Consider the following 56,605-nt stretch of genomic DNA (forward strand, 5'->3'; position numbering starts at 1 on the left):
AGCCGAAGCCCGGTGAGCCGGGCAGCGAGGACGCGGAAAAAGCGGACGGAGAGACCGCCCCGGACCCGGGAACCGGTGCCCCGGCAGGAAGTGCCGAGGAGACTGCGGTAATCCGCCCCGCGCTCGATGCCCCCGAGCCCGCGACCGAGGAAGCTGCGACGACCGGGGAGGCCAGGGGCGAGGAGGAGGTCGCCGACGAGGCGGCAACCGATTCGGTGTCCCGGCCTGACGACGGGGCCACGGGCACGACGACCGGCACGGGCGACGCGACGGCGGAGACCGAACCGGGCGTGGCGACGGCCGCCGAGACCAGTGCGGATGACGAGGCCGACGCCGCCACGGCGGAGACCGGTAGCGAAGCACCCGACGTCGATGCCGCCGGCGCCGAAGCGGCCAGTGCCGAGCCCGCCGATACGGGTGCGGGCGAGGCGGACCCGGCCGTGGATACGGCCGAGCCACCAGCGGCCGAGACGGCAACTGCTGAGCCGCAGGCGGCCGAGACCGAAGAGGCTCGGGCCGAGACGGCTGCGGCGGAGCCGGAGACCGCCGAGACCGAAGACGCCCAGGCGGAGACGCCCAGGGCGGCAGAACCACAGGCGGAGACCGCCGAAGCGACCGAAGCGGTGCCGGCCGAGGCCGAGGCGGCAGCACCGGAGGCAACGCCAGCCGAGGTGGAGGCGGACGAAGACGAGGCGGTCGCAGCAGAGCCAGCCGCGGAAGAGGCGGCCGAGGGGGAGACGGCGCCTGCGGAAGCCACGGAGGCGGCGGAGCAGCCGGGCGAGCAGGCCGCCGCCACGGGTGAGCAGGCCGCGCGTGACGGCACCGCGACGCGTGACGACACGAAGGCTCGGGACGAGACCGAGCGAATCGGGACCGCCGAGCGCGACGACGCCGGCACCGGCGTCGCCGCTGAGGCCCCCGACCAGCCCACCGGGCAACGCGAGGACGCCGAGGGCCGCGAGGACGCCGGCGGGCAAGCCCGCACTGCGACGAAACCGGCCGACAAAGCCGGCCACCGCACCGCCGACAAACCTGACGAGAAGCCGGCCGACAAACCCGACGGCAAGGCCGGCGAGACGCCGGCGGACAGGCCCGACGACGAGTCGGGTGACGGCGGCGGGACCGACCAGGCGACCGTGCGGGTTCGCCGGCCCCACCCGCCGGGACCGCGGCGGCCACAGGGACCCGTACCGCCGCAGGGCCCGCCAGGTGCGCCGCCACGGCGGCCACCCGTACCGCCCGTCGGCCGGCCCGGCCCGCCCCCGCCGAGGCGGCCGGTCGGCTACTCCCAGCCGACCCCGTACCCGCGCCCACCGCAGCCCGGGCCACGGGTGCCGCCCCAGCAGCCGCCGCGGCCGCGCATCCAACCTCCGCCGCAGCGGTCGCCCCAGGGCCCGCCCGGGCCGCAGGCGGGGCCGGATCCGGCCACGGTGACCATGCCGGCCCCGCGGCACCCGGGCACCGGCCTGCTGCCGGGGCGGCCGGCCGCCGAGCCGGCCGCGCTCCCGGGCGGCGTCGCCCCGCACGCGGAACCGGTCGCCGGGCGCCGCCGCATCCCGCGGTTGCTGGTGATCGTCACCGCCGTGGTGCTCGTCGTGGCCGTCGGTGTGGCGGTGGCGCTGACCACGTCCACGGGCCAGCCGGAGATCGCCGCGGCGCCGGCGCCGGTGGAGGTCAACCCGGTACTCAAGGGCGTGGGCACCGGCGCGCCGGCGCCCACCGCGCAGGGCCTGGCGAACGCCCTCGCCGGCGTCATCGGGAACCCGGTACTCGGCACGCTGACCGGCACCGTGGTGGACCCGGCCACCGGCACGACGCTGTGGGAGCGCAACCCGACCGTGCCGCTCGCGCCCGCGTCAACCGGCAAGCTGCTCACCGCGGCCGCGGCGCTGCTCGCCCTGGACCACCAGGCGCGGTTGACCACCCAGGTGGTCGCTGGGCCGGAGCCGGGCTCGGTGGTCCTGGTCGGCGGGGGCGACCCCACGCTCAGCTCGTTGCCGGACGGCCGGGAGTCCGTCTACCCGGGGGCCGCGCACCTCGACGACCTGGTCCGCCAGGTGAAGGCCAACGCCGGGGGCCAGGTGCGCAAGGTGTACGTGGACCTCGGCCGCTACCGGGGCGACACGCTGGCCCCCGGCTGGGACCCGAGCGACGTCACCGGGGGATCGGTGGCGCCGATCGTGCCGGTGGAGCTGGACGGCGGCCGGCTGGACCCGCTCGCCGCGGAGGGCCGGCGCAACGGCAACCCCGCCCAGCAGGTGGCCGGCGAGGTGGCCCGCGGGCTCGGCGCCGACCCGTCGTCGGTGGCCGTCGGCAGCGCGCCGGCCGGCGCCCGGGTGCTCGGCCAGGTGCGGTCCGCGCCCATCCCCGACCTGGTCGACAACTTCCTCACCATCTCCGACAACGTGCTCGCCGAGGCGGTGGCCAGGGAGTTGGCCAGGGCTACCGGCAACGAGCCGTCGTTCGCCGGCGGCTCGAAGGCGGTGCTGGACGTGTTGCGGCGCAACGGTTTCGACCTCACCGGGGTGCGCATGCTGGACGGCAGCGGACTGTCCACGCAGGACCTGGTGCCGGCCAAGCTGCTCGGGTCACTGCTCACCGTGGCGGCCGGTGCCGGTGACGACCCGAGGACGGCGAAGTTGCGGCCGTTGCTGGACGGCCTGCCTATCGCCGGCGGCAGCGGGACCCTGGCCGACCGCTACCAGAACGGGGCTGCCGCGCCCGGGAAGGGCTGGGTACGGGCCAAGACCGGCACGCTGAGCGGCGTCAACACCCTGGCCGGCACGGTGGTGGACGACGACGGCCGGCTGCTGGTGTTCGCGCTGATGTCGAACAACGGCGCGCAGTCCAACGACGAGGTGCGCGCCGCGCTGGACGCGATCGCGGCCACCCTGCGCGGGTGTGGCTGCCGCTGACCGGCACCGCCCCGATCGGTGTGTCCGGGAACACAGCTGGGCCGCCGGGACGCCCCCCGTTTCGGTTGACCGGGCCCGAACCGGGGTCCGCCGCTGACGTGAAGGCGTTCTGGCAGGTAGCGTCGAGGGGGTGAACCTGGGGACGGCAGCCCGTACGGACCGGCCGGCGCACGGGCCGGCGCCGGTGGACTGGGGGCTGGCCGCGGCGGCCGCCGAGCGGCTGGTGCCCGGCGGCCCGATCATTCCCCGGGACGAGGCCGACCACGTGGTGCGGCAGCTGCGCGAGCTGACCGTCATCGCCGAGGAGCACGTCCGCGCGCTCACCGGCCTCGGCGCCGACCTGCCGATGCGCCAGGGCGAGGTGGTGGACCGGCGCGGCTGGGTGCGGGCCGCGTCCGCCGGCCTGGCCGCGCTCACCGAGGACGCGCTGCCGCCCGGATATCCCGGGCCGTTCGGCAGCGTGCTGGCCGGCACGGCCGGGGTGCAGGCGGGCATGGTGCTCGCGTTCCTCAGCTCCCGGGTGCTCGGCCAGTACGACCCGTTCGGCACCAGCGAAGGCCGGCTGCTGCTGGTCGCGCCGAACGTGGTGGCCGCGCAGCGCTCCATGGACGTGCCCGACGAGGACTTCCGGATGTGGGTCTGCCTGCACGAGTGCACCCACCGGCTGCAGTTCACCGCGGTACCCTGGCTGCGCGAGCACTTCGCCACCGAGGTCGCCCGGCTGATGTCCACATTGGATGCTTCGGCGGTGGGTGCGCTGACCCGGCTGCCCGAGGCGGTCCGCGGCATCCGGGAGCGGGTGCGCGGCGCCGAGGGGCTGTCCGCGCTCGGCCCGATCGCGCTCAGCGAGCTGCTGCAGTCCCCGGAGCAGCGGGCCGCGCTGGACCGCATCGTCGCGCTCTCCACCCTGCTGGAGGGCCACGCCGACCACGTGATGGACGCGGTCGGGCCGAGCGTGGTGCCCAGCGTCGCGGTGATCCGTGCCCGGTTCACCGCGCGGCGCAGGGGCGGCGGGATGCTGGACCGGTTGCTGCGCGCGCTGCTCGGCGTGGAGGCCAAGGTGCGCCAGTACGCGGAGGGTTCCGCCTTCACCCGGCAGGTCATCGACGCGGTCGGCATGGCCGGCTTCAACACCGTGTGGACCTCGCCGGACACCCTGCCGACCCGCGCGGAGATCACCGACCCCGGCGCATGGCTGCGCCGGGTGCACGGCTGAGCGGAGCCCCGTGGCGGGACCGGATCCAGCGCTCGCCGCGGTGCGCACGGCGGTGCGCCGGCTGCTGGACGACGCCGAGGCCGCCGGCCATCCGGTCGGCGAGGCGATCGCCGTGGCCTGCTCCGGCGGCGCCGACTCGCTCGCCCTGGCGGCGGCCACCGAGCACGTCGCCCACCGCCGCGGCATGGCGGTGCACGGGTTGGTCGTGGACCACCGCCTGCAACCGGGCTCCGCCGAGGTGGTCGAGTGCGCCGCCGCCCGGCTCCGCGCGTTCAACTTCGACGCGGTGCGGGTGTTGCCGGTCACCGTGGACGGCCCGGGCGGAACGGAGGCGGCGGCCCGCCGGGCTCGGTACGCCGCGCTGCGCGCCGCCCAGCCCGCACCGGACGCGCTGATCCTGCTCGGGCACACCCTGGACGACCAGGCGGAGACGGTGCTGCTGGGGCTGGGCCGCGGCTCCGGACCCCGGTCGATCGCGGGCATGCGCCCCCTCGACCCGCCGTGGGGCCGGCCGCTGCTGGACATCCCGCGCGCGGTCACCGAGGCCGCGTGCCGGGCGCTGGGCGTCGAGCCGTGGTCCGATCCGCACAACGCGGACCCGCGGTTCGTCCGGGTCCGGCTGCGCGCCGAGGTGTTGCCGCTGCTGGAGGAGGTGCTGCAGGGCGGCGTCGCGGAGGCGTTGGCGCGCACCGCCGCGCAGCTCCGGGAGGACTCCGACGCGCTGGACGCCCTGGCCGACGAGCTGTTCGCGCGGGCCGGCGCGGGTGCCGACCTGGCGGTGGCGCCGCTGGAGAGCGCGCCGGCGGCGGTGCGGCGGCGCACCCTGCGCCGCTGGCTGGCCGGCCGCGGTGTGAGGGACCTCACCGACGCGCAACTCCGCGCGGTGGACGCGTTGGTTGGCCGATGGCGAGGTCAGGGCGGGGTCTGGCTGGCCGGCGGCTTGGTCGCCGGGCGGGCACATGGCAGGCTCACGGTTAACCCGATGGAAAGCGCACCAGGCGGGAATCCTGCCTAGCGGTGGAGAGAGGGGAACTCGGCCGGTGTACCAGGACGATGTCGCGTCAGTGCTCGTCACCGAGCAGCAGATCAGCGACAAGATCGCCGAGCTGGCCAAGCAGATCGCCGCGGACCATCCCAGCGACGGCACCAAGGCCGACCTGGTGCTGGTCGGTGTGCTCAAGGGCGCGGTGATGTTCATGACGGACCTGGCCAGGGCGCTGCCCGTGCCGGTCCAACTGGAGTTCATGGCGGTCACCTCGTACGGGTCGGCCACCTCGTCCTCCGGCGTGGTGCGCATCCTCAAGGACCTGGACCGGGACATCGCCGGCCGAGACGTGCTGATCGTCGAGGACATCATCGACTCCGGGCTCACCCTGTCCTGGTTGCTGAAGAACCTCGCCTCACGGCAGCCGGCCTCGCTGGAGGTGTGCACCCTGCTGCGCAAGCCGGACGCGGTGAAGGTGGACGTCCCGGTGCGCTACGTCGGCTTCGACATCCCCAACGAGTTCGTCGTCGGCTACGGCCTGGACTACGCCGAGCGCTACCGCGACCTGCCCTACATCGGCACCCTCGACCCCAGGGTGTACTCCAGCTAGCAGCCACCTCCGAGGTTGCCTGTGCCGGCCAAGGGCGCTCGAGGGCGCGCTCTTCGAACTAGCAGTGCGGCCGGCACTGGCGTTCGACCAGCGCGTTGAACAGCACCTTGCTCATGTCCGACGGGGTGGCCGCCTGGTAGGCCTTGCCGCCGGTCGCCGCGGCGATCTGGTTCAGCGCGTCCATGTCCGCGTCCGGCCCGATGGCCACTGGAACGATCACCACCAGCCGGTTCGGGTCGAACTCCCGGCGCAGCGTCTGCACCAGCGCGTCCAGGTCCATGTCCCCCTGGCCGTCGCCGTCGATGCCGTCGGTGAACAGCACCACCGAGTTCACCTTGGTGGGGTCGTAGTCGGCCAGCGCGGCGCGGTAGGCGGCCAGCGTGGCGGCGCGCAGCCGGGAGTTGCCGCCGACCATGCCGGGTAGCGCGGCCAGCCCCTGCTTCAGCGCGTCCCGCTGCGTGCCGTCGCCGACCGGCCTGGCCAGCGGGTTCACCGGCTGCAATTCGGTCCAGCCGTTCGGCGGGCTCTGCTGGCTGGAGAACGCCCACAGCCCGATGTTCGAGCTGTCCGGTTGCAGGCTGAGCGCGGCGAGCGCGGCGTCCCTGGTCAGCTCGATGAGGCTGGGCCCGCCCGCGATGCGGGCGCGCATCGACGAGGACACGTCGAACACGGTGATCATGCGCGCGTCGACGTTGATCACGCTCCACACCTTGAGCAGTTGCGCGGCGGCCGCCGGGGTGGGAATGGGCAGCAGCCGGGGTGCCTCGCGGCGCACGCCGTTGCTGTCCGTCCAATCGGCCGGTGCGGTCCCGTCCGGGCCGCGGAACCCGGCCTCGGTGAACTGCTGCAGCGCGGCCGGTGTGCGCAGCGCCGCCTCGAACGCGTTCACCGCCTCGTCGGTGCCGGCCGGCTCCCCGGGCCTGGCCAGCCGGACCACCGGGTGGTCCAGGTCGATCGTGCCCTCCTGCGGGTACACCGCGACCACCTCGCGCCGGCCGAGTTGGCGGTCGTGCGCGAAAACCGCCTGCTCTGTCGCGGTGAACAGCGGCGAGCCCGTGCCGTTCGCCTGCACCCGGCCGAACGCGTCCTGCACGCTGAGGACGGAGGGGTGCGCCAGCTTGAGCAGCGCGCCCACCAGGGTGGCGGTGGGGCTGCCGTCCGTGCTTCCGGTCAGCCCGGCCAGCACGGCCAGCGTGGCCAGGCCCTCGGTGCTCGAGTTCGGGTCGCTGATCAGCACCTGGGTGGCCGGGTCGATCAGTCGCCGCCAGCTCACCGGGGAGTTCGGCCAGCCCAGCGGCCGCACGGTGGCCTCCGTGCCCGCCACCACCAGCGGCGTGCTGACCAGCGAGGAACGCACCTCCAGCCGGGGTGCGGCGTTGCCCTGGCCGGACACCGCCTGCTCGGCCTGCTGCGCCCACAGCGACGAGTCCGGAATCCACATCACCGGAGGATTGGGCTCCCCGTTGGGCAGGCTGGCGGCCACCTCGGCTGCGTTACGCGGGGTCACCTGGATCCGCACGCACCGGCCGGCCGCGGTGGGCTGGCCGCGCTCGTAGTCGGCCGCGATCTGCCGCACCACCTGCTCCATGTCCGGAGCCACGGCGACCGGCACGGGCAGGTCTCCGGAGCAGCCGGTGCCGGCGCGCATGCGTAAGCCGACCACCGTCGCCGCCGCGGCGGCCACGGTGAGCAACAGAACTCCCAGGAGGAGGACCGGGCGGCGGAGTACCCTGGGGCGCCTGGTCTCGTGACGACCACTCATCCTGCACCTGACCCGTGCGGCTCTGTGCTTGTTCCGGAACGTGCGCCGCGCTCACGTCGCCGGGGTTGTCACTCGTTTGTCTGAAGACTTTCCGCCGGTTGATTGCCCCGCGTAGCCGCACAGCCTCGCACGCCGCGGCCCTTATCGTGATGGGTCGAATATGGATTCACTCTTTCGGTCCAGTGTTCCATCTGGCTGTTCGGCGTACCGCGATCGTCGGGACGGCGGCTCCGGGAGGTACCGTGGAGGCCGGCTACCGAGGTGCGAGAGGTCATCTCGTCGGCTGGGGTGGGAACACCGCTCGCCGCCCGCCCGTTGGTGCTCTAGGCGGATGTGGTCCCACCAGTTCCGGACTCGGGGCGGTGTGCGTACCGCGCCGGGCGGTAATCTGGTTGGACCGGGGTGCCCCGTCCGCCCGGGCGGTGGGTCGCCACAGCCCGACGTGCAAGTCAGGGAGGGTCGAGGCCGCCCGTCGGCCGTGAGTGAATGGACCGCAAGCGTCTGCTCCGCAACCCGCTGATCTGGATCATCGCGGTGTTGCTGCTCTACTACGCCTTCAGCGTGTTGTTCGACGACACGAGGGACTACGCCCCCAAGCCGACCTCGGTCGCGTTGCAGCAGGTGCAGAACGGCAACGTCGAACAGGCCACGCTCGAGGACAAGGAGCAGCGGCTTCGGCTGACTCTGAAGAGTCCCGTCGACGGCCAGACCAGGATCATCAGCCAGTACCCGGCCGGCGGGACGGCGATCGTCTTCCAGTCTCTGCAGGGGAAGAACGTCAACTTCGACACGAAGGTGACGCAGGACTCCTTCCTTTCCCAGATGCTGGTGTACCTGGTGCCGCTGGGCCTCATCCTGCTGCTGCTCATGTGGATGATGAACAACGTCCAGGGTGGCGGTAACCGGGTGCTCAACTTCGGCAAGTCCAAGGCCAAGCAGTTGTCCAAGGACATGCCGAAAACCACCTTCGCCGACGTCGCGGGTGCGGACGAGGCTGTCGAGGAACTCGAGGAGATCAAGGACTTCCTGCAGAGTCCCGGCCGGTACCAGGCGCTTGGCGCGAAGATCCCCAAGGGCGTGCTGCTGTACGGCCCGCCGGGCACCGGTAAGACGCTGCTGGCCCGCGCGGTCGCCGGCGAGGCGGGCGTACCGTTCTACTCGATCTCCGGCTCCGACTTCGTGGAGATGTTCGTCGGCGTCGGCGCCTCCCGGGTGCGCGACCTCTTCGAGCAGGCCAAGCAGAACGCGCCGTGCATCATCTTCGTCGACGAGATCGACGCGGTCGGCCGGCACCGTGGCGCCGGCCTGGGCGGCGGCCACGACGAGCGCGAGCAGACGCTGAACCAGTTGCTGGTGGAGATGGACGGGTTCGACTCGCGCGGCGGGATCATCCTGATCGCCGCGACGAACCGGCCGGACATCCTCGACCCGGCGCTGCTGCGGCCGGGCCGGTTCGACCGGCAGATCCCGGTCGCCGCGCCGGACCTGAAGGGCCGCCGGGCGATCCTCACCGTGCACGCCAAGGGCAAGCCGTTCGCTCCGGACGTCGACCTCGACGGGCTGGCCAAGCGCACCGTCGGCTTCTCCGGCGCCGACCTGGCCAACGTGATCAACGAGGCGGCGCTGCTCACCGCGCGCCAGCACGGCAGCCTGATCACGGGTGCCGCCTTGGAAGAGTCGGTGGACCGCGTGATCGGCGGTCCCGCACGGAAGAGCCGGGTGATCTCCGAGAAGGAGAAGAAGATCGCCGCCTACCACGAGGCGGGGCACGCACTCGCCGCGTGGGCGATGCCCGACATCGACCCGGTCTACAAGGTCACCATCCTGCCCCGGGGCCGCACCGGCGGGCACACGCTGTCCGTGCCCGAGGACGACAAGGAGCTGATGACCCGCTCCGAGATGATCGCCCGGCTGGTGTTCGCGCTCGGCGGGCGGGCCGCCGAGGAGCTGGTGTTCCACGAGCCGACCACCGGCGCGTCCAACGACATCGAGCAGGCCACGAAGATCGCCCGCGCGATGGTCACCGAGTACGGCATGAGCGCCCGGCTCGGTGCGGTGAAGTACGGCCAGCACGAGGGTGAGCCGTTCCTTGGCCGCCAGATGTCCCACGCGCCGGACTACTCCCTCGAGGTCGCGCACGAGATCGACGAGGAGGTCCGCGCGCTCATCGAGGCCGCGCACGACGAGGCGTGGAACGTGCTCAACGACTACCGGGACGCCCTCGACGCGCTGGTGCTCGAGTTGATCGAGCGGGAGACCCTGCAGCGCAAGGACCTGGAGCGCATCTTCGCCACGGTGGACAAGCGGCCGCGGATCACCAAGTTCAACGACTTCGGTGGCCGCACGCCGTCGGACAAGCCGCCGGTGAAGACCCCGGCCGAACTGGCCAAGGAGCGCGGCGAGCCGTGGCCGCCGCAGCAGGAGCCCGAACCCACTCCAGTGGGCGCGCTGCCCGGCGGGCACGACACCCCGGGCGGGCCACCACGCCCCGCCCCCGAGGCGTCCGGGCCGAACGGGCGGGACCCGCACGCCGGGCACGAGCAGCAGCCCTCCGGGACGCAGCAGGACGGCCAGTCCTACCCGCCCACCGTGCACCTGCCCGGCTCCGGGCAGCGGGGCAGCACGGCGGGGCCGCCGAACTACGACGCGCCTCCGGGCTGGAAGCCGGCCACCGTGCCCGCAGACCAGCAGGGCTGGTCGCCGTCCTGGGACCGCCCGTCCGAGCAGGAGCAGGGCGGCCAGCACGAGAGGGAGTCCAAGAACGAGCAGGAGGCCATGCGGCGGTCGATCGACACCGATCGGGACAGGCGCTGACCCGCTCCGGCCGCAGCCGTTGGAGGTGGTGGCGGTGACCGGCACGGTGAACTCCGCGGACTCCGTTCCGGTAGCCGGTCCTTCGGGCCGCCGACCGGGGTTCGACCAGGCCAGGGCGGAGAACGCGGTGCGGGAACTGCTGCTGGCCTGTGGTGAGAACCCGGACCGGGAGGGCCTTCGGGACACCCCGGCGCGGGTGGCCAGGGCCTACCGCGAGCTGTTTGCCGGGCTGCACACCGACCCGGACACGGTGCTGTCCCGGACCTTCGACGAGAGCCACGAGGAACTCGTCCTGGTCACCGACATCCCGCTGTACTCGACCTGTGAACATCATTTGGTGCCGTTCCACGGGGTGGCGCACGTCGGGTACATCCCGGACGTGCAGGGCCGGGTCACCGGGCTGTCCAAGATCGCGCGGCTGGTCGACCTGTACGCCAGGCGCCCGCAGGTGCAGGAGCGGCTCACCTCGCAGGTGGCCGACGCCCTGGTGCGCAAGCTGGACCCGCGCGGGGTGATCGTGGTGATGGAGGCCGAGCACCTGTGCATGGCCATGCGCGGCATCCGCAAGCCCGGCACCAGGACGATGACCTCCGCGGTGCGCGGCATCTTCAAGACCTCGGCGTCGTCCCGCGCGGAGGCGCTGGAGCTGATCAAGGGGCGGCGGTGACTCACCCGCTGCTGCCGAGCCCGGGCCGGTGCGTGGTGATGGGCGTCCTCAACGTCACGCCCGACTCGTTCTCCGACGGCGGCCGCTACCTCGACCACGACGACGCGGTGGCGCACGGCGTCGCCATGCACGCGCGCGGCGCGGACCTCGTCGACGTCGGCGGCGAGTCCACCCGGCCGGGCGCGGAGCGGGTCGCGCCCGACGTGGAGGCCGGCCGGGTCGCCCCGGTGATCCGCGCGCTGGTCGCCGAGGGCGTGCCGGTCAGCGTGGACACGATGCGCGCCGAGGTCGCGGTGGCCGCGCTGGAGGCGGGGGCCACCGTGGTCAACGACGTCTCCGGCGGGCTGGCCGACCCCAACATGGCCAAGGTGGTGGCGGACGCCGGCGTGCCGTGGATCCTGATGCACTGGCGCGGGCACAGCCGGGAGATGGACCGGCTGGCCGAGTACCGGGACGTGGTCGCCGACGTGCGCGCCGAACTGTCCGGCCGGGCGGACGCGGCCATCGCCGCCGGAGTCGACCCGGGTGCGCTGGTGCTCGACCCGGGGCTGGGCTTCGCCAAGCGCGCCGAGCACAACTGGGCGCTGCTGCACCACCTGCCCGCCCTGCTGGACCTCGGCTTCCCGGTGCTGGTCGGCGCCTCCCGCAAGCGGTTCCTGGGCTCGCTGCTGGCCGGTACGGACGGCACGCCGCGACCGCCGGACGGCCGGGAGGACGCCACCGCGGCGGTGTCCACGCTGGCCGCGTTCGCCGGCGCCTGGGGCGTGCGCGTGCACGACGTGGCACGGTCGCTGGACGCGGTCACCGTGGTGGCCGCGTGGGCCAGGGGAGGACCGCCATGAGCGCGGCACGCCGCGGCGTGCGGCCGGGCGCCGAGAAGGGCCCGCGATGAGGGTCCCGAGCCGCGGCACGGGGAAGGACCACGGCGCGTGGACTCGCGGAAAAGGAGGTGCGCGGTGACCGACCGGATCACGCTCACCGGCCTGCGGGTGCGGGGCTACCACGGCGTGTTCGAGCACGAGCGCCGGGACGGCCAGGACTTCGTGGTGGACGTGGTGGTGTGGCTGGACCTCGCCGGCGCGGCGGCCAGCGACGACCTGGCCGACACGCTGCACTACGGCGAACTTGCCGAGCGGGTCGCGGCGATCGTCGGCGGCGAGCCGTGCGACCTGATCGAGACGGTGGCCGGCCGGATCGCCGACGACGTGCTCGCCGACCAGCGGGTGCAGGCCGCCGAGGTGACCGTGCACAAGCCCGCCGCGCCGATCCCGCTGACCTTCGCCGACGTCGCGGTCACGGTGCGCCGCGCCCGCCGGTCCGACCGCGGTCAGGTGGTGCCGGCATGAGCCGGCGTGCCGGGGAGAACCCGTGACGCGGGCGGTGCTGTCGCTCGGGTCCAACGTCGGCGACCGGCTGGGCTACCTGCAGTTGGCCGTGGACGGGTTGGCGGACGTGCTGGTGGCCGCGTCTCCGGTGTACGAGACGGCGCCGTGGGGCGTGACCGACCAGCCCGACTTCCTCAACGCGGTGGTCGTCGTTTCCTCGCCGGAGGTGGACGAGTGGGGTTGGCTGGCGCGGGCGGAGCGGCTGGAGCGGGCCGCCGGCCGGGTCCGGGAGATCCGGTGGGGACCGCGCACGCTGGATGTCGACGTGGTGACCGTGGACGGGGTGCGTTCCGACCATCCCGACCTGCTGCTGCCGCATCCCGGCACGCCGGAGCGCGCCACCGTGCTGGTGCCGTGGCTGGACGTGGAGCCGGACGCGGTGCTGCCGGGGCACGGTCGCGTCGCGGACCTGCTCCGCGACATGAGTACCGAGGGCGTTCGCCGGCGGGACGACCTCACGCTGCGAGTTCCCGGACCGGCGCGGGAATCATGACCCGACCGGCTGAACTTTCCGGTGGCATCCGCCGTGCGGCTGATTGTCCTGCCCCGACAGCCGACTCGCTCCGCACCCGGCGGATCGCGGCGACCTCGGCGTTTTCCGTGGCCGCTAGGCCGGCGCGCCCCCGTCCGGGGCTCGCTCGTCCGGGTGGGATTTCAGGATGAGATTCACCAGAATCAGGGACCTGGTCACGGTTGCGGTGGTCGCCGCGGTGCTGGTGCACCTGCTCGCGCGGCTCGCCTACGGCTCCCTTCCGCCGCTGCCCACCTTCGCCGGGGTCACCCTGCTGATCCTCGCCGTGATCGAACTCGTGCTCGGCTTCAACCTCCGTGCACGGATTAATCGCAAGCCGGGCGCGGCCCCCGTCCAGCCGCTGACCGCCGCCCGCGCCGTCGCGCTGGCCAAGGCGTCCTCGCTGGTGGGAGCCATCATGGTGGGCGCGTGGGTGGGGATACTCGGCTACGTGGTGCCGCGCCGCAGCGACCTCGCCGCGGCCGCGAGTGACACCCCGAGCGGGATTATTGGCGTGCTCTGCTCGGCCGCCCTGGTCGGTGCCGCGCTGTGGCTGGAGTACTGCTGCAAGACGCCCAAGGGCCCGGAGGACGAGGACGAGTACTCCCGTCGGTGATCCAAAGGTCTCAGGCGGATAACTCCCCGGTACCTTTGTAGCCATGACCGTCCGCAGCGCCTCCTCCGAGCAGGTTGACCGAGGCCGTGGTGCTGGGCGAGCGCTGTTGATTACGGTTCTGGTGCTCTCCCTCGCCGCCACGGCGGTGCTCGTGCTCAGCGACAACGCCCGGTGGCTGCGCCTCGGCGTGGTGAGCGCGCTGTGGTCGGCCCTGGTCGGCGCGTTCCTCGCGGCCAAGTACCGCCGGCAGGCGGTGGCCCGCGAGGAGGAGGCCAGCGAGCTGCAGTCGATCTACGAGCTGGAGCTGGAACGCGAGGTCGCCGCGCGGCGCGAGTACGAGTTGGAGATCGAGGCGGAGACCCGGCGCCGGATCGAGGAGGAGACCAGCGAGCACCTCGAGGCGCTGCGGTCGGAGTTGCACGCGCTGCGGGAGAACCTTGAGGCACTGCTCGGCGGCGAGGTGCTGGTGGAACGGGTCGCGCTGCGCGCCGAGTCCACCAGGATGCGCTCGCTGCCCGACCAGTCCCGGGTGATCTCCGTCGGCGACGACCGGATGGCCGGCACGGCGGACCGGCCTCGGCTGACCGCGGGGGCGGGCGCACCGGGCCAGCGACCGCCGAACGGGGAGCGCCCCACCGAGTTCGCCGACCGCTTTCCCACCGAGCCCAGCCGGCCCAAGGAGCAGCAGCCCCGGGTCGACCCGACCCGCCGCGAACCCGCGCGGCCGGAGCCCGGCCGGCCCGAACCGCCCCGCCGCGAGCCGGCCAGGACGCCACCGCGCCAGCAGCCCGTGGCCGCGGCGCGCCGCCCGCAGGTGGGCGGTGGCCTGCGTGGCGTCCCCTACGACCCGCCGCAGCCGGGGCGCGGCACGCCGGGCTGGCCGACGAGCGAGCCGCGCCAGGAGAGTTTCTCCGGCGGGCTGACCCCGCCACCGAACGGGCGCGAACCGGTGCCGCCGCCGACGCCGAACGAGCAGACCTTCGTCACGAACGAGCCGACCACCTTCGTCGGCCCGGTGCGCGTGGGCAAGTCGATCCCGGCCCGGCCGCTCCGCTCGGACCAGCAGATGCCGCAGGAACTGGTGGAGCCGCGCCCGGCCGCGGCCGCCGCCGACGGGACGGCGCGCCGCGAGGCCCCGCTGCCCCGGCGCGAGCAGGGGGCCTCCGAGTCCCCCGCGGCGCGGCCACCGGCCGCCGCGCCCCGCGGCGCGGAACCGGGCCGGCACGGCGTCGACCGGGAAACCACCGGCCTGCGGGCCACCCCGCCGACCTCGCCGCCCCCCGGTGGCCGCCGACGTCGCGCCGACGACGATGGTTCCGGCTACGGCTCGCCCGGCGGCCGGACCGGCGACGACCCGAGCCCGCGCCCGCCGACCGCACCGGAGCCGGCGGCCGCCTCCGAGCCGAGGCGGGCGCAGCGCAATGGTGGCGGCGGGGCGCACAGCGAGGGCACGTCGGTCACCGAGTTGCTGGCCGCGTACGGCGCGACCACCCCGCGCCGGCACCGCCGCCGCGCGGAGTAGCCCGCGCCCGGGCTACTTGTCGATGTCGCCGACGACCACGGCGAACGAGCCGAGCACCACGGGCAGGTCGGCCACCCGGGTGCCCGGCAGCAGCGCGGACAGCGCCTGCACGTTGTTGAACGACGGGGTGCGCAGCTTCAGCCGCCACGGCGTCTTCTCCGCGCGCGACACCAGGTGCACGCCGGCGATGCCCAGCGGCGCCTCGGTCCACACGTACACCGATCCCTCCGGTGCCTTGACCGCCTTGGGCAGCCGCACGTTCACCGGCCCGGCCGGCAGGCGGTCCAGGCATTCCGCGGCCAGCCGCAGCGACTGCTCGACCTCGTCGACCAGGCAGCGCACCCGGGCGAGCGTGTCGCCCTCGGCCCGCACCACCGGGCTGACCGGCAGGTCGCGGTAGGGCGGCAGCGGGTCGTCGCGCCGCAGGTCGACGTCCACTCCGGAGGCGCGACCGGCCGGCCCGGTCACCCCGAGCGCGAGCGCGGCGGCGCGGTCCAGCACGCCGATGCCCGCGTGCCGCGCGACGAAACCGTCGTCCGCCACGGTGGCCGCGCGGACCGCGCCCATCAGCTTGTCTACAGTGGACAGCGCATCGGCGACCCGGCCGGTCCACCCGGCGGGCACGTCCTCGCGCAGCCCGCCGATGCGGTTGGCCATGAAGTGGATCCGCCCGCCGGACGCCTCCTCCATGACCGCCTGCACCGTCTCCCGGCCGCGCTGCGCGGCCGCGGTGCCCTCGGTGGGCCGCCCGTCCGGGGAGCGGGTGAGCGGGGCGAGGAAGACCAGGTGGGCGAGCACGCGGTTCAACTCGCAGAGCAGCACGCGCAGCCACTGCGCGCGCGGTGGCACCTCCATCCCGTTCATGCGTTCCACGGCGAGCGCGACGGTCATCTCGTTGCCGAACGCGGCCAGCCAGTCGTGCCGGTTGGCCAGGGTGAGCACCTGGCGGTAGTCACGCACCTCGAAGAGCTTCTCCGCGCCCCGGTGCAGGTGGCCGACCAGCGGCTGGGCCGAGACCACCTCCGGGTTCCCGGGATCGCCGCGGACGGTCAGCCGCAACCGGTACGCGCCGTGCGCGGAGGGGTGCAGCGGGCCGAGGTCGACCACCCGGTCCACGCCCAGGTGGGCGGCGCCGGCGCCGACGCCCACGGTGATCTCCTGCGACACACCGTCATGCTCGCACGGCAGGTCAGGGCCGCCACGGCGGGAGCGGCGGGAGCAGGTCGGCCACCGGGACACCGCCGGTGGTCTGCAGCAGCCAGCCGAAGGCGCCGAGGCCACCGGGGGCGCGCAACTCGGCGACGCGGCCGGCCCGCCAGGAGGCGTCCAGCCAGGCCATCGGATCGGCGCCGGCCAGCCCGGCGGCCGGGGTGTCGGCGGTCAGCCCAAGGGCGGCCAGCGCGTCCCGCTGCGCCACCAGGACGGTGCCGGTGACCGTGCCGGTGGCCTCGGCGGCCGCCGCGCAGGCGTCCAGCGCCACGTGCGCGGTGAGGTCGCGGCTCCCGTCCGGCACCGGCGGCAGCTGCCGGCCGTGCCGGTAGCCGGTGAGCGTGCCCGCCGGGTAGCGGCCGGCCGCCCGGTCGGCGAGCAGGTGGCCGTAGTCGACGGCCAGCGCCGCACCGGCCCGCACGGCCGCCACCGCGCCGGCCCAGGCCGCGTCCCTGGTGATGCCCGCCTCGGCCCGCTCCCCCTCGGCGGTCCGCGGCCACCAGCGGCGCAGCCAGGTCGCCGCGCCGGAGTCCACCGGATCACCCACCGCCTCCGCGCCGGACGGGTTGACCAGCACCCGGTGCCACCGCGGCCCGCACCGGGTGACCACCGGGCAGGGCACCGCGTCCAGCCATTCGTGGCCGACCAGCAGCCCGGCCACCCGTTCCGGTGGTTCGGCCAGCCACCGCACGCCGGGCGCCGTGTCCGGCGGCGGGGCCAGGTCGACGGCGGAGACCCGCAGCCGCCGGCCCAGCTCGCCGGTGGCCAGCGCGCGCACCGTGCCGGCCAGCTCACCACCGCCCGCGCCCACGTCCACGAAGTCGAGCGTGGCCGGGTGGCCCAGCGCGGTGTCCACCCGGCGCAGCAGTTCGAGCAGCGCCTCGGCCAGCTCCGGCCCGACCAGCGGTGCGGTGCGGAAGTGCCCGGCGGGGCGCTCGCCGCGGGCGAAGAAGCCGCCCGGCCCGTACAGCGCGTCGAACCAGGCGTCCGTCCACTCCCGACATCGCGGCACGCCCGACACGCTACGCGGCGGTCTCGGCCGCGCCGCCCGCGGCGGCGAACACGGTGTTGCTCAGGAGTTCGCGTTGTTCGGCGACGCCAGTGCCGTGTCACCACATCGGCCGCTCGCACGGGCCTGGCGGCCCGTGGTCGCTGGACCGGTCCTGGGCAACCTCGCTGGCCGCGTCGGCTGGGCCGGCTCCGAACAACCCTCACGCTGCGTCATCACGGTAGTTGGCTTGGGTGGTTCCCTGCCGTGTGACGGGTTGCGACACAGCGCGGCATCTAGGGTTCGTAGCGTGACCGAAGCCGCAACTCCGACGTCTTCGCGCACCGAACGGGGCGATCGTCACCGGGCCGTGTTGCTGCCCGTTCTCGGCCTGTCCGCGCTGGGCCTGTGCGGGCTGGCGCTGGTCGGCGTGGGCACGGCGAAGGTCGGCGCGGTGGCTGTGCTGGTCGGCGCGGCCGCGGCGCTGCTCCCGGTGACCATCGTGGTCGGCGCGTTCCTCTGGGTGGACCGCTGGGAGCCGGAGCCGGCCCGGCTGCTGCTGCTCGCCTTCGCCTGGGGCGCCTGCGGCGCGACGATCTGCGCGCTGGGCATCAACAGCACCGCCGAGGTGCTCGGCGACCTGGTGCTCGGCCGCGGTCACGGGGACACGCTGGCCGCCGTGTACACCGCGCCGCCGGTCGAGGAGGCGGCCAAGGGGCTGTTCCTGATCGGCATGCTGGCCTGGCGGCGGCGGGAGTTCGACGGTTTAGTCGACGGCATCGTCTACGCCGGAGTCACCGCCGCCGGCTTCGCGTTCACCGAGAACATCTACTACTTCGGGCGGGCCTTCGCCGAGGGCGGCTTCGGCGGCGCCAGCCGCGGCGTGGTCGCGGTGTTCATTCTGCGCGCGGTGCTCGCCCCGTTCGCCCACCCGCTGTTCACGACGATGACCGGGATCGGCGTGGGCGTGGCCGCCCGGGCCAGGTCCCGGTCCGGCCGGATCCTCGCCGTGCTCGCCGGCTACCTGGGCGCGGTGCTGCTGCACTCGCTGTGGAACGGCACGGCGACCTTCGGCAACGGGCACACCTTCATCGACGTCTACTTCCTGGTCATGGTGCCGATCTTCGCCGGAGTGGTGACCCTTGTGGTCTGGCAGCGGCGCCGGGAGCAGCGGGTCCTGCTCGCCCAGTTGCCCGGCATGGTGCGCGCCGGCTGGGTCACCGCGGACGAGGTCGCCCGGCTGGGCAGCCTGCCCGCGCGGCGCGGCTGGCGCGGCTCGGTACGCCGGGAGGCCGGGGACACCGCGGCCCGGGCCATCGCCGCCTACCAGGTCGCCGCCACCGAACTCGCCTTCCTCTGCCATGCCGTGCAGCGCGGCACCGCCGGCCCGGAGGCCGACGTGCGGCTCCGCGAACTGGTGCGGGCGCTGCGCGCGGCCCGCGCCGCGGTGCCGGACCCGGCTCCCCCGGCAGGGGAATCGCCGGATGCACACCCGTGAGGCGAGCACCACGCCGGCCACCCAGGTGAAGCTCGTCACCCGCGCGTCACGGCCTCTTTCGCCGCGGGCTACTCTCGCGCCGTCGTCCGGTACCCGCGCCGGTGCGGGACTGGAACGCGAAGGAGCGACACGCATGAACGCCCCGGGAACAACCCCGTGACCAGGCCCGATGGTGCCCCGCGGCCGGCCCGGCTCGCGGTCGGGGTGATCTCGGCCGGCAGGGTGGGAGCGGTGCTCGGCGCGGCGCTGGCCCGCAGCGGACACGTCGTCGTCGCCACCTCCGGCGTGTCCACGGCGTCCGTGCGGCGCGCCGAGGAACTGCTGCCGGACGTCCCCCTGCTCGACCCGCCCGCGGTGGCCACGCGCGCCGATCTGGTGCTGCTCGCCGTTCCCGACGACGCGCTCGCCGGCCTGGTCCGCGGGCTGGTGGCCACCGGCTCGCTGCGCGCCGGCCAGATCGTGGTGCACACCTCCGGCGCACACGGCGTGGACGTCCTCGAACCGGCCGCCTCGCTCGGCGCGCTGCCGCTGGCGCTGCACCCGGTGATGACCTTCACCGGCCGCGGTGAGGACCTGGAGCGGATCGCCGCCTGCTCGGTGGGGATCACCGCGGCCGAGGGCGACGAGGCCGGCTGGCACGTGGGCGAGGCGCTGGTGGTGGAGATGGGCGCCGAGCCGGTGCGGGTGCCGGAGGCGGCGCGGCCGCTCTACCACGCCGCGCTCGCGCACGGCGCCAACCATCTGGTCACCCTGGTCGCCGAGTGCGCCGACCTGCTGCGCGGCGCCGGCATAGAGCCGGCCGAGCGGATGCTCGGCCCGCTGCTGTCCGCGGCGCTGGACAACGCGCTGCGGCACGGGGACCGCGGGCTGACCGGGCCGGTCGCCCGCGGCGACACCGGGACCGTGCGTGCCCACCTGGACGTGCTCCGGCGACGCGCGCCGGATGTCCTGCCCGCCTACGTCGCCATGGCCCGGCGCACCGTCGACCGCGCCAGCCGCGCCGGCCTGCTGCGCGCGGACGCCGCCGCCGACGTCCGCGCCGTCCTCGCCCCGGAGGAGGCTTGATGACCACGCGCGCGAAGCCCGCGTTCCAGCCCGGTGAGCTGCACGTGTACCGGGAGCCGGCGGAGCTTGCCAAGGTGACCAGGGCGCTGCGGGCCACCGGCCGGAAGGTGGCCCTGGTGCCCACCATGGGCGCGCTGCACGACGGGCACCGCGAGCTGATCCGCCGCGCCCGGCGGATTCCCGGCACCACCGTGGTGGTGTCCATCTTCGTGAACCCGTTGCAGTTCGGGCCGAACGAGGACTTCGAGCGCTACCCCAGGCCGTTCGACTCCGATGTGGACGCCTGCCGGGAGGAGCGGGTCGAGCTGGTGTTCGCGCCCGGGGCCGAGGACCTCTACCCGGAGGCCGCGCAGGTCACCGTGCAGCCCGGACCGCTGGGCGAGGAACTGGAGGGCGCCAGCCGGCCCGGTCACTTCGCCGGTGTGCTCACCGTGGTCGCCAAGCTGTTCAACATCGTGCGGCCGGACTACGCCTTCTTCGGGGAGAAGGACTACCAGCAGCTCGTGCTGGTCAAGCGGATGGTGCGGGACCTGAACATGGACGTCTCCGTAGTCGGGGTGCCCACCGTGCGGGAGACCGGCGGGCTGGCGCTGTCCTCCCGCAACGCCTACCTCAGCGAGGCCGACCGGGAGTCGGCGCTCGCGCTGTCCGCCGCGCTCACCGCCGGGGTGCACGCCGGTCCGGGCGGACCGGACGCGGTGCGCGCCGCCGCGGAAGAGGTCCTCGCCACCCGCCCCGAGGTGCGGGTGGACTATCTCGAGCTGCGTGACCCCGCGCTCGGACCGGCACCCGAGCGCGGCCCGGCCCGGCTGCTGGTCGCCGCCAGGGTCGGCGCCACCCGGCTGATCGACAACGCCCCGGTGCTGCTGGGCGCTGCCGACCACACCGCCGACACCGGATCGCTCACGGATCGGTAGAGGGAGATCACCATGCTTCGGACCATGCTCAAGTCCAAGATCCACAGAGCCACGGTGACCCAGGCCAACCTGCACTACGTCGGCTCGGTGACGATCGACGAGGAGCTGATGGCCGCCGCCGACCTGCTGCCCGGCGAGCAGGTGGCGATCGTGGACGTGACCAACGGTGCGCGGCTGGAGACCTACGTCATCACCGGCGAACCCGGCAGCGGGGTGCTCGGCATCAACGGAGCGGCCGCGCACCTGGTCAAGCCGGGTGACCTGGTGATCATCATCTCCTACGGCGTGATGGACGACGCCGAGGCCCGCGACTACCAGCCGAAGATCGTGTTCGTGGACGCGGAGAACCGGGTGGCGCACCAGGGCACCGATCCGGCGCACGCCCCGGAGGGCTCCGGGCTGATGACCGGGGCGGTTGCCGCCGAGCCGCCGGCCTCCGAGACCGAGGACGCCGCCCGGCTGGACGCCCTGCTCCAGGCGGACAGCTAATGCTCCTGGCGATCGACGTCGGCAACACCAACATCGTGCTCGGCATGTACTCGGGCCGGGGCGAGGGCGCGCACCTGCTACGCGACTGGCGCATGCGCACCGATCCCAGGATGACGGCCGACGAGATGGCGCTCACCGTGCGCGGCCTGCTCGGCGAGTACGCGGAGAAGATCACCGGGATCTCCGCGCTGTCCACGGTGCCCGCGGTGCTGCGCGAGATGAAGGTGATGCTCGGCCGGTACTGGGACGCGGTGCCGCGGGTCATCGTGGAACCCGGGGTGCGCACCGGGGTGCCGCTGCTGGTGGACAACCCCAAGGAGGTGGGCGCGGACCGGGTGGTGAACACGCTGGCCGCGCACCACCTGTTCAACACCGCGTGCGTGGTGGTCGACTTCGGCACGTCCACCAACATCGACGTGATGTCGGCGAAGGGCGAGTTCCTCGGCGGCGCGTTCGCCCCGGGCATCGAGATCTCGGTGGACGCGCTGGCCGCCCGCGCCGCCCAACTGGTCAAGGTGCAACTGGTCCGGCCGCGCTCGGTGATCGGCAAGAATACCGTGGAGTGCCTGCAGTCCGGGCTGCTCTACGGGTTCGCCGGCCAGGTGGACGGGCTGGTCCGGCGGATCACCTGCGAGCTGGAGCAGGCCGACGCCGGCCCGGTCACCGTGCTGGCCACCGGCGGCCTGGCGCCGCTGGTGGTGGCGGAGTCCACCACGATCCAGCACCACGTGCCCGACCTCACCCTGCTCGGACTGCGGCTGGTCTTCGAGCGCAACACCACATGACCGGAACTCGGCGGCGGGCGGAAAGCCGCGTCGCCTACCCTTGCAACCCGTGACCGAAGACCCCCAGCGCCAGCCCGCCACCAGCGACGACCTGCCCGAGCAGATGCGGGTGCGCCGGGAGAAGCGGGCCCGGCTGGTGGCGCAGGGCACCGAGCCGTATCCCGTCGAGCTGCCCCGCACCCACTCGCTGGCCGAGATCCGGCTGCGCTTCCCGGACCTGCCGCCGGACACCGCCACCGGCGAGGTGGTCGGGGTGACTGGCCGGGTCATGTTCCTGCGCAACACCGGCAAGCTGTGCTTCGCCACGCTGCGCGAGGGGGACGGCACCGAGCTGCAGGCCATGCTCAGCCTGAACAAGGTCGGCGAGGACGCGCTGGCTGCCTGGAAGGCCGACGTCGACCTGGGCGACCACGTGTTCGTGCACGGCGAGGTGATCACCTCCCGCCGGGGGGAGCTGTCCGTCCTGGCCGACGAGTGGCGGATGGCGGCGAAGGCGGTGCGGCCGCTGCCGGTGGCGCACAAGCAGCTCGCCGAGGAAACCCGGATCCGGCAGCGCTATGTCGACCTCATCCAGCGGCCCCAGGCCAGGGACACCGTGCGGACCCGGGCGGCCGTGGTGCGCTCGCTGCGCGATTCGTTCCACCGTCGCGGATTTCTCGAGGTCGAGACGCCGATGCTGCAGACGCTGCACGGCGGCGCGGCGGCCCGACCGTTCGTCACCCACTCCAACGCCTTCGACATCGACCTGTACCTGCGCATCGCGCCGGAGCTGTATCTCAAGCGATGCGTGGTCGGCGGCATCGAGAAGGTCTTCGAGATCAACCGGAACTTCCGTAACGAGGGCAGCGACTCCTCGCACTCGCCCGAGTTCGGGATGCTTGAGTTCTATCAGGCGTACGGCACATACGACTCGATGGCCGTACTGACCAGGGAGCTGATCCAGGAGGCCGCGATGGCGGCGTGCGGGACACTGCGGGTCACCCTGGCCGACGGCACCGAGTACGACCTCGCCGGCGAATGGACGTCGCTGACCATGTACGGCTCGCTGTCCGAGGCGCTCGGCGAGGAGATCACCCCGCGCACCTCGGTCGACCTGCTGCGCAAGCACGCCGACGCGCGCGGCATGGAGCTGGATCCCAAGCTCGGCCACGGCAAGCTGGTCGAGGAGCTGTGGGAACACCTGGTCGGCGACCACCTGTACGCGCCCACCTTCGTGCGCGACTTTCCCGCCGAGACCGCGCCGCTCACCCGGCCGCACCGGGACGACCCGGGCCTTGCCGAAAAGTGGGACCTCTACGTGCGCGGTTTCGAGCTGGCCACCGGATACTCCGAGCTGGTCGACCCCATCGTGCAGCGGCAGCGGCTGGAGGAGCAGGCCAGGATGGCCGCCGCGGGCGACGAAGAGGCCATGCGGCTCGACGAGGACTTTCTCCGAGCTCTGGAGTACGGAATGCCGCCCACCGGTGGCGTGGGAATGGGCATCGACCGCCTGCTGATGGCACTCACGGGTCTCGGTATCCGGGAGACGATCCTCTTCCCACTCGTTCGTCCGGAATGAACAAACGCTCAGCGGGCGGCGGTTAGGTGCGCTAACCTGAAACGGAGAAGGTATTCGTTTGGGTGCGGACTCGGGATTCCGCGCCGCGCACCGGTGTCCGGGGAGGAATCGCAATGGCGCAGAAGGTCACCGTGACCCTTCTCGACGATCTCGACGGCTCCGAGGCCGAGGAGACCGTCGAGTTCGGTCTGGACGGCGTTTCGTACCAGATTGACCTGTCCTCGTCCAATGCCGCCAAGCTGCGTGACTCGCTCGCCAAATTCGTGGCGAGCGCGCGGCGGGCGGGCGGCCGGAAGCGGGCTCAGGGCGCGCGTCCCAGCGGGGCCAAGCCGGCCCGCACCGCCGCGGCCGACAGGGAACAGAACCAGGCCATCCGGGAGTGGGCCCGCAAGCAGGGCATGCAGGTCTCCGACCGCGGCCGCATCCCGGCGGACGTGCTGCAGGCCTACCACAAGCAGCACTGAGCACCCGACCGGCGGCGGGTGCGCCCCGGGCGCGTCGAGGCGCACCCGCCGGCCATGGTCCGGTACCGCGATCGCGCCCCGGTCAGCCGGTGCGGGCCGGATCCACGCCGAACGCCCTGGCCAGGTCGTCCAGCATCGCGTTGGCGCCCGGCAGGCTCACCGAACTGATCCACGTGGTGTCGTCCACGTCGGTCACCTGGCCCCGAAGCTGTCCCCACAGCGGGTTGACCTGGAACCGCTGCTTCACCGCCGCCGACTCGCCCCTGCCGTCCGCGTAGCTGGCCACGAACACCCGGTCCGCGTCCAGGCTGGTGATCTGCTCCTGGGAGAGGTTCACCGAGATCTGCGGCCCGGTCGGCTGGCCGGTCGGGCGGGCCAGCCCGGTGTCGGCGAGCACGATGCCGGGGAACGAGTTCGGCGTGTACAGCCGCACGGTCTGCTCCCCGCCGACGAACCGCACGATCGACACGGTGGGATTGCGGCCCTCCCTGGCGCGGATCTCGTCACCGATCCGGCGCGCCCGGTCCTGGTACGCGGTGATCTGCTGCTCCGCCAGTCGCTCCTTGCCCAGCGCCCTGGCCAGCAGCCGGATGTTGTCCTTCCAGGTGGCTCCGGTGGTGTCGGTGAACACGGTCGGCGCGATGCCGGAGAGCTTGCCGTAGATCTGCTGGTGCCGGACCTTGGCGGAGACGATCAGGTCCGGGTTCCGCGCGGCGATCTGCTCGATGCTCGGGCTGGCCAGGTCGCCGACCGGCTTCGCGTCCCCGGCGTAGGTCGCCGCGTCCGCGCCGAGGTAGCCGGGCAGCCGGTCGCCCAACCCGGGGTAGCGGGTGTACGCGACGACCGGGGTGTGCAGCGCGATGGCGGCGTCCACGAAGCTGGTGTCCAGCGCGGCCACCCGCTGCGGCGCGCGGTCGATCGTGGTCTGCCCCATCGCGTGCGCCACGGTGCGCGGGAACCCGGACTGCCCGCTCGGGCCGGCCGCCCCCGGCGAGTTGGCGGACGCACCACAGCCGGCGACGCCGAGCGTGGCGGCCACGACGGTGACGGCGACGGCGGCACGGCGCGGGAACCACGTGCGCGGCGACCTTCTCATCAAGGCTCCTACATGTTTGGTTAGGCTTGCCTCACTCTTGCGAGGGGACCCTAACCTGATCGAGCGACCGAACGGCAGGGGGTTTCGATGATCGGCTCGAGCCGCGGCCCATGGCGTGGCCACCGGCACCCGGCCACCGCGGACGGCGAAAGGTGACGCGGAGCGTGGCGCGGCCCGCCGGGCCGGACGCCGCGCCGCCGGTGGGCTCCGGCCCGCTCGCCGCCCGCCGCCGTCGCCGGCTGGTCGGCCTGGCCGCGCTGCTGCTCGTGCTGCTGGCCGCCTGCCTGGCCAGCGTCGCGGTCGGCGCCAGGGCCGTGCCGCCAGCCGCGGTGTGGCACGCGCTGGTGGCGCCCACCGGCACGGTGGACGACCTCACCGTCCGCGCACTGCGGCTGCCGCGCACCGCGCTGGGCCTGGCCGCCGGCGCCGCGCTCGGCGTCGCCGGTGCGCTGATGCAGGGCCACACCCGTAACCCGCTGGCCGACCCCGGGCTGCTCGGGGTCACCGCGGGAGCCGCCTTCGCCGTGGTGCTCGCGGTGTCCGCGCTGGGCGTGACCAACCTCTCCGGCTACGTGTGGTTCGGCTTCGCCGGGGCGCTGCTGGCCAGCGTCGGGGTGTTCCTGCTGGGCAGCGGCGCACGCGGCGGGGCCACCCCGGTGACGCTCGCGCTGGCCGGGGCCGCGGTCACCGCGCTGTTACACGCGCTGACCACCGCGGTGGTGCTGCTCGACGCGCGCAGCCTGGACGCCTACCGGTTCTGGCAGATCGGTTCGCTGATCGGCCGGGATCCGGGCGTGGCCGGCCGGGTGGCGCCGTTCCTCGCGGCCGGCCTGCTGCTCGCCGCGGCCAACGCTCCGGGGCTGAACGCGCTGGCCCTCGGCGAGGACGTGGCCCGCGCGCTGGGCCAGCGGATCGGGCTGGTGCGGCTGCTCGGCGTGCTCGCCGTGACCGTGCTGACCGGGGCGAGCGTCGCCGCGTGCGGGCCGCTGGCCTTCGTCGGCCTGGTCGTGCCGCACGCCGCGCGGGCGATCTGCGGCGCGGACTACCGGTGGGTGCTGCCGTACTCGGCGCTGCTCGGCGCGGTGCTGCTGCTGGTCGCCGACGTGCTGGGCCGGGTGGTGGCCCGGCCCGGCGAGCTGGAGGTCGGGATCATGCTTGCCCTGGTCGGCGCGCCGTTCCTGGTGATGCTGGTGCGGCGAAGGAGGTTGGCCCGACTGTGACGTCCACTGTGGACACTGTGGGCACTCGGGTGCCCGGCCGGCGGGGCGTGCGGCTGGGACCGGCGTCCTGGGTGCTGCGGCCCCGGCTGGTCGTGGTGTGCCTGACCGGACTGGCCGCGCTGGTGCTGCTGGTCGCGGTCAACGTCGGGCTGGGCGACTTCCCGATCGGCGTGCCGGACGTGCTGCGGGTGCTCGCCGGCGGCGGCAGCCACGCGCAGCGCTACATCGTGCTGGAGCTGCGGCTGCCCCGGACGCTGACCGGCGCGCTGGTCGGCGCCGCGCTGGGGGTCTCCGGTGCGATCGTCCAGGCGGTCGCCCGCAACCCGCTGGCCAGCCCGGACATCCTCGGCGTCACCTGGGGTGCCGGGGCGGGCGCGGTTGCCGTGATCGCGGTCGCCGGCAGCTACGGCGGTATCAGCGGGCTGGCGTCCACCGTCGGCCTGCCGGTCGCCGCGCTGGGCGGCGGGACGCTGGCCGGCTTCGCGGTGCACCTGCTTGCCTGGCGGCGCGGCCTGGAGGGCTACCGGCTGGTCCTGGTCGGCGTCGCGGTGTCCACCGCGCTGGCCAACCTGACCTACTGGCTGCTCACCGTCGGCAACGTGACCGAAGCCAGCCGCGCGATGGCGTGGATCACCGGCAGCCTGAACGGCCGGGGCTGGACCGACCTGCTGCCGGTCGCCGCCGCCCTGGGCGTGCTGCTGCCGGCCAGCCTGCTCGGCGTGGCGGTGCTCGGTGCGCTGCAACTGGACGACGACACCGTCGGAGGGCTGGGCGTGCGCGCCGGGCCGGCCAGGGCGGCGCTGGTGCTGGCCGCGGTGCTGCTGGCCAGCGTGGCCACCGCGGCGGCCGGCCCGGTCACCTTCGTCGCGCTGGCCGTGCCGCAGGTCGCGATGCGCCTGGCCGGGCTCGCCCAGCCGCCGCTCCTCGCCTCCGCGGTGTTCGGTGCCGCGCTGACCATCGGCGCGGACGTGCTGGCCCGCACCGCGTTCCCGGTGGAACTGCCGGTCGGCGTGGTGACCGCCGCGCTCGGCGCCCCGTACCTGATGTACCTGCTGGCTCGGAGGGCACGAGCATGATCCCCGTGGAACCCGTCTCCCCACCGGAAGCCGGCACCGTCCGGCTGCGCGCCACCGACCTGCGCCTGGCCTACGGCGACCGGGTCGTGGTCGAGGGGCTGGACCTGGACGTGCTCGATGGCACGGTGACCGCGGTGATCGGCCCGAACGGCTGCGGCAAGTCCACCCTGCTGCGCGCACTGGGCCGGCTGCTCGCCCCGCGCGGCGGCGCCGTCCTGCTGGACGGCAGGCGGATCGACCGGCTGCCCACCCGAGAGGTGGCCCGGGTACTGGGCGTGCTGCCGCAGACGCCGCAGGCGCCGGAGGGGCTGACCGTGGTCGACCTGGTGGCCCGCGGCCGGCACCCGCACCAGCGGTGGTACCGGCAGTGGTCGTCGGACGACGAGGCGGCGGTGGCCGAGGCGCTGCGGCTGACCGGGATGCTGGAACTGGCCGAGCGGGACCTGGACGAGCTTTCCGGCGGCCAGCGGCAGCGGGCATGGATCTCCATGGCGCTGGCCCAGGGCACCGACCTGCTGCTGCTCGACGAGCCCACCACGCACCTGGATCTGGCCCACCAGATCGACGTGCTCGACCTGGTCGCGCGGCTGCACGCGGACGCCGGCCGCACGGTGGTCATGGTGCTGCACGACCTGAACCTGGCCGCCCGCTACGCCGGCCGGCTTGTCGCCATGCGGGACGGCCGGATCGTCGCGCACGGCGCCCCGGCCGACGTGCTCACCGAGGACCTGGTGCGCACCGTGTTCGACCTGGACACCAGGGTGGTGCCTGACCCGGTCACCGGCACCCCGCTGGTCGTCCCGGTCGGCCGCGCCGCCGCGTCCTGAGCCGGCCGCTGCCCGCTGAGCTGCCGCTGCCTCCTGGGCCGGTCGTGCGGGCTAGCGGGAGTTCCGGGGCGTCACCCGGGGGCAGGTGGCGCACGGGGCCGGCGCGCCGGGCAGCGCGAAATGGAAGCAGCAGCTTTCCCTGCGCCGCGTCCACTGCGGCTCCCCGGCCGCGTCGGGCAGCCGGCGCAGGGTGGACCCCGAGGTGAACGGGGCCAGCCGCTCGGGAAGCAGCAGCGCGGCGTCGGCCACGCCGGCGCCCTCGTCGCCGCACACCCGGCCGGCCAGCCAGACGCCGATGTCCAGCGCATCGGTGGCGGCCGCCCACAGGGTGCGCCGGCCGAACCGGGTGGTCGGTGCGAACGCGGCGACGAACCGGGCGGCGTGCCCGGCGAAGCGGGCGCGCAGCAGCGCGGCCAGCGCGTGCTCGTCGGCCACCGTGGTGGCTTCCGCGGTGCCGCTGGCCGGGTCGTCCGGCAGGCAGGCGAACCCGGGCGCGAGCAGCGCGATCCCGTCAGGATGCGGTCGGTCGTCGGTCAGCCGGAACGCGACGTCCTCCGGGCGCAGCGAAGGCACCCGCCGGGCGGCGTGGAACAGCAGGGCGCCGAGGTAGCCGGGGACCAGCAGGTACCAGGACATGAGGTAGCCGGAGACGGTGCGCTCCGGGGCGTCGCCGTAGCTGGCGCGCAGCCACTCGGCGAGCCGGGACCGCCAGTGGCGCAACTCACTCTCGGTGTCGAGCAGAGCCGCGCAGTGCCGCCATCGGGCCGCCTCGGTGATCGGGCTGCCGTAGCTCACCGGCAGGTACGCGTGCCGCCCGCCGATCCTCCGGATGGTCTCCTCGATCCCCGCTGTACCCGCACTGACCTGCGGGGATGCCTCTCCGGTCGCGGTGTGGCTGGCACCGTCGGGGTGCGGGGGTGTCGTGCGCGGCCGCACGGCGCCTCCTCGGATGCTCGGCTGGGCGGCGGGGCTGGACCGGACTGGCCTCGTGAGGTTTGCCTAACCTTACCGCTACCGTTTCGGCGGCGCCCGTGCAAGGATGGCCCGTGCGGCGTGAGCGCACTCACGCCACGTTGCGCCGAACGGGTCGCATGTTCGCGCTGGGCGGACAGCACCCGCCAAATGGAATCTGCCTGGCAGGATCGGGCGTTGTTCCGCTTGTCAGGATGTCCCGCAGGACGACGAGCTGTGATCGGGAACTGGGTAAGACGGTTCCGGCGACTACAGTGGTCGTACGGTGCCGCGCTCGTCACGGAACGTCCGGGCGAGCCGAGGGCCGCCGGCGCAGCTGTCAGGGAGTGCGAATGTTCGAAAGGTTCACCGACCGCGCGAGGCGGGTGGTCGTCCTGGCTCAGGAAGAGGCCAGGATGCTCAACCACAACTACATCGGCACCGAGCACATCCTCCTCGGTCTGATCCACGAGGGTGAGGGTGTCGCCGCCAAGGCGCTCGAGTCGCTGGGAATCGCGCTGGAGGGTGTGCGCCAGCAGGTCGAGGAGATCATCGGCCAGGGTCAACAGGCGCCGAGCGGGCACATCCCCTTCACGCCGCGGGCGAAGAAGGTGCTGGAGCTGTCGCTGCGCGAGGCGCTGCAGCTCGGGCACAACTACATCGGCACCGAGCACATCCTGCTCGGTCTGATCCGCGAGGGTGAGGGCGTCGCCGCCCAGGTCCTCGTCAAGCTGGGTGCCGACCTCAACCGGGTCCGTCAACAGGTGCTCCAGCTCCTGTCCGGCTACCAGGGCAAGGAGCCCGCCGAGACGGGCGGCCGCAGCGAGAGCACGCCGTCCTCCTCGCTGGTGCTGGACCAGTTCGGGCGCAACCTCACCGCCAGCGCGCGGGAGGGCAAGCTCGACCCGGTCATCGGGCGGGAGAAGGAAATCGAGCGGGTCATGCAGGTGCTGTCCCGCCGTACCAAGAACAACCCGGTGCTGATCGGCGAGCCCGGCGTCGGGAAGACCGCCGTCGTCGAGGGGCTGGCCCAGCGCATCGTCAAGGGCGAGGTCCCGGAGACGCTGAAGGACAAGCAGCTCTACACCCTGGACCTCGGCTCGCTGGTGGCCGGTTCCCGCTACCGCGGTGACTTCGAAGAGCGGCTGAAGAAGGTGCTCAAGGAGATCCGCACCCGCGGCGACATCATCCTGTTCATCGACGAGATCCACACGCTGGTCGGTGCGGGTGCCGCGGAGGGCGCGATCGACGCGGCGAGCATCCTCAAGCCGATGCTGGCCCGTGGTGAGCTGCAGACCATCGGCGCCACCACGCTCGAGGAGTACCGCAAGTACGTCGAGAAGGACCCGGCCCTGGAGCGCCGGTTCCAGCCCATCCAGGTCGGCGAGCCGTCCCTGGAGCACACCATCGAGATCCTCAAGGGGCTGCGCGACCGCTACGAGGCGCACCACCGGGTCTCCATCACCGACTCCGCACTGGTGGCGGCCGCCACGCTGGCCGACCGCTACATCAACGACCGGTACCTGCCGGACAAGGCGATCGACCTGATCGACGAGGCCGGCGCCCGGATGCGGATCCGCCGGATGACCGCGCCGCCGGACCTGCGCGAGTTCGACGAGAAGATCGCCGACGTGCGCAGGGAGAAGGAGTCCGCGATCGACGCGCAGGACTTCGAGCGCGCGGCCAAGCTGCGCGACCAGGAGAAGCAACTCCTGGCGCAGAAGGCGGAGCGGGAGAAGCAGTGGAAGGACGGCGACCTCGACGTGGTCGCCGAGGTCGACGACGAGCAGATCGCCGAGGTGCTGGCGCACTGGACCGGCATTCCGGTGTTCAAGCTCACCGAGGAGGAGACCACCCGGCTGCTCCGCATGGAGCAGGAGCTGCACAAGCGGATCATCGGCCAGGAGGAGGCCGTCAAGGCCGTCTCCCAGGCGATCCGCCGCACCCGGGCCGGTCTGAAGGACCCGAAGCGCCCGTCCGGCTCGTTCATCTTCGCCGGCCCGTCCGGTGTGGGGAAGACCGAGCTGTCCAAGGCGCTCGCGGAGTTCCTCTTCGGCGACGACGACGCGCTCATCCAGATCGACATGGGTGAGTTCCACGATCGCTACACCGCCTCGCGGCTGTTCGGTGCCCCCCCGGGCTACGTCGGCTACGAGGAGGGTGGTCAGCTCACCGAGAAGGTGCGCCGCAAGCCGTTCTCCGTCGTGCTGTTCGACGAGATCGAGAAGGCGCACCAGGAGGTGTACAACACGCTGCTCCAGGTGCTGGAGGACGGCCGCCTCACCGACGGCCAGGGCCGCACGGTGGACTTCAAGAACACCGTGGTGATCTTCACCTCCAACCTGGGCACCGCGGACATCTCCAAGGCGGTTGGCCTCGGCTTCTCCACCGGCAAGGACGCCTCGTCCGACTACGAGCGGATGAAGCAGAAGGTCAACGACGAGCTGAAGAAGCACTTCCGGCCGGAGTTCCTCAACCGTATCGACGACATCATCGTGTTCCACCAGCTCACCGAGGACGAGATCGTCCGCATGGTGGACCTGATGATCTCGCGGGTGGAGACCCAGCTCCGCAACAAGGACATGTCCATCGAGCTGACCCCGCTGGCCAAGAAGCTGCTCGCCAAGCGCGGCTTCGACCCGGTGCTGGGCGCCCGGCCGCTGCGCCGGACGATCCAGCGGGAGATCGAGGACCAGCTGTCCGAGAAGATCCTCTTCGGCGAGCTGCAGCCTGGCCAGATCGTCATCACCGATGTCGAGGGCTGGGACGGCGATGGCAGCGACGACCGGGCCCGCTTCGTGTTCCGGGGCGAGCCGAAGCCGCTGCACGTGCCGGACTCGCCGCCGGTCGGCCTGACCGCCTCCACGGGCGGCGAGGGCACGACCAACGAGGGCGACCAGGAGTAGGCCGAAGGTAGCGACCGCGAGGGGCGGGCCCCGGGTAAACCGGGGCCCGCCCTTGCGCGTCCGTGGGGAGGAAGGGGGAGGGGGCAGGGATGACGCAGACCTCGGTGGCGCCGCATCGGGAGCGCCACGCCGGCCGCCCCCGGCCTCCCGGCGGCTACGGTGCGTCCGTGCTGGTCACGCTGCTCGCCATGGCTTTCCTCGGGGCGGCGCTGCTGCGGCTCGCCGGGATCGACGGCAACCGGTACACCGTGGCCGCGCTCGCGCTCACCCCGTATGTGGTCGCGGGCGGCACGGTGCTCGGCTTGGTCGCGTTGTCGCTGCGCCGGTGGGCGACGGGCGGCCTGGTGTTGCTGGTCGCCGTGCTGCTGGCCGCCGCGGTGGCGCCCAGGGCGTTCGGCAGGTCCCGGCCGTACGGCACCGGCACCGAACTGCGGGTGCTCACCGCGAACCTCTATGTCGGCCGTGGTGACGCCGCCACCGTGGTCAACCTGGTCCGCGAGCACCGGGTCGACGTACTCAGCCTGCAGGAGCTGACGCCGGAGGCGGTGGCCGCGCTGGACCGCGCCGGGCTCGGCGCGGAGCTCCCGTACCGCGAGTTCCGCCCGGGGCCCACGTCCACCGGCTCCGGGCTGGCGGCGCGCTACCCGTTACAGCCACGCTCGCTGGCCGGTCCGTCCGGGGCGCAGCAGCCGGGCGCGCTGCTCATCCTGCCCACGGGGGAACGGGTCGAGCTGCTCGCCGCCCACCCGACCTGGCCGTTCGGCCCGGGCGGCGCGGACGCCTGGCGGCGAGAGCTGGCCGGGCTGCCCGAGCCGAACCCGGAGGGCACGGTGCGAGTGCTCGCCGGCGACTTCAACGCCACGGTGGACCACGCCGCGTTCCGCCGGCTGCTCGGCCTCGGCTACGCGGACGCCGCGGACCAGGCGGGCGCCGGTCTGCTGCCCACCTGGCCGGCCAACGGCCGCCGCTGGCCGCCGGTGACCATCGACCACGTGCTGGTTGACCGGCGCTGCCCGGTGGACGAGGTCCAGGTGTTCGACGTCCCGGGCAGCGATCACCGCGCCCTCCTCGCCCGGTTCTCCCTACCCAAGCCGTGAGTTCGCCTGACGTGCGGCTCGAGAATCCTGTGAATCCGATGAAGGCGCGGCTCGGGTAGGCGGCGAGCCTTGCGGCAGCGCGGGTGCGGTATCTAGTTTGGGACCAAACGACACTCTCTGTCGTTCGTCCGCGTGGCCGAGACGAGTCCGCGCGGACGCGGCGAACACGCAGAAGGTCCCCATTTCTGAAGGAGTTCGCATGCCGCACACCACACGCGGACCGCGCCGCCGCACAGGCCTCGCTCGCGGCGCGGCAGCCAGCGCCGTCATCCTGACCGTCATCTCCGTCGCCGGTGCGATCCACGCGTCGGCGACCCCCACGGCGACCACCTCGGCCGCTCGGTCCAAACCGACCACGTCGAGCCCGCCGTCGAGCACGCCGACCGCGCCACCGTCGACCGTGTTCGACCATCCGCTGACGACAAGCCAGTGCTTACAGCGGTACCACATTTCGTGCTACTCGCCGACCCAGTTGCAGCGCGCCTACAACGTCACGCCGTTGTACGACCGGGGCATCACCGGAACCGGCAAGACGATCGTGGTGGTCATCTCGCACGGGTCGCCGACGATCCAGCACGACCTCGACATGTTCGACAAGCAGTTCGGTCTGCCGGATACCAGGATTCGGGAAATCAAGTTCGGCAACATTCCACCGTTCGACCCGAACGACCAGAACATGCTCGGCGCCGCGCATGAGGTCACCATCGACGTCGAGTACGCCCACGCCATGGCGCCCGGGGCGAACATCGTCATCGCGGAGACCCCGGACGGCCCGATGACCACGACCATGGACGCCGAGAAGTCCCTGATCGACCAGGGCATCGGCGACGTGATCACGCAGAGCTTCGGCCAGGCGGAGCAGCAGTTACCGAACATCAACGACCTGCGGTACGCCTTCACCGACGCCGCCAGGCACAACGTGTCCGTGCTCGCCGCCAGCGACGACACCGGGCCGACCAACCACGGCCCGGGCGGCACGCTCTACTCGTCGGCGACGTCGTGGCCGGCCTCGGACCCGCTGGTCACCGCCGTCGGCGGCACCCACCTCAGCCTCGACGACGCCGGCCGCCGCACCGGCCCGGACACCGTGTGGAACGACGGGCGGGGCGCCGGCGGCGGCGCGCGGTCCCAGTCCTTCGCACGGCCGGCCTACCAGGACGGGGTCAGCTCGGTGGTGGGCAGCCAGCGCGGCGTCCCGGACATCAGCCTCGACGCGGCCGAGGTGGACGGCACCTGGCTCTACACCAGCTACGACCCGAAGAACGTCGGGTGGCGGGTGTTCTCCGGCGGCACCAGCCAGGCCAGCCCGCTGCTCGCCGGCATCGCGGCCCTGGCCGACCAGTACGCCGGCCATGACCTCGGCCAGCTCAACCCGCGGCTGTACCAGCTCGCGCGGGACGGCGCACGCGCCGGCATCCGGGACGTCACGATCGGCGACAACACCTTCGGCGGCGTGACCGGCTTCCCGGCGACACCGGGATACGACCTGGCCAGTGGCCTGGGAACGATCGACGCCAGCCGGTTCGTCCCCGCGCTCGCCGGTACCGCCCGCGCGAACCGCTGACCGCGGTGCGGCCGGACGCGGCGGCTTCCCGCGGGACGCCCGCGGGAAGCCGCCGTCGCGCCGCGTGGGATCAGGTGAGCCGGGCGTCGAGGCGGGTGAGGCCGTCGAGGGCGCCGAGCGGGACGGAGACGCCGTGGCCGTGCCGGACCTCCGGTTCGCGCGGGTTGATCCGGATCAGCGTGCCACCGGCGACGCTGGCCAGCTCGGCCTGGCGGCGCACGGTCGGGACCGCGGTGCCGGCGCCCAGTTCGACCACCACCAGCCGGGCGTCGCGCAGCCCCCGCCGCCACCGCGCCAGCCCGTCCAGCCGCTCCTGGCTGCGCCAGCCCAGCCAGCCGTCGTCACCGAACATCAGGATGTTCGGCCGGGCCAGGCCGCCGCAGTGCGGGCAGCGCGGCAGGTCCCCGGCCGCGCGCATGGTGTCCGGGTCGACCGCCACCTCGGTGCCGTCCGCCGGCCAGACGGCGTCCTGGCAGGGCTCGACGCACTGCAGGTGGTGGATGGAGCCGTGCACCTCGGCGACATGTTCAGCGGCGAATCCGGCCCGCTGGAACTGGCCGTCCACATTGGACGTGAAGACGCGGATGCCGCCGGGTAGCCGGTCGCCCCAGCGGCGTAGCACCGCGAACCCGGCGTGCGGCTCGGTGCGCCGGTACAGGTGCAGCCGGTGGCCGTAGAAGCCCCAGGCCAGCTCCGGGTCGGCGACGAAGTGCTCGGGGTTGGCCAACTCGACGAACCGCAGGCCGAGCCGGGCGTAGGGCGGGTAGGCGCGCCAGAACCCGTGGTCGCCGCGGAAGTCCGGCAGCCCGGAGTCCACGCCGATCCCGGCGCCGGCGCAGACCAGCAGCGCGTCGGCGCCGGCGAGCAGGTCGGCGGCACGGTCCAGCGCCGCGTCGATCTCCGCCACGGGCGGGTCAGCCCGACCGGGGCTCGCTGCGCTGCACCACCTCGAACTCGAGCAGACTGGCGCCGGTGGAGACCGGCTTCTGCCGCTCGCCGGCGTGCGCCTCCTTGGCCGGACCGCTCGCCCACGCCTGGAACGCCTCCTCGGACTCCCAGCGCGTGTACACGAAGTAGCGGTTCTCGCCCTTGACCGGCCGGAGCAGCTCGAAGCCCAGGAAGCCGGGGGCGCTGTCCACCGCGCCGTGCCGCTCGGCGAACCGCCGCTCCAGTTCCTCGCCCGCGCCCTCGGGAACCTCGATCGCGTTGATCTTCACAACCGCCATGACTCCAGCCTACGAGCCGGTGGCGCGGAAGCACTCACTGGCGCAGCGTGCCCGGGTAGAGGTACTGCTCCGGCGGCAGCATGCCGTCGTGGAACCAGGCCTGCAGGAAGCCGCGCAGGTCCTGGCCCGACACCTGCTGCAGGAACGCCTCGAACTCCGGCCAGGACGCGTTGCCGCCCCGGTGCAGCGTCGGCCAGCCGCGCAGCACGGCGTCGAAGGCGCTCTCCCCGATCTGCCGGCGCAGCGCGTGCATGGCCAGGATGCCCTTGCTGTAGACCGAGGTGAACTCCCGACCCGGGCCCATGTCGTACAGCCGGCCGGACCAGAACGACGGGTTGTTCCGGGTCCGGGCGATGTACTGGCGGTACGCGGTGTCCAGGTCCCAGTGGTCCTTGACCTCCGCCCACAGCCACTGCGCGTAGCTGGCGAAGCACTCGTTGAGGCAGGTGTCCCGCCAACCGTCCACGGACACCGAGTCGCCGAACCACTGGTGGGTGTTCTCGTGCACGATCGTGGCCAGGTTCGCCCAGTGCGCGTAGGTGGGGCGGGTCTGCGTCTCCAGGGAGAAGCCGATCTGGTCGGCCAGGAAGATCCCGCCGGCGGCGTCCTGCGGATACGGGCCGAACTTGCTGGACAGGAAGTCCAGGATCTCCGGCAGCCTGGTCTCCAGCTCGCGCTTGTCCTCCGCGCCCGGCGCGTAGGCGTCGACCACCGGGGTGCCGTCGGCCAGCCGCGACCGTTCCAGCGTCCAGTGGTCGATCGCCACGGTGGTCAGGTAGGTGGCGATCGGGGTGTCCTCGGCCCACCGGAAGGTGGTCCACCCGCCCGACGAGGTGGTGCCCTGCTCGCGGCCGTTGGACACCACCGACCAGCCGTCCGGCACCGTGGCGGAGAGGTGGAACGTGGCCTTGTTCCTCGGCGTGTCGTTGGCCGGATACCAGGAGGTGGCCGAGTGCGGCTCGCCGGCGGCGAACGCGCCACCGCCGGCGGAGATCTGCCAGCCGCCGACGCCGAGCAGCGCGGGGATCTGTTTCGGGATGCCGGCGTAGCGCACCTCCACCCGCACCGGCGTGCCGGATTCCAGCGGGCGCGGCGGCGTGACCACCAGTTCGTGGTCGCCGCTGCGGGCGAACGCCGCCGGCCGGCCGTCCACCGTCACCGCGTGCACGTCCAACCCGGTCAGGTCGAGGTTGAACCGGTTGAGCCGCTGGGTGGTGCGCCCGCTGACCACGGTGTCGCCGGCCAGGTGGTGGCTGACCGGGTCGTAGGTGATCGCCACCTGGTAGTCGGCCACCAGGTAGCCGCCGTTGCCGTCGGTGGGGTAGTAGTCGTCGCCGGCGCCGTCCCGACCGGCGACCGGTGACCCGGCCCGCGCGGTCATCGGGATCACCGCTGAGGACGTCACGAGCGCTGCGCAGGCCAGCGTCACGACGGCGAGCGGCACGGAACGCCAGGCGCTGGTGGGGTTCATCGGGCTCCCTGGGCAGGCGCCGCTCATCCGGCGTCGACGGGTGTGATCTGCTTTGTTACCGGGTGCGCGGCCGGTGTGACAAGCCGCGCACGCCCGGACGGGTGGCCCGTCAGGGGAGCAGCACGTCGATCTCGCCGGTGCGGGTGTCGGTGATGCCGACCTGCCGGATGGCCGCGCGGATCGGCTGGACCGGGTGCAGCGTGGCGAACCCGGTGGCCAGCTCGGCCGGCGTGACGCCCTGGGTAAGCAGGCAGTGCGGCACCCACGCCCCCGGCAGGTGGTACGCCGATGGCTGGCGGACCCGGCCGGCGAGCACGTCGTGCACCGCGGAGTGCACGGCCAGCAGCTCGGTGTCCACCACCGCGCCGAGCCAGAGGGCGTTGTCGGTGGTGGGGAAGGTGGCCAGGGTGGAGAGCCAGAGGTTGGGCAGGGCGAGCAGGGACAGGTCGCGGCGCAGCGCCTCCCTGGCCGGGCGGGGAATCGAGCCGGCCCGGGCGAAGGTCACGTGCGGCCGGTGGGTGCGGCCGGCCATGCTGGGCACGCCGCCGCGCTCCAGCCGCCGCCACAGCGCGCGCACGGCCACGTCCGCCTCGTCGTCGAAGAAGAGGTCCAGTGCGTGCGCCACGCGGTCATCCTGCCAGCCGGGTCAGTGCTCGCCGGGAAGGGCGAACCGGCCGTCGGCCGTCTGCTCCACCAGCCCGTCGACCAGCAGCGAGTCCAGGCAGCGGTCCCGCTGGCCGCCGTCCGACCACACCGCGTCCAGCCGGGTCTTGGGCACCGGCTCGGTGGTGCCGCGCAGCACCTCCAGCAGCAGGCCGCGCACGTACCGGTCGGTGCCGGCGTAGCGCTGCACCGGCTTGGCCGGCCCGTCGTAGGCCGGGCGGCCGGCGTGTTGCCAGGCGCAGGCGCCGATCACCGGGCAGGCGGCGCAGCGCGGCGAGCGGGCGGTGCAGACCAGCTGGCCGAGTTCCATCAGCGCGGCGGAGAACCGGGCCGCGGTGGCCTCGTCCTCCGGCAGCAGCGCCTCGACGTCGGCCAGGTCCCGCCCGCCGCCGGCGGGGCCCGCGTCGCCCGCGCCGTGCACGGCACGGGCCACCACCCGGCGCACGTTGGTGTCCACCACCGGGCAGCGCCGGCCGTAGGCGAACGCGGCGACCGCCCTCGCGGTGTACGCGCCGATGCCGGGCAGCGCCAGCAGAGTGTCCACATCGGACGGGACGACGTCGCCGTGCTCGGTGGCGATCGCGGTGGCCGCCTCGTGCAGCCGCAGCGCGCGGCGCGGGTAGCCCAGCCGGCCCCAGGCGCGCAGCACCTCGCCCTGGGTCGCCGCGGCCAGGTCGGACGGCCGGGGCCAGCTCGCCATCCAGGCCAGCCACACCGGCTCCACCCGGCTCACCGGCGTCTGCTGCAGCATGATCTCGCTGACCAGCACGCCCCACGCGGTGGTCTCCGGCCGCCGCCAGGGCAGGTCACGGCCGTTGCGCGCGAACCAGTCGACGAGAACGTGGGGATCCAGGCGGGCGCTCATGATGCGCCCATTCTGGCAAGCCCGCGCCTACCGGACCTCGTCCAGGGCGCCGGTGTGCACGTCGTAGACGAAGCCGCGCACCGCGTCGGTGTGCGGCAGGAACGGGCTGCGCCGCACCCGCTCCACGGACTGCCGCACGCTGTCCTTGACGTCCCGGAACGCCTCCACCGCCCAGGTCGGCCGCAGCCCGGTGTCGCGCTCCAGTTCGTCCTTGAACTCGTCCTCGGTGACCATGGACAGCCCGCACGAGGTGTGCTGGATGACCACCACCTCGCGGGTGCCGAGCTTGCGCTGGCTGAGCGCGAGGGAGCGGATCATGTCGTCGGTGACCACGCCGCCGGCGTTGCGCAGCACGTGCGCCTCGCCCTGCCGCAGGCCGAACAGCTCGAACACCCGGATCCGGGCGTCCATGCAGGTCAGGATGGCGATCTGGAGCGAGGGGCTGGCCGAGCTGCGGTCCCCGGCGACGGGGTCGGCCAGGTCGCGGTTGCGTCGCAGGAGTTCGTCGGTCGCGGCCATGTACACCTCCGGGTGAGGGGACTTGGTCGGCGGCCGCGGTCCCGCGGCACTGCCTCGTCCTCGCCGAACACGTGCCTTTCCCTGCATGAAAGCCGCCCGCGTGAAGGCGTCACAAGGCCCTTTAGACGCAAGTCACGGTGCCCTTCGGCGAGCTGGTGCGAGCCGACACGCACCGTCACCGCGGCAGCCGCTCGCACGGGTCGCTGGACCGGTTCCGGGCAACGCTCACGGCGGCCGGCTCGGCGGTGTTCGGGTGGTCGAAACGACCGGAACGCGCGACGGGCGGTTGCCGCACGCGGCGCGGTCGCCCGGCTTACCGTCCGGCCATGACCGATCCCGAGGGTCCGCTGCCGCGCTGGGTGTACTGGCGGCGGCGTGCGGTGGCCGCGGCCGGGTCCGTCGGCCTGCTGGTGGTCCTGGTCTGGCTGCTGGCCATGCTGCACGAGCACGACCAGCCGGATGCCCGCGGCGCCGCGGCGTACTCGTCCACCACGCCGGCATCGACCACCGAGTCGTCGACGCCGTCCTCGACGTCCACCGCCCCGCCGTCGTCCTCCGCCTCCGGTTCGGCGGTGCCCTCGGTGAGCGGGACACCGGCCGGGGCGCCCGTCGCACCCGCCGCTGCCCCCGCGATACCCCCTCCGCCACCGCCACCGCCACCGCCTCCGCCGCCCGGACCGTGCCCGGACGCGGTGATCCGGGTGGTCGCCGAGGTCGACCGGCCCGGCTACGGCCCCGGTGATCATCCGGAGTTCCGGCTGGTGGTGCTGAACGCCGGCCCGGTGGCGTGCGTGCGGGACATCAGCCGGCACCTCCGCGAGCTGATGGTCACCCCGATCGGTCCCGGCAACCGGCTCTGGTCCAGTAACGACTGCTACTCCGGCGATGTTGACGGGCCGCGGCTGCTGCGGCCGGGCGAACGCGCGGAGTTCGGCGTCACCTGGGCACGGCGCACCTCCGCGCCCGGCTGCCCAGGCGGCCGCAACGCCGTGCCACCCGGCGACTACTTCCTGGTGGGCCGGCTGGGCAAGCTGGTCAGCGCGCCCACCCGGTTCCACCTCGGCTGAACCCGTGCCACCCGGTCACGGGCCGAACCAGCGTTCCTCCGCGGTGCGCGGCGCCGCCGAGGTGGTGCCCGGCACCAACTCGGTGCCCAGGGTGACCGAGCGTGGCCGGTTGTGCTCGGCGATGTCCAGCAGCAGCTTGCCGGCGGCCCGTCCCTTTTCCAGTACCGGCTGGCGGACCGTGGTCAGCCCGGCCCGCTCGGCCTCCGGGATGCCGTCGAAACCGGTGACCGTGAGGTCCTGCGGCACCCGCAGCCCGCGCCGCGCGGCCTCCTGGAGCGCGCCCAGCGCGAGGATGTCCGAGGTGCAGATCAGCGCGGTGATCTCCGGGTCGCGGTCCAGCACCTGACCGGCGGCGGAGGCGCCGCAGGCGATGTTGTGGTCGAACCGCTCGACCACGGGAACCCGCGCCCAGTCCACGCCGACCGCGCCGAAGGACTCGGCGAGCGCGGCGAGCCGCGCGCGCTGCACGTGGAAGTGCGCCTTGCGCTGCCGGTCCGGCGTGACGAATCCGTCGTTGCGGTCCCGGGCCAGCCGCATGCAGACCACGCCGATGCGCCGGTGGCCCAGCCGGATCAGATGATCGGCGAGTTCGGCGACGGCAGCGCGGTCGTCGATCCCGACCAGGTCCACGTTCTCGATCTTCGGCTGGTCGCACACGACGGTGGGTACCGGTCGTTCCAGTACCGCGGCCAGGTGCGGGTCGTCGTCCGGCACGGAGTAGACGACGAAGCCGTCCACGCCGGCGCGGTGCACCGCGGCGACGTCCTCCCGCTCCGGGTTGGCCGGCACCAGCAGCAGCCCCTGGCCGGCATCCTCGCAGGCCAGCGCCAGCCCCTCGAGGAACCCGATGGCAGCCGGGTCACGGAAGGCGTAGGAGAGGTTCTCGGTGAGCAGCAGGCCAACCGCGCCGGCCTTCCTGGTGCGCAGGGAGCGGGCGACCGGGTCCGGCCCGGGGTACCCCAGCCGCCGCGCCGTCTCCAGCACCCGCCGCCGCAGCTCCGGGGAGAGCTGGTCGGGGCGGTTGTACGCGTTGGACACCGTCGTCCGCGACACCCCCAGCTCGGCGGCGAGAGAGGCCAGCGTCGCCGGGCGTCGCACATGCATAGACCGCGCCATGTAGTGACCGTAACGGTTCAGAACCAATTGGAGAAGTCCGCGTGATATGCGTCCCTCGCCATCATTATCTGCCCTGTTCAGTCGGGCGGCGCGCGGAGCACTATGGTCTAGACCTCTTGGTCCTGCCGGGTTGGTGGTTGACGGGCCCGGTGACCAACGGATCGTCGACTTTGCGTGACCATGCGGTCGCCAGTGGTCCCCGGTTGGTACAGACCATGACATCCGGAGGGCTGACGAAAGCGCTTGCGGCGGTTACCGTGACGAGACACGCAACACAGTGAAAGGGACGTCACATGGCCGAGGTCGCCTACGTCAACGCATCCCGGGTCTTCCCGGGCAGTCCTCCGGTGCGGGCCGTGGACCAGCTCGGGTTGGACGTGTCCGACGGGGAGTTTCTGGTCCTGGTAGGCCCTTCGGGGTCGGGCAAGTCGACGGCGCTGCGCATGCTCGCGGGGCTGGAGGACGTCGACGAGGGTTCGGTGACCATCGGCGGCAAGGACGTCACGAACGTCCCCCCGAAGGGGCGGGACATCGCCATGGTGTTCCAGTCCTATGCGCTGTACCCGCACATGACCGTGGCGGAGAACATGGGGTTCGCGCTCAAGCTGCGCGGCGTGCCGAAGGCGACGATCAAGGAGAAGGTCGCCGAGGCGGCCACGATGCTCGATCTGACCAAGTATCTCGACCGCAAGCCCAAGGCGCTCTCCGGCGGCCAGCGCCAGCGCGTCGCGATGGGCCGGGCGATCGTCCGCGAGCCGTCGGTGTTTCTGATGGACGAGCCGCTGTCCAACCTGGACGCCAAGCTGCGGGTGGAGACGCGGGCCAACATCGCCGCGCTGCAGCAGCGGCTGGGCACCACGACCATCTACGTCACCCACGACCAGGTCGAGGCGATGACCATGGGGCACCGGGTAGCGGTGCTCAAGGACGGCGTGCTGCAGCAGTGCGACACCCCGCGCAACCTGTACGAGCGGCCGGCGAACGCGTTCGTGGCCGGGTTCATGGGCTCGCCGGCGATGAACCTCAAGACCGTGCCGTTGGCCGCCGACGGCGCCCAGCTCGACGGGCTGAGCGTGCCGCTGCCCCGCCAGATGCTGGACGCGGCGGCCAGGGCGGGGCTCTCCGAGGTGACCTTCGGCGTCCGGCCGGAGTCGCTGCACCTGACCGGCGCGGACGAGTCGGGCATGGAACTGGTCGTCGAGCTGGTCGAGGAGCTGGGCGCGGACGCCTACATCTACGGCACCGCCCGGATCGGCGACCGGCCCGAGCGGTTCATCGTCCGGGTTGACAGCCGCACCCCGCCCGCGCTCGGGCAGACCGTCCGGGTCACCGTGCGCGACCCCAACGAGGTGCACCTGTTCCACCCGGAAACCGGCGACCGCCTGCAGGCCGCCTGACACGGCGCGGCCGAGCCGCCGAGCTGGCCCCCGCCTGCCGTGGCGCGTGCGGGGGCGGCCGGGTATGCCGTGGACCGCCCGTTCGTGGTGAGCCGTCACGGAGCCCCCTAAGCTGGAATCGACAACGGTTTCCATTGCATGATCGGGAGCGCTCAATGACCGCCACCGATCGGGTCGCCGCTCCGGCGCCGCGGCGATCCGCCGCCGGCCGGCCCGCGGTGTCGCTGCGCTCCGCCCGGCTCGCCTACGGGCTGCGGGAGTTGTGGTACGACCTCGACCTGGACGTGCGGCCCGGCGAGTTCCTGGCCGTGCTCGGCCCGAACGGCTCCGGTAAGACCAGCCTGCTGCGGGTACTGCTCGGCCTGCAGCCGCTCACCGCCGGCACGGCCATGATCGCCGGAGCGTCACCCGGCCGGGCAAGCCGGCGGATCGGCTACATCCCGCAGCAGCGGGTCGCCGACCCGACGATCCGCCTGCGCGGCCGTGACCTGGTCGGCCTCGGCCTGGACGGGCACCGCTGGGGGCTGGGCCTGTGCGGCCGGCGCGAGCGGCGGCGCCGGGTGACCGAGGCGCTCGAGGCGGTCGGCGCCACCGGGTACGCGAACCAGCCGGTCGGCCGGCTCTCCGGCGGCGAGCAGCAGCGGCTGCGGGTGGCCCAGGCGCTGGTCGGCGACCCCGAGGTGCTGCTGTGCGACGAGCCGTTGCTTTCCCTGGACCTCGCCCACCAGCGCACGGTCAGCGACCTGATCGACACCAGGCGGCGGGAAGCGGGTACCGCCGTGCTGTTCGTCACGCACGAGATCAACCCAGTGCTGCCGCTGGTCGACCGGGTGCTGTACCTGGTGGACGGGCGGTTCCGGATCGGGCCGCCGGAGGAGGTGATGACCTCGGAGACGCTGTCCGCGCTGTACCGCACCCAGGTCGACGTGGTGCGGGTCCGTGACCAGATCGTCGTGGTCGGCGCGCCCGGCGCCGGCCCGGAGGACCAGCCGCATCACCCGGAGGGCATCTCCTGACCGGGATCAGCGCATCGGGTGCTGGGCCAGCACCTGCGCGATCTGGGTGACCACACCGGGATCGAGGAGCGCGGCGTCCCCGCCGGCCACGTTCCGCTCCACCACCTCGACCGCGATCACCTGCTTGTCGATCAGCGAGTTGACCACCTCGGCCTGGTACTTCCCCAGCGAGCCGTAGGTGACCATGGTGACGTCGGCGAATCCCGCGGCCAGGTAGCGCGCGGCAGGGTAGGTGAAGGAGTCGTGCAGCAGTTCGACCTTGCCGCCCACCACGCCGGTGCCGGGTGCCGTGGTCGTCTCGGTGGGGTGGTCGAACGGGAAGGTGAGCTGCTGGGTGCGGTCCTGCTGGCCGTCCGGGGCGAGCGCGTAGACGTGCGCGTGATTGGTCCCGGACCGGCCGATCAGCTTGGGCAGGTCGGACGGGGCGGCGTACTCCTGGGGCTGCTGGTGCGTGGCCCAGGTCCGTGTCACCCCGGGCTGCAGGTGCTCGGCGAGGTCGGCGGCGAGCATCATCGCGCCCTCGTCGGTCCAGTGGGTGTCCTGCGGGTAGTAGACCGGGCGGCCCACCCTGGCGGCGGCCTCCTGCAACATCGGCCGCAGGTCGACCGCGCCGGCCTCGGTGGTGATCCGCCGCCAGAACTCCGCGCTCGCCCGCTGCGCGCACTCCTTGCCGGCGTAGCTGTCCGGCAGGTACTGCGGCACCATCGTGGTCTTGTCCGGCGGCACCAGCAGGACGAACTTCCGGCCCGAGTCCTCCACCGCCCTGCGCAGCCGCTGCAGCGTCTGGATGGTCGCGTCGAGCGGGCGCGCCGGCTGGCACTTGGACGCGACGTCCTGGCCGAAGTACAGCCAGCCGTCCTTGCCCTGGATCACGGTGGGGAAGCCGGCGTGGTCACCGCCGGTGGCGTCCGAGGGGCTCGGCCCGTTCTCCCCGGGGGTACCGGCCAGCGGGCCGCCCTGCTGGTTGCCGCCCCGGTCGAACGGCGCCGGCTCGCCGAAAACGGATCGGCTCAGCCCGTCCTCGGCCTGTACCGCCGCGCCGCGGAACACCAGATGGTCGGTGGCCCACTGGGCGAGCCCGGTGAAGAAACCCCAGCCGGCCGACGGGCTGGGGAACGCGGCGATCGGCCGGTTCTCGATCTCGGTGGGGCGCGCGCCCAGCGCCCAGCACAAGCCCGGCGTGACGAAGAAGATCAGCGCGCAGACCAGTGCGACGAGTTGGCGCCCCCCGTGCCGGGGCCGGTGCAGCGCGTGCTCCCTGGGTAACCACGCCTCGTGCACCGCGGGCAACGTGGGATGCCGCCGCGGCCGATCGTCCACCGACACGGCATCACGTTATCCCGGCGGCCCCTGCCGGGGTGACCCGTTCGGCGTATCCGCACGTATCGTCGTTACCGATGCGACTCGACGCGGACGAGGCCAGGCGGAGGTTCGCCGCCAGCCCGGTGGCCCGGCTCGCCACCGCCGACGAGCACGGCCGGCCGCATCTGGTGCCGGTGACCTTCGCCGTGCGGGGAGACGTGCTGGTCACCGCCGTGGACCACAAACCGAAGTCCGGTCGGCCGCTGCGCCGGGTGCGCAACGCCGAGGTCAACCCGGCGGTGTCCCTGCTGGTCGACGCGTATGGCGAGGAGTGGGACGCGCTGTGGTGGGTCCGGCTGGACGGGCGCGCGGAGGTGCTGTACGACCCGGCGGACATGCGGGAACCGGTCGCCTGGCTGGTGGCGAAGTACGCCCAGTACCGGGACCGCCCGCCGCACGGTCCGGTGTTGCGGATCAATGCGGAGTGCTGGACCGGTTGGGCGGCCACCTGATCGGCGGGTCGGCCACCTGAGTGGGTTCGGTCGCCGACCGGCGACGACGCCGCTCGCGCGCAGTACCCTCACAATCGGGTGTTGCCGAGGAGGCTGGGTGTTCTACCGACTGATCAAGTGGCTGATCGCATCCTTCGTTCGGGTGGTATACCGCCCGGACGTGCGAGGCCTGGAGCACGTTCCGTCGCGGGGAGCCGTGATCCTCGCCGCCAACCATCTGTCGTTCATCGACAGCGTGCTGATCCCGCTCGTCGTGCCGCGTCGGGTGGTGTTCCTGGCCAAGGCGGAGTACTTCACCGGCCGCGGCCCGAAGGGCTGGCTGATGCGCCGGTTCTTCACCGCGATCGGCGCGGTGCCGGTGGAGCGGGGCAACGGCCGGGCGGCCAGGCAGTCGCTCGACACCGCGCTGCGGGTGCTGGCCAGTGGGGGTGCGTTCGGCATCTATCCGGAGGGCACCCGGTCCCGGGACGGCTTGCTGCACCGTGGGCACGTCGGCGTGGCACGGCTGGCGTTGACCTCCCGCGCGCCGGTGGTCCCGGTCGGCATCGTCGGCACGGACAAGCTGCAGCCGGTGGGCACCCACATTCCGCGGATCCGGCCGGTGAGCATCCGGTTCGGCCGGCCGCTGGAGTTCTCCCGCTACGAGGGCATCGGGGAGAACCTGCCCATGCTGCGCGCGGTCACCGACGAGATCATGTACGCCATCCTGGAACTGTCCGGCCAGGACTACGTCGACCTCTACGCGAAGCCGCCGGCCGCCGCCTGAGCGCGCCAACCGGGTTTACCCGCCGTGGGCCCGGTCGACCCGATGCGTGACGCCCCCGAACGCGTCGAGCAGCGGTCGATGTGAGGTGACGAGATGGCGGAGCTGAACATCCGGATCGTCGGGACCAACCTGCCCGGCGCGCGGTTCGCCGGGCACCACCGGGTCCATCTCGGCATCCAGCGGGAGAACGAGGTGGTCGCCGCCATCCCCGGCGACGCCCAGTCCGCCGTCTTCGAGTTGTCCATCGACGCGGCGCCCGACGACGGCGGCGTCGACTTCAGCGGCCCCTACGTGCACGGCGAGCCCGGCGGGCGGTTCCTCCGGCTGTGCTGGGGCGACCTGGACGAGGCGGGCGCGTTCCACTCCTTCGACCAGGTCGACCTGGACCTGACCTCACTGGGCCCGGACCTCGTCGACCAGGCCGCGGTCGGCGGCGTGGGGCTGGAGGCGACGCTGCGGCTCAGCGATGACCGGGGCGGCCCCCGTTCCACGCCGGCGCGGGAACCGGAACTGGACTGGCGGCTCGCCTCGGCCGGCCGGCCCGGCATGGAACCGGGTGACAGCGGCTGGTCTGTCAACCGTTGACATCGCCGATCCGCCGGCCGCGGGCAACACCGGTCGGCGCCGGTACGTCTACCGGGAGAGGGCGCGGACGGGCACCGGCGGACGGTGCCCGTGAGGTGACTACCGCTGGGGAGTGGTGACCGGATGAGGACGCGCCGCGCCGTTGACCCCTACGCCGAGCTTCGCAAGCACCGCGTGCGGCTGGTGTTCCGCCGCTGCGCCGGCCCGTGCGGGCAGGACTGCTGGCTGCCGGCCGGCCACCGGCAGTGCGCCAAGTGCCAGGCCCGCACCGACCGGATCCGCCGGAAGAGCCGGCTCCGCGCGCTCACCGCTTGCCTTCGCCTCGCCTGGTGACCGGCGGCGACAAACCAGCTGACCGGCCGGGCCCCTTACCGCTACCTTCGCGCGAGTGGTCGACGTTCGCCGCTGTGGCCCGCAGGACGCCTCGGAACTGATCAGGCTGCGGGAGATCATGCTCGCCTCGATCCACGGTGCCGGGTCGCCGTCAGGCGGCTGGCAACCGGGCGCGGAGGCCACGCTGCGGCACCGGCTGGCGGCCACGGACGGCTCCTGGGCCGCGTTCGCCGTGGACCAGCCGGCCGGCACGGGTCTCGCCGCGTGCGCGCTCGGCGTGATCGAGCAGCGGCTCGGCTCGCCCGCCAATCCCAGCGGCCGGCTCGGTTACGTGTTCAACGTGGTCACCGACCCGGCCCACCGCGGGCGCGGCTACGCCCGCGCGTGCATGCGGGCGCTGCTGGACTGGTACCGGGAGCGCGACGTGCGGTGCGTCGACCTGCGCGCCACCAAGCAGGCGGAGGCCATCTACGAGGAGTTCGGGTTCCTGCGCACCGCCGACCCGGCCATGCGGCTGCTGCTGCCGTCGCCATGAGCCCGCGCTCCGCGGTCCCGCGCCGGCGTGGTGGAGTAGACGCCTCGACACGGTGCTGGGAGGTGTCCGGATGGGTGCGCGGGTGCTCGGCGTGGTGGGCTGCGGGGCGGCCGGTGTCCAGGAACTGCTGCCCCGCCTGGTCCATCCGGCTCGGCGGGCGGGCTGGACTGTCGCGGTGACGCTCACCCCCACCGCCGGCCGGTGGCTGCGCGAACTCGGGTTGCTCGCGGAGATCGAGCGGGTGACCGGCTTCGTGGCCCGGGTGGAGCCCCGGCGGTCGCCGCTCGAGTTGAGCCCGCATCCGCCGGCCGACTGCTACGTCGTCGCACCCGCGTCCGCGAACACCGTCGCCAAGCTGGCCCTCGGCATCGCGGACAACCAGGCGCTGACCCAGGTCAACGAGGCGATCGGGACGGCGGACGTTGCCGTGGTCGTCGCTCCCCGGGTGAACGAGGCGCACGCCCGGCATCCGGCGTGGCAAGGCCACCTGGCCACGCTGCGCGACGCCGGCGTGCACCTCGTGTCCGGCGACGGCGTGTGGTCGCCGCCCGAGCCGAGCGACGGGCAGGCGGCCGGCGAGCCGCCATGGACGGCGATCCTCGACGCGATCGACGCGGCCGTGCCGGCACGCTGAACCCCGGCAAGAACTGTCCGAAAAGGATAATGGTCCGAAAAGGACATTAGTGTCTATATTGGACAGTCTGCCCCTGGTCGGCCGACCGGCGGTGCTACGGACCGGACTCCGAAGGGTGGGAACGCAACAGCGCGCCGTTGAGCGAGGGTTGCGAGGACCGGCCGGTCACCTCGTCGCCGTGCCCGGTGTCGACCCGGCCGCGGACGTACGACGAGATGAACACCTTGCGCACGTGCGCCGCCCACTGCTCGCTTACCACGAACTCCGTTGCGCTGCCGACGCGCTCGCGGTCGGTGGGTGTGTCCGAGAGCACCAACACCGTGGCACCCGGCCGTTCGCTCTTCTTCCGGACCGCCATGGCGTTGAACACCTGCCGGGCGCGGCGCCGCGAGCAGTGACGCTGGCCGGCCTCCTCCATCAGCCGCCGCGCCTCGACACCGCGCCTGGCCACGGTCTCGATGTGCGCGACCTTGTCCTCATATGTGGCGATCAATGCTGCTCCAGCCGCAGAACGGTGGGGGACCGTGACCGAGCGTGCTCAGCCGTGCTGCACATGTTCGCAGGAGACGGGTCCTTCTTCTGGCCGGCACGCCCGTCCACGGGACCGACTCGATCGGGTGATGGTGCCGCGCCGTCGCGCTCCTACCGCCGCTGTCGACACCGGCGACCTGCGGAAACCGCCCTCCCTGTCGACGCGTCGCTTCGGATACGGGCGGAACGGATCACGCGGCAGGGCAGCCCGCGCCGACTCTGAGTGCGGTGTCGGCGTCTCCCCGGGGAGGCTCGGGGTTGGTGGCATCTGGGTCCACCTCCACCCCGGGGCGGGCCGACACCGCCGCCGAGGCGCGGGCTGCCCGTGTCTGTGGCGCATCGACGCCCTTTGGCGTGTCGTCGTTCGCCCGGCTGGCGTTATCACCCGGAGCGGAGTCGATCAGGGCGAATGGACGTTGGCGGTGGCGTGGCGGGTGGGGCAGGGTCAGACTGGGGTATTCCGCACCATGCGTGGTGCGCGGCGGCTGCCCGGGGAGGTCGTGTGCGCGAGACCGAGGTGACCTGGTTGACGCAGGAGGCCCACGACCGGCTGCGCCGTGAGCTGGACGAGTTGATCGCGAATCGTTCTGCCGTGGCGGCCGAGATCAATGCCCGCCGCGAGGAGGGCGATCTGGCGGAGAACAGCGGATATCACGCGGCCCGCGAGGAACAGGGCCGGCAGGAAGCCCGGATCCGCCAACTGCAGGGCCTGTTGCGCCACGCGCGGATCGTCGAGGCGCCCCAGGCCGAGGGGGTCGCCGAACCGGGCATGGTGCTGACCGTGCGTTACGCCGACGAGGAGGAGCCGGAGACCTTCCTGCTGGCCACCCGGGAGCAGGGGGCGCTGGAGGGGATGGAGGTGTACTCGCCTCGCTCGCCGTTGGGTCATGCCCTACTCGGAGCCACCGAAGGCGAGACCCGGGAGTACGAGTTGCCCAGCGGGGGTCGAATGGCGGTCACCCTGCTCAAGGTCGAGCCCTACACCGGCTGACGGGAAGCGGCTCCGGTGGCGCGCCCTGACGCGGTGCCGCCGGCCGGCGAAGTCCGGTGGTCGGAGGTGGCGGGCGGCGACCGTGGGACTTAGGTCCCTTTCTTCCATGCCGATGGGTGCATTGCCGCTGGTCAGGCCCGGGTGTTGCGTTCCAGGTAGGCGCTTGACGCGTCAAGGAGTCATGGAAGGTCTGTGAGGAGCCATGATCGAGATGTTCACCGGCTTCCTCCCACTGCTGGATGAGCCGGAAGCCCGGCGCCGGTGTCGCCGTTTCCACCACCGCGTGTGGAGCCGGCGGGGTCACCGCTGGGTGTCGTGGGACACCTACCGCTGCCGCTGATGCGTGTCCGCTCGGGTGGCGGTAGTCCGGCGTCGGGGCGGCCACGCCATCCGGAGAACACGGGCGCCCGTCAGTCGATCGCACCGTAGGCGATCAGATGCCGGAGGGGCGTGACTTATGCCCCTCCGGCTTGTGCGGACAGCCTCGGGTTGACCGCCGAGACATGGCTCGAGAACTCGCCCCCGGACGCCGCGCGATGTACATTATGTACATGTCTGTGGAGATGCCGGTGAGTCAGGCACGGGCCGAGTTGGGCCCGGTGACGTCGCGCGCCGAGTTCAACGGCGAGACGACGTACCTGCTCAAGCACGGTCACCGCGCCGCGGCTGTGGTGCCGGCCGCGGTTGCCGAACTGGTGGAGCAGATCGAAGACCTGCTGGACCGCGATGCGGTGGCAGAGGTGCTCGCCAAGCTGGCGGCCGGCACCGAGGAGAGCGTGCCCTTCGTGCGCCGGACGCGTCGACAGACTTCCTGAGTGTCGTACGCGATCGAGATCACTCGGCCAGCCGAGAAGTTCCTCGACAGGCTGAGCAAGCAGCAACCCAGTGACGCCGAGGCGATCGAGGACACGATCGAGGCGCTGGCCAGCGAGCCTCGCCCGTCCGGCTGCACCGCCCTGAAGGGCTACAGCGGAGTCTGGCGGGTCTGGGTGCGCGGCTACCGCATCTCTTACCAGGTCAAGGATGACAAACTGATCGTCCTGGTCCTCACGATCAGCACCCGCGACGACGTGTACGAGGTACTACGCCGCTACCTCGGCCGGCGCTGACCCATGATCGACCGGAGGCTGGCCCGGTCGAACGCGGCGCCGGCCCCGGACGGCCCAGACCGCCGAAACGCGGAAGGTGCCAGGTCAGAGAGAGTGCGGCTTAGAACTGGTAGTACAGGAACGGGCTGAAGGTGCCGGTGGCGACCAGGATGGTGGCGTAGGCCAGGCCGAGGGTCATGACGGCGACCCGCAGCGCGGCAGCCGGGCGGCTGCGGGTGGACTCCAGGTAGGGGCCGGTCACCGGGGTCGCCGGGACCAGCACGATCACCAGGGCGAGCAGCAGGATGACGGTGCGCTGGTTGGTCAGCGCGGCAGCGACCACGTCGGTGAGGCCGTGCGGGTCGGGCACCAGCATGTGGCCGAGCATGGTGAGCGCCTTGCCCAGGTCGGGGGCGCGGAAGAACACCCAGCCGAAGATCACCAGCAGCATGGTCGCCGCCCGGCGGCCGATCCGGGCCGGCAGCGAGGCAGGGGCCGACTCCCAGCGGAAGCCGCGCTCCACGATCAGCAGGGAGCCGTGGTAGAGCCCCCAGACCAGGAAGGTCCAGTTCGCGCCGTGCCAGAAGCCGGTGAGCGCGAACACGATGCACAGGTTGCGGTACGTCTTCGCAACCCCGTGCCGGTTGCCGCCGAGCGGGATGTAGACGTAGTCGCGGAACCACCGGGACAGCGACATGTGCCAGCGCCGCCAGAACTCGGTGATGGTCACCGACGAGTACGGCCGGGCGAAATTCTCCGGCAGCCGGAAGCCGAGCATCCGGCCCAGGCCGATGGCCATGTCGGAGTAACCGGAGAAATCGAAGTAGAGCTGCAGCGTGTAGCCGATGGCGCCGAGCCAGGCCACCGAGAACGTCATATCGTGGGCCGGGGTGGCGAAGCAGGCGTCCACCATCGGGCCGAGCGAGTCGGCGATGATGACCTTCTTGGAGAGCCCCAGGGCGAACCGGGGAAAGCCGGAGGCTAGGTCGTCCAGCCGGTGCCGGCGCTGCTGGGGAAGCTGGTCGGCGATCTCCCGGTACCGCACGATCGGCCCGGCCACGAGCTGCGGGAACATCGCGATGTAGGTGACGAACGAGACCGGGTTGCGCAGCGCCGGCCGCTCACCGCGGTAGATGTCCACCACGTAGGAGATGTGGTGGAACGTGTAGAACGAGATGCCGATCGGCAGCGCCAGATGCACCACGGGTAAGTCGGCGCCGAACAGCTTCGCCAGGCTGGCGAACTGCTGGGTGGCGAAGCCGGCGTACTTCCACACCACCAGGGCCGCGATGTCGAAGCCGATCACGCAGCCGAGCAGCGTCCTGCGCCGGGTCCGGGACAGTTCCCACTCGTCCGGTTCCAGCATCGGCCCGGCCAGGTAGTTGACCACCATGCAGGACAGCAGCAGCAACGTGGTCGCCCCGGCGCCGCAGGTGTAGAACACCAGGCTGCCCACGGCGATCACGCCGTTGCGCCAGCCGCGCGGAGCCGCCAGCACGGCCAGCAGCACGGCCGGCATGAAGTACCACAGGAACAGCGGGCTGGCGAACGACATCCTCGGGCCTCGGGTCGGTTTGATCGAACAGAGACCCTAGCCGAGCCCCGCCAGGGGCGGGGCCGATCCGGCAATGCCGGCGCAGGTCACACGCGGCCGGCGACGCGGCGGCGCCGGGCCACCTCGGCCAGGACCACGCCGCCGGCCACCGACGCGTTCAGCGACTCCACCCACGGCGCCATCGGGATGGACACCGTGGCGTCGCAGGTCTCCCGCACCAGCCGGGACAGTCCCCGGCCCTCCGAGCCGATGACCACCACCAGCGGCCCGGTGGCCAGGTTCAGCTCGTCCAGGCTCATCGAAGCGTCCGCGTCCAGGCCGACGATCATCAGGCCGTGCCCGGCCCAGTCGCGCAGCGTGCGGGTGAGGTTGGTGGCCATGGCGACCGGCAGCTTGGCCGCGGTGCCGGCGCTGGTCCGCCAGGCCACCGCGGTGATGCCGGCGCTGCGCCGCTGCGGCACGACGACGCCGTGTGCGCCGAACGCGGCCGCGGAACGCACCACGGCACCCAGGTTGCGCGGGTCGGTCACCCCGTCCAGGGCGACCAGCAGCGGCGGCTCACCGGACTCCTCGGCCTCGCGCAGCAGGTCGTCCGGGTGCGCGTAGGAGTACGGCGGCACCTGCAGCGCGAGGCCCTGGTGCACCGCGCCGCCGGTGATCCGGTCCAGCTCGCCACGCTGCACCTCGAGCACGGACACGCCCCGGTCGCCGGCCCGGCGCACCGACTCCTCCACCCGGTCGTCGATGTCGATTCCGAGCGCGACGTACAGCGCGGTCGCCGGCACCCCGGCGCGGAGGCACTCGACCACCGGATTGCGGCCGGCCACCAACTCGGGCGTCTCGCCGGCGGGCCTGCGCCGCTCGGCGCGGGCCGCCGCGGCCGCCGCCCGGCGCTGCGCCGGGTGGCCCGGCCGGTTCTCCGCCTTCGGCGTCGGCCCCTTGCCCTTCAGCCCCTTCGGCTTCTGGCCTCCGGAGCCGACGACGGCACCCTTCTTCGTGCCGGGCTTGCGCGTCGCGCCCCGGCGCTTGGAGTTCCCTGGCACGGTTTACGCCCTCACGCGTCCTTCAGTGTCCACAACGGACCATCGGGGGTGTCCTCGACGGCGATGCCGGCGGCCAGCAGCCGGGCGCGCAGTGCGTCCGCGGTGGCGAAGTCCTTCTCGGCGCGAGCCCGCTGCCGCTCCTCGAGGATGTGCTCGACCAGCGCGGTCAGCGCGGCCCGCGGTCCCTCATCCACAGTGGACGAATCGGCCCACTGCTCGGACAGCGGGTCCAGGCCCAGCACGCCGGTCATCGCGCGAACCGCGGCCGCCGCGGACCGCGCCGTGCCGTCGTCCCCGCCGTCCAGCGCGGCGTTGCCGTCCCGGACCACGGTGTGCACCGCGGCCAGCGCGGCGGGCACCGCCAGGTCGTCGTCCATGGCGCTGGTGAAGTCCGCGCACAGCGTTCCCGGCTCGACGTGCCCGGTGCGCTGCGTCACGCGGCGCAGGAACGACTCGATCCGCCGGTACGCGGCCACCGCCTCCTGCAGCGCCGGCTCGGAGTACTCGATGGTCGACCGGTAGTGCGGGGAGACCAGGTAGTAGCGCAGTTCCGCCGCGCGCACCCGCTCCACCATCTGCGGGATGGACACCACGTTGCCCAGCGACTTGGACATCTTCTCGCCGCTCATGGTGACCCAGGCGTTGTGCATCCAGTAGCGGGCGAAGCCGTCCCCGGCCGCGGCCGACTGGGCCAACTCGTTCTCGTGGTGCGGAAAGATCAGATCGATCCCGCCGCCGTGGATGTCGAACTCCGAGCCCAGGTAGTAGGTCGCCATCGCCGAGCACTCCAGGTGCCAGCCGGGCCGACCCGGGCCCCATGGTGTGGGCCAGGACGGCTCGCCGGGCTTGGCGCCCTTCCATAGGGTGAAGTCGTGCGGGTCCCGCTTGCCCGCCGCGGCCGACTCGCCCTGCTGCACGTCCTCGATCCGCTGCCCGGACAGCCGGCCGTACGCCGGGAACGAGCGCACCGAGAAGTACACGTCGCCGGCCGCGGCATAGGCATGGCCGCGGTCGATCAGCCGCTGGATCAGGTCGATCATCTGGGTGACGTGGCCGGTGGCCCGCGGCGTGACCGACGGCGGCAGGCAGCCCAGCGCCTCGTAGGCGCTCTCGAACGCCCGCTCGTGCGTGGCGGCCCACTCCCACCACGGCCGGCCGGCAGCCTCGGCCTTGGCGAGGATCTTGTCGTCGATGTCGGTGACGTTGCGGATCAGGGTGACGTCGTGGCCGGTGTACGCGAGCCAGCGGCGCAGCACGTCGAAGTTCAGCCCGCTGCGCACGTGGCCGATGTGCGGCACACCCTGGACGGTGGCCCCACACACGTAGATGGACGCCGTTCCGTTCCGCAGCGGGTGGAACTCCCGCATGCTCCGGGTCGCGGTGTCATACAGGTGGAGGCTCACGACGCGATGGTACGGGGAAACACTTGACGCCGTGACGTGGACCGGCTAAGCGAGCGCCAGGTGCGGGCGGAGCGCGGTCAGCAGCGCGTCCGGGCGCTCCGCCGTGGGCAGCGGCTCGACGATGGCCACCCGGCTGCCCAGCGCGCCGGCTCCGCCGTCCGCCTCCTCGCTGTCCCCGATCATCAGCACGTCCTCCGGTGGCACGCCGATCCGCCGGCAGGCGATCCGGAACAGCTCCGGATCGGGCTTGATCCGGCCCTCCTCGTAGGACAGCACCCAGCCGGTGACCAGGTCGTGCAGGCCGTGCCGGCGAAACACCTCGCGGATGTCCCAGGCGATGTTGCTGACCACGCCGACCGGGATGCCGGCGTCGGCGAGGTCCCGCAGCGCGGCCTTCGTGTCCGGATACGGCGTCCAGTAGCTGGGATCGATCAGCCGCTCGTAGAACCGCTCGGCCACGCCGGGGCCACGCAGTCCGGTGCCTTCCAGCAGTTCGATGTGGATCGCCCGGTGCAGGGCCGGGTCGAGGTCGCGGCGGGCCCAGTCCGCCTGCCGCTCGGGCGGCAGGTACGCCGACGGTCCGACCGGGGCGGTCAGCCGGCGCAGCAACGCCACGCGTTCCTCGGTGCGCAGGTCGGCCAGATCGTCCAGGGCCGCGGAGAAGTTCTCGAGTCGGAACAGCGTGCCGGAATAGTCGAAGAGCACCCCGCGAACGGCCACGGCCGCACGCTAGCGTGGTCTGGACCGGGCCGGCCAGCCGACTGTGACCCGGCTCCTCAGCCCAGGTTCATGCCGGTGACCCGCTCCGGGGTGAGCCGGAGCACCACCCGCACGTCGTCCGGTGCGTCGGCGCCGTAGTCCTGGCCGGTGTACTTGTGTGAGAGCCGGTGGATCAGGTCCTTCCCGCCCTCCTCGGAGATGGCCACCCGGCCGCGCACCTCGACGTACCGGTAGGGGTTCTCCCGGTCGAAGACGCTCACGCTGGCCCGGGGGTCGCGGCGCAGGTTGCGCTCCTTGCGCCGGCCCACCGTGGTGGAGAACAGCAGGTCGTCCCCATCCCGGGTGACCCACACCACGACGGTGTGCGGGCTGCCGTCGGCGTTCAGCGTGGCGAGGGTGGCGAAGTTCGTGCCGTCGATCAGGTCACGGGCGGACTGCGGAAGCGCGGCCATGTGATCGAGGGTAGGGGCGGTGGATCGGACTCGCCAGATCACTCGGCCGGCAGCAGGAGCGCGGTGGCCAGCGCGGCGACACCCTCGCCCCGACCGGTCAGC

At 73.0% G+C, this 56,605-nt stretch carries 55 protein-coding genes and 1 pseudogene (2 of these 56 cut by a window edge); 36 read left to right on the forward strand and 20 right to left on the reverse strand.

All coding sequences use genetic code 11. The features are described from left to right. The 4 genes from dacB to hpt form a co-directional block, all read left to right on the forward strand. Positions 1-2,915, forward strand: partial view of a D-alanyl-D-alanine carboxypeptidase/D-alanyl-D-alanine endopeptidase gene (gene dacB, locus FFT21_RS11845; RefSeq protein ID WP_137813865.1) — the 3' portion only. It extends 1,162 nt beyond the left edge of the window; 2,915 of the gene's 4,077 nt are visible here — the last part of the coding sequence; its start codon lies off the left edge, out of view; it ends in the stop codon at positions 2,913-2,915. Positions 2,916-3,045: 130 nt separating this feature from the next. Next, positions 3,046-4,131 carry an Rv3626c family coenzyme F420 biosynthesis-associated protein gene (locus FFT21_RS11850; RefSeq protein WP_225978325.1) on the forward strand — a complete coding sequence of 362 codons (1,086 nt, stop codon included), beginning with the start codon at positions 3,046-3,048 and terminating at the stop codon, positions 4,129-4,131. A gap of 10 nt (positions 4,132-4,141) precedes the next feature. After that, the gene (gene tilS / locus FFT21_RS11855) at positions 4,142-5,146 is read left to right on the forward strand and encodes a tRNA lysidine(34) synthetase TilS (RefSeq protein WP_137813866.1); all 1,005 of its coding nucleotides are present in this window, start codon (positions 4,142-4,144) and stop codon (positions 5,144-5,146) included. 25 nt (positions 5,147-5,171) lie between these two features. Beyond that, positions 5,172-5,726, forward strand: coding sequence for a hypoxanthine phosphoribosyltransferase (hpt, locus tag FFT21_RS11860; RefSeq protein ID WP_137813867.1), 555 nt, complete (start codon positions 5,172-5,174; stop codon positions 5,724-5,726). A 58-nt stretch (positions 5,727-5,784) separates the two neighbouring features. Here hpt and FFT21_RS11865 read toward each other — a convergent pair whose 3' ends face one another. Next, entirely contained in the window at positions 5,785-7,410 is a 1,626-nt protein-coding gene (locus FFT21_RS11865; RefSeq protein ID WP_225978334.1) for a substrate-binding and VWA domain-containing protein, read from the reverse strand. A 564-nt stretch (positions 7,411-7,974) separates the two neighbouring features. Between FFT21_RS11865 and ftsH the strand changes: the two genes are divergently transcribed. The 7 genes from ftsH (at position 7,975) to FFT21_RS11900 (ending at position 15,003) form a co-directional block, all read left to right on the forward strand. Beyond that, on the forward strand, positions 7,975-10,302 hold the full coding sequence (gene ftsH / locus FFT21_RS11870; protein ID WP_137813869.1) for an ATP-dependent zinc metalloprotease FtsH: 2,328 nt from the start codon (positions 7,975-7,977) through the stop codon (positions 10,300-10,302). A 46-nt stretch (positions 10,303-10,348) separates the two neighbouring features. Continuing rightward, positions 10,349-10,969, forward strand: a complete 621-nt coding sequence (gene folE, locus FFT21_RS11875) for a GTP cyclohydrolase I FolE (protein WP_137813935.1) — start codon at positions 10,349-10,351, stop codon at positions 10,967-10,969. Between the two features lie 38 nt (positions 10,970-11,007). Next, a complete protein-coding gene (folP, locus tag FFT21_RS11880; protein WP_137813936.1) occupies positions 11,008-11,811 on the forward strand; it encodes a dihydropteroate synthase in 804 nt (267 codons plus the stop codon). A 114-nt stretch (positions 11,812-11,925) separates the two neighbouring features. Next, on the forward strand, positions 11,926-12,315 hold the full coding sequence (folB, locus tag FFT21_RS11885; protein WP_137813870.1) for a dihydroneopterin aldolase: 390 nt from the start codon (positions 11,926-11,928) through the stop codon (positions 12,313-12,315). Positions 12,316-12,337: 22 nt separating this feature from the next. Beyond that, positions 12,338-12,847 (forward strand): 2-amino-4-hydroxy-6-hydroxymethyldihydropteridine diphosphokinase, encoded by a 510-nt coding sequence (gene folK, locus FFT21_RS11890; protein ID WP_137813871.1) that lies wholly within the window; start codon positions 12,338-12,340, stop codon positions 12,845-12,847. 166 nt (positions 12,848-13,013) lie between these two features. Further along, a complete protein-coding gene (locus FFT21_RS11895) occupies positions 13,014-13,481 on the forward strand; it encodes a DUF3180 domain-containing protein (RefSeq protein WP_137813872.1) in 468 nt (155 codons plus the stop codon). 106 nt (positions 13,482-13,587) lie between these two features. Beyond that, entirely contained in the window at positions 13,588-15,003 is a 1,416-nt protein-coding gene (locus FFT21_RS11900; RefSeq protein ID WP_137813873.1) for a DUF6779 domain-containing protein, read from the forward strand. Between the two features lie 12 nt (positions 15,004-15,015). On the opposite strand, the gene FFT21_RS11905 is transcribed toward FFT21_RS11900, so the two are convergent. Both FFT21_RS11905 and FFT21_RS11910 read right to left on the reverse strand, forming a co-directional pair. Beyond that, complete coding sequence (locus FFT21_RS11905; RefSeq protein WP_137813874.1) at positions 15,016-16,170, reverse strand: NADH-quinone oxidoreductase subunit D; 1,155 nt, start codon at positions 16,168-16,170, stop codon at positions 15,016-15,018. Between the two features lie 22 nt (positions 16,171-16,192). Further along, positions 16,193-17,224 (reverse strand): SAM-dependent methyltransferase, encoded by a 1,032-nt coding sequence (locus tag FFT21_RS11910; protein ID WP_137813875.1) that lies wholly within the window; start codon positions 17,222-17,224, stop codon positions 16,193-16,195. 346 nt (positions 17,225-17,570) lie between these two features. Here FFT21_RS11910 and FFT21_RS11915 point away from each other — a divergent pair, with 346 nt between their 5' ends. From FFT21_RS11915 to FFT21_RS11945, 7 genes are all read left to right on the forward strand, one after another. Then, positions 17,571-18,698, forward strand: a complete 1,128-nt coding sequence (locus FFT21_RS11915) for a PrsW family intramembrane metalloprotease (protein WP_137813876.1) — start codon at positions 17,571-17,573, stop codon at positions 18,696-18,698. Positions 18,699-18,854: 156 nt separating this feature from the next. Beyond that, a complete protein-coding gene (locus FFT21_RS11920) occupies positions 18,855-19,763 on the forward strand; it encodes a Rossmann-like and DUF2520 domain-containing protein (RefSeq protein WP_137813877.1) in 909 nt (302 codons plus the stop codon). Next, on the forward strand, positions 19,763-20,680 hold the full coding sequence (gene panC / locus FFT21_RS11925) for a pantoate--beta-alanine ligase (protein WP_137813878.1): 918 nt from the start codon (positions 19,763-19,765) through the stop codon (positions 20,678-20,680). The genes FFT21_RS11920 and panC overlap by 1 nt, the downstream gene beginning before the upstream one ends. Positions 20,681-20,692: 12 nt before the next feature. Next, positions 20,693-21,169 carry an aspartate 1-decarboxylase gene (gene panD, locus FFT21_RS11930; RefSeq protein WP_137813879.1) on the forward strand — a complete coding sequence of 159 codons (477 nt, stop codon included), beginning with the start codon at positions 20,693-20,695 and terminating at the stop codon, positions 21,167-21,169. Further along, complete coding sequence (locus tag FFT21_RS11935) at positions 21,169-21,954, forward strand: type III pantothenate kinase (RefSeq protein ID WP_137813880.1); 786 nt, start codon at positions 21,169-21,171, stop codon at positions 21,952-21,954. Before panD ends, FFT21_RS11935 begins: the two co-directional genes overlap by 1 nt. A gap of 103 nt (positions 21,955-22,057) precedes the next feature. After that, positions 22,058-23,512, forward strand: coding sequence for a lysine--tRNA ligase (gene lysS, locus FFT21_RS11940; RefSeq protein WP_137813937.1), 1,455 nt, complete (start codon positions 22,058-22,060; stop codon positions 23,510-23,512). Between the two features lie 113 nt (positions 23,513-23,625). After that, positions 23,626-23,976 carry a histone-like nucleoid-structuring protein Lsr2 gene (locus tag FFT21_RS11945; RefSeq protein WP_137813881.1) on the forward strand — a complete coding sequence of 117 codons (351 nt, stop codon included), beginning with the start codon at positions 23,626-23,628 and terminating at the stop codon, positions 23,974-23,976. 82 nt (positions 23,977-24,058) lie between these two features. Here the strand turns inward: FFT21_RS11945 and FFT21_RS11950 are convergent, their stop codons facing one another. Further along, positions 24,059-25,072, reverse strand: a complete 1,014-nt coding sequence (locus FFT21_RS11950) for an ABC transporter substrate-binding protein (RefSeq protein ID WP_137813882.1) — start codon at positions 25,070-25,072, stop codon at positions 24,059-24,061. A 164-nt stretch (positions 25,073-25,236) separates the two neighbouring features. On the opposite strand from FFT21_RS11950, the gene FFT21_RS11955 reads away from it, so the two are divergent. Genes FFT21_RS11955 through FFT21_RS11965 form a run of 3 tightly spaced genes read left to right on the forward strand, consistent with a single transcriptional unit; the run spans position 25,237 to position 28,195 of the window. Then, positions 25,237-26,292 (forward strand): FecCD family ABC transporter permease, encoded by a 1,056-nt coding sequence (locus FFT21_RS11955; protein WP_225978326.1) that lies wholly within the window; start codon positions 25,237-25,239, stop codon positions 26,290-26,292. Then, positions 26,289-27,368 carry a FecCD family ABC transporter permease gene (locus FFT21_RS11960; protein WP_137813884.1) on the forward strand — a complete coding sequence of 360 codons (1,080 nt, stop codon included), beginning with the start codon at positions 26,289-26,291 and terminating at the stop codon, positions 27,366-27,368. The genes FFT21_RS11955 and FFT21_RS11960 overlap by 4 nt, the downstream gene beginning before the upstream one ends. Before the next feature lie 5 nt (positions 27,369-27,373). Next, a complete protein-coding gene (locus FFT21_RS11965; protein WP_225978327.1) occupies positions 27,374-28,195 on the forward strand; it encodes an ABC transporter ATP-binding protein in 822 nt (273 codons plus the stop codon). Positions 28,196-28,246: 51 nt separating this feature from the next. Here the strand turns inward: FFT21_RS11965 and FFT21_RS11970 are convergent, their stop codons facing one another. Then, a complete protein-coding gene (locus tag FFT21_RS11970; protein WP_225978328.1) occupies positions 28,247-29,131 on the reverse strand; it encodes a (2Fe-2S)-binding protein in 885 nt (294 codons plus the stop codon). 368 nt (positions 29,132-29,499) lie between these two features. Here FFT21_RS11970 and FFT21_RS11975 point away from each other — a divergent pair, with 368 nt between their 5' ends. The 3 genes from FFT21_RS11975 to FFT21_RS11985 all read left to right on the forward strand — a co-directional run bounded on the left by FFT21_RS11975 (position 29,500) and on the right by FFT21_RS11985 (position 34,713). Then, positions 29,500-32,052, forward strand: a complete 2,553-nt coding sequence (locus FFT21_RS11975; RefSeq protein ID WP_137813886.1) for an ATP-dependent Clp protease ATP-binding subunit — start codon at positions 29,500-29,502, stop codon at positions 32,050-32,052. An 89-nt stretch (positions 32,053-32,141) separates the two neighbouring features. Continuing rightward, positions 32,142-33,149, forward strand: a complete 1,008-nt coding sequence (locus FFT21_RS11980; RefSeq protein WP_137813887.1) for an endonuclease/exonuclease/phosphatase family protein — start codon at positions 32,142-32,144, stop codon at positions 33,147-33,149. Between the two features lie 199 nt (positions 33,150-33,348). Next, complete coding sequence (locus FFT21_RS11985; RefSeq protein ID WP_137813888.1) at positions 33,349-34,713, forward strand: S53 family peptidase; 1,365 nt, start codon at positions 33,349-33,351, stop codon at positions 34,711-34,713. Positions 34,714-34,783: 70 nt separating this feature from the next. Here FFT21_RS11985 and FFT21_RS11990 read toward each other — a convergent pair whose 3' ends face one another. The 6 genes from FFT21_RS11990 to FFT21_RS12015 form a co-directional block, all read right to left on the reverse strand. Then, positions 34,784-35,611: an SIR2 family NAD-dependent protein deacylase gene (locus FFT21_RS11990; RefSeq protein ID WP_137813939.1), complete on the reverse strand. Its 828-nt coding sequence runs from the start codon at positions 35,609-35,611 to the stop codon at positions 34,784-34,786. Between the two features lie 16 nt (positions 35,612-35,627). Further along, positions 35,628-35,939, reverse strand: a complete 312-nt coding sequence (locus FFT21_RS11995) for an antibiotic biosynthesis monooxygenase family protein (protein ID WP_137813889.1) — start codon at positions 35,937-35,939, stop codon at positions 35,628-35,630. Between the two features lie 34 nt (positions 35,940-35,973). Continuing rightward, positions 35,974-37,410, reverse strand: coding sequence for a M1 family metallopeptidase (locus FFT21_RS12000; protein WP_192909495.1), 1,437 nt, complete (start codon positions 37,408-37,410; stop codon positions 35,974-35,976). Between the two features lie 109 nt (positions 37,411-37,519). Continuing rightward, entirely contained in the window at positions 37,520-38,035 is a 516-nt protein-coding gene (locus tag FFT21_RS12005) for a 2'-5' RNA ligase family protein (RefSeq protein WP_137813890.1), read from the reverse strand. 21 nt (positions 38,036-38,056) lie between these two features. Beyond that, positions 38,057-38,938: an HhH-GPD family protein gene (locus FFT21_RS12010; protein WP_137813891.1), complete on the reverse strand. Its 882-nt coding sequence runs from the start codon at positions 38,936-38,938 to the stop codon at positions 38,057-38,059. A gap of 27 nt (positions 38,939-38,965) precedes the next feature. After that, positions 38,966-39,457 carry a beta-class carbonic anhydrase gene (locus tag FFT21_RS12015; protein WP_137813892.1) on the reverse strand — a complete coding sequence of 164 codons (492 nt, stop codon included), beginning with the start codon at positions 39,455-39,457 and terminating at the stop codon, positions 38,966-38,968. A gap of 326 nt (positions 39,458-39,783) precedes the next feature. Here FFT21_RS12015 and FFT21_RS29130 point away from each other — a divergent pair, with 326 nt between their 5' ends. Next, entirely contained in the window at positions 39,784-40,524 is a 741-nt protein-coding gene (locus FFT21_RS29130; RefSeq protein WP_192909496.1) for a hypothetical protein, read from the forward strand. Between the two features lie 15 nt (positions 40,525-40,539). Here the strand turns inward: FFT21_RS29130 and FFT21_RS12025 are convergent, their stop codons facing one another. Further along, the gene (locus tag FFT21_RS12025) at positions 40,540-41,640 is read right to left on the reverse strand and encodes a LacI family DNA-binding transcriptional regulator (RefSeq protein ID WP_137813893.1); all 1,101 of its coding nucleotides are present in this window, start codon (positions 41,638-41,640) and stop codon (positions 40,540-40,542) included. A gap of 293 nt (positions 41,641-41,933) precedes the next feature. On the opposite strand from FFT21_RS12025, the gene FFT21_RS12030 reads away from it, so the two are divergent. Then, complete coding sequence (locus tag FFT21_RS12030) at positions 41,934-43,037, forward strand: ABC transporter ATP-binding protein (RefSeq protein WP_137813894.1); 1,104 nt, start codon at positions 41,934-41,936, stop codon at positions 43,035-43,037. 278 nt (positions 43,038-43,315) lie between these two features. After that, a pseudogene (locus tag FFT21_RS12035) lies at positions 43,316-44,053 on the forward strand (metal ABC transporter ATP-binding protein); the annotation flags it as partial. Between the two features lie 6 nt (positions 44,054-44,059). Here FFT21_RS12035 and FFT21_RS12040 read toward each other — a convergent pair. After that, a complete protein-coding gene (locus FFT21_RS12040) occupies positions 44,060-45,379 on the reverse strand; it encodes an alginate O-acetyltransferase AlgX-related protein (protein WP_225978329.1) in 1,320 nt (439 codons plus the stop codon). A 71-nt stretch (positions 45,380-45,450) separates the two neighbouring features. Here FFT21_RS12040 and FFT21_RS12045 point away from each other — a divergent pair, with 71 nt between their 5' ends. The 6 genes from FFT21_RS12045 to FFT21_RS12070 all read left to right on the forward strand — a co-directional run bounded on the left by FFT21_RS12045 (position 45,451) and on the right by FFT21_RS12070 (position 48,720). Beyond that, positions 45,451-45,867, forward strand: a complete 417-nt coding sequence (locus FFT21_RS12045; protein ID WP_137813896.1) for a TIGR03668 family PPOX class F420-dependent oxidoreductase — start codon at positions 45,451-45,453, stop codon at positions 45,865-45,867. A gap of 97 nt (positions 45,868-45,964) precedes the next feature. Continuing rightward, complete coding sequence (locus tag FFT21_RS12050; RefSeq protein ID WP_137813897.1) at positions 45,965-46,633, forward strand: lysophospholipid acyltransferase family protein; 669 nt, start codon at positions 45,965-45,967, stop codon at positions 46,631-46,633. Positions 46,634-46,726: 93 nt separating this feature from the next. Further along, positions 46,727-47,218 (forward strand): DUF5990 family protein, encoded by a 492-nt coding sequence (locus tag FFT21_RS12055; RefSeq protein ID WP_137813898.1) that lies wholly within the window; start codon positions 46,727-46,729, stop codon positions 47,216-47,218. A gap of 123 nt (positions 47,219-47,341) precedes the next feature. Further along, positions 47,342-47,551, forward strand: a complete 210-nt coding sequence (locus FFT21_RS12060; protein WP_137813899.1) for a hypothetical protein — start codon at positions 47,342-47,344, stop codon at positions 47,549-47,551. Positions 47,552-47,606: 55 nt separating this feature from the next. Further along, on the forward strand, positions 47,607-48,086 hold the full coding sequence (locus tag FFT21_RS12065; RefSeq protein WP_225978330.1) for a GNAT family N-acetyltransferase: 480 nt from the start codon (positions 47,607-47,609) through the stop codon (positions 48,084-48,086). A 70-nt stretch (positions 48,087-48,156) separates the two neighbouring features. Then, positions 48,157-48,720 (forward strand): flavoprotein, encoded by a 564-nt coding sequence (locus FFT21_RS12070; protein ID WP_137813900.1) that lies wholly within the window; start codon positions 48,157-48,159, stop codon positions 48,718-48,720. Positions 48,721-48,814: 94 nt separating this feature from the next. Here FFT21_RS12070 and FFT21_RS12075 read toward each other — a convergent pair whose 3' ends face one another. Next, the gene (locus FFT21_RS12075; protein WP_137813901.1) at positions 48,815-49,213 is read right to left on the reverse strand and encodes a hypothetical protein; all 399 of its coding nucleotides are present in this window, start codon (positions 49,211-49,213) and stop codon (positions 48,815-48,817) included. Between the two features lie 540 nt (positions 49,214-49,753). On the opposite strand from FFT21_RS12075, the gene greA reads away from it, so the two are divergent. The 3 genes from greA to FFT21_RS12090 all read left to right on the forward strand — a co-directional run bounded on the left by greA (position 49,754) and on the right by FFT21_RS12090 (position 51,351). Beyond that, positions 49,754-50,242 carry a transcription elongation factor GreA gene (gene greA / locus FFT21_RS12080; RefSeq protein WP_192909497.1) on the forward strand — a complete coding sequence of 163 codons (489 nt, stop codon included), beginning with the start codon at positions 49,754-49,756 and terminating at the stop codon, positions 50,240-50,242. Positions 50,243-50,811: 569 nt separating this feature from the next. Further along, a complete protein-coding gene (locus FFT21_RS12085; RefSeq protein ID WP_137813903.1) occupies positions 50,812-51,057 on the forward strand; it encodes a type II toxin-antitoxin system prevent-host-death family antitoxin in 246 nt (81 codons plus the stop codon). Continuing rightward, the gene (locus FFT21_RS12090; protein ID WP_137813904.1) at positions 51,058-51,351 is read left to right on the forward strand and encodes a type II toxin-antitoxin system RelE family toxin; all 294 of its coding nucleotides are present in this window, start codon (positions 51,058-51,060) and stop codon (positions 51,349-51,351) included. A gap of 100 nt (positions 51,352-51,451) precedes the next feature. Here the strand turns inward: FFT21_RS12090 and FFT21_RS12095 are convergent, their stop codons facing one another. From FFT21_RS12095 to ispF, 6 genes are all read right to left on the reverse strand, one after another. Continuing rightward, complete coding sequence (locus FFT21_RS12095; protein WP_137813905.1) at positions 51,452-52,885, reverse strand: MBOAT family O-acyltransferase; 1,434 nt, start codon at positions 52,883-52,885, stop codon at positions 51,452-51,454. 86 nt (positions 52,886-52,971) lie between these two features. Next, positions 52,972-53,928 carry a 23S rRNA (guanosine(2251)-2'-O)-methyltransferase RlmB gene (gene rlmB, locus FFT21_RS12100; protein WP_137813906.1) on the reverse strand — a complete coding sequence of 319 codons (957 nt, stop codon included), beginning with the start codon at positions 53,926-53,928 and terminating at the stop codon, positions 52,972-52,974. Positions 53,929-53,939: 11 nt separating this feature from the next. Continuing rightward, positions 53,940-55,331, reverse strand: a complete 1,392-nt coding sequence (gene cysS, locus FFT21_RS12105; RefSeq protein WP_137813907.1) for a cysteine--tRNA ligase — start codon at positions 55,329-55,331, stop codon at positions 53,940-53,942. Positions 55,332-55,376: 45 nt separating this feature from the next. Continuing rightward, positions 55,377-56,051, reverse strand: a complete 675-nt coding sequence (locus FFT21_RS12110; protein ID WP_137813908.1) for an HAD family hydrolase — start codon at positions 56,049-56,051, stop codon at positions 55,377-55,379. Between the two features lie 56 nt (positions 56,052-56,107). Next, entirely contained in the window at positions 56,108-56,503 is a 396-nt protein-coding gene (locus FFT21_RS12115; protein ID WP_137813909.1) for a PPOX class F420-dependent oxidoreductase, read from the reverse strand. Between the two features lie 38 nt (positions 56,504-56,541). Continuing rightward, on the reverse strand, positions 56,542-56,605 hold the end of the coding sequence (gene ispF, locus FFT21_RS12120) for a 2-C-methyl-D-erythritol 2,4-cyclodiphosphate synthase (RefSeq protein ID WP_137813910.1). Its footprint extends 404 nt past the window's final position; only the last 64 of its 468 coding nucleotides appear in the window; its start codon lies beyond the right edge, outside the window; its stop codon occupies positions 56,542-56,544.

It is taken from the genome of Gandjariella thermophila (assembly GCF_005405885.1).
GTDB lineage: Bacteria > Actinomycetota > Actinomycetes > Mycobacteriales > Pseudonocardiaceae > Gandjariella > Gandjariella thermophila.

What these genes read in the sequence shown, in the direction of transcription:
- ftsH (WP_137813869.1), top strand. Translation starts at nt 7,975, where the DNA reads ATGGACCGCAAGCGTCTGCTCCGCAACCCGCTGATCTGGATCATCGCG.
- folP (WP_137813936.1), top strand. Translation starts at nt 11,008, where the DNA reads ATGGGCGTCCTCAACGTCACGCCCGACTCGTTCTCCGACGGCGGCCGC.
- FFT21_RS11895 (WP_137813872.1), top strand. Translation starts at nt 13,014, where the DNA reads ATGAGATTCACCAGAATCAGGGACCTGGTCACGGTTGCGGTGGTCGCC.
- panC (WP_137813878.1), top strand. Translation starts at nt 19,763, where the DNA reads ATGACCACGCGCGCGAAGCCCGCGTTCCAGCCCGGTGAGCTGCACGTG.
- panD (WP_137813879.1), top strand. Translation starts at nt 20,693, where the DNA reads ATGCTTCGGACCATGCTCAAGTCCAAGATCCACAGAGCCACGGTGACC.
- FFT21_RS11935 (WP_137813880.1), top strand. Translation starts at nt 21,169, where the DNA reads ATGCTCCTGGCGATCGACGTCGGCAACACCAACATCGTGCTCGGCATG.
- lysS (WP_137813937.1), top strand. Translation starts at nt 22,058, where the DNA reads ATGCGGGTGCGCCGGGAGAAGCGGGCCCGGCTGGTGGCGCAGGGCACC.
- FFT21_RS11945 (WP_137813881.1), top strand. Translation starts at nt 23,626, where the DNA reads ATGGCGCAGAAGGTCACCGTGACCCTTCTCGACGATCTCGACGGCTCC.
- FFT21_RS11950 (WP_137813882.1), bottom strand. Translation starts at nt 25,072, where the DNA reads ATGAGAAGGTCGCCGCGCACGTGGTTCCCGCGCCGTGCCGCCGTCGCC.
- FFT21_RS11975 (WP_137813886.1), top strand. Translation starts at nt 29,500, where the DNA reads ATGTTCGAAAGGTTCACCGACCGCGCGAGGCGGGTGGTCGTCCTGGCT.
- FFT21_RS11980 (WP_137813887.1), top strand. Translation starts at nt 32,142, where the DNA reads ATGACGCAGACCTCGGTGGCGCCGCATCGGGAGCGCCACGCCGGCCGC.
- FFT21_RS11985 (WP_137813888.1), top strand. Translation starts at nt 33,349, where the DNA reads ATGCCGCACACCACACGCGGACCGCGCCGCCGCACAGGCCTCGCTCGC.
- FFT21_RS11995 (WP_137813889.1), bottom strand. Translation starts at nt 35,939, where the DNA reads ATGGCGGTTGTGAAGATCAACGCGATCGAGGTTCCCGAGGGCGCGGGC.
- FFT21_RS12000 (WP_192909495.1), bottom strand. Translation starts at nt 37,410, where the DNA reads ATGAACCCCACCAGCGCCTGGCGTTCCGTGCCGCTCGCCGTCGTGACG.
- FFT21_RS12010 (WP_137813891.1), bottom strand. Translation starts at nt 38,938, where the DNA reads ATGAGCGCCCGCCTGGATCCCCACGTTCTCGTCGACTGGTTCGCGCGC.
- FFT21_RS12015 (WP_137813892.1), bottom strand. Translation starts at nt 39,457, where the DNA reads ATGGCCGCGACCGACGAACTCCTGCGACGCAACCGCGACCTGGCCGAC.
- FFT21_RS29130 (WP_192909496.1), top strand. Translation starts at nt 39,784, where the DNA reads ATGACCGATCCCGAGGGTCCGCTGCCGCGCTGGGTGTACTGGCGGCGG.
- FFT21_RS12025 (WP_137813893.1), bottom strand. Translation starts at nt 41,640, where the DNA reads ATGGCGCGGTCTATGCATGTGCGACGCCCGGCGACGCTGGCCTCTCTC.
- FFT21_RS12030 (WP_137813894.1), top strand. Translation starts at nt 41,934, where the DNA reads ATGGCCGAGGTCGCCTACGTCAACGCATCCCGGGTCTTCCCGGGCAGT.
- FFT21_RS12045 (WP_137813896.1), top strand. Translation starts at nt 45,451, where the DNA reads ATGCGACTCGACGCGGACGAGGCCAGGCGGAGGTTCGCCGCCAGCCCG.
- FFT21_RS12055 (WP_137813898.1), top strand. Translation starts at nt 46,727, where the DNA reads ATGGCGGAGCTGAACATCCGGATCGTCGGGACCAACCTGCCCGGCGCG.
- FFT21_RS12060 (WP_137813899.1), top strand. Translation starts at nt 47,342, where the DNA reads ATGAGGACGCGCCGCGCCGTTGACCCCTACGCCGAGCTTCGCAAGCAC.
- FFT21_RS12070 (WP_137813900.1), top strand. Translation starts at nt 48,157, where the DNA reads ATGGGTGCGCGGGTGCTCGGCGTGGTGGGCTGCGGGGCGGCCGGTGTC.
- FFT21_RS12095 (WP_137813905.1), bottom strand. Translation starts at nt 52,885, where the DNA reads ATGTCGTTCGCCAGCCCGCTGTTCCTGTGGTACTTCATGCCGGCCGTG.
- FFT21_RS12115 (WP_137813909.1), bottom strand. Translation starts at nt 56,503, where the DNA reads ATGGCCGCGCTTCCGCAGTCCGCCCGTGACCTGATCGACGGCACGAAC.